General features: G+C 65.3%; 48 protein-coding genes (1 of these 48 running past the window's edge). 25 read left to right on the top strand and 23 right to left on the bottom strand.

What is annotated here, in order from left to right:
- From R5W23_RS19950 to R5W23_RS19930, 5 genes are all read left to right on the top strand, one after another.
- Positions 1-1202: the end of a hypothetical protein gene (locus R5W23_RS19950; RefSeq protein WP_320687799.1), read on the top strand. The gene continues 2125 nt to the left of window position 1, outside the view; the window shows 1202 of its 3327 coding nt (coding positions 2126-3327); its start codon lies off the left edge, out of view; its stop codon occupies positions 1200-1202.
- A gap of 340 nt (positions 1203-1542) precedes the next feature.
- Complete coding sequence (locus R5W23_RS19945; protein WP_320687798.1) at positions 1543-3096, top strand: metallophosphoesterase family protein; 1554 nt, start codon at positions 1543-1545, stop codon at positions 3094-3096.
- A gap of 758 nt (positions 3097-3854) precedes the next feature.
- Positions 3855-6326: a DEAD/DEAH box helicase gene (locus R5W23_RS19940; RefSeq protein WP_320687797.1), complete on the top strand. Its 2472-nt coding sequence runs from the start codon at positions 3855-3857 to the stop codon at positions 6324-6326.
- A 109-nt stretch (positions 6327-6435) separates the two neighbouring features.
- Positions 6436-7161 (top strand): MOSC domain-containing protein, encoded by a 726-nt coding sequence (locus R5W23_RS19935; protein ID WP_320687796.1) that lies wholly within the window; start codon positions 6436-6438, stop codon positions 7159-7161.
- Positions 7162-7285: 124 nt separating this feature from the next.
- Positions 7286-8188 carry a cysteine hydrolase family protein gene (locus R5W23_RS19930; protein WP_320687795.1) on the top strand — a complete coding sequence of 301 codons (903 nt, stop codon included), beginning with the start codon at positions 7286-7288 and terminating at the stop codon, positions 8186-8188.
- Between the two features lie 66 nt (positions 8189-8254).
- Here R5W23_RS19930 and trxA read toward each other — a convergent pair whose 3' ends face one another.
- Both trxA and R5W23_RS19920 read right to left on the bottom strand, forming a co-directional pair.
- Entirely contained in the window at positions 8255-8560 is a 306-nt protein-coding gene (trxA, locus tag R5W23_RS19925; RefSeq protein WP_010043016.1) for a thioredoxin, read from the bottom strand.
- A gap of 57 nt (positions 8561-8617) precedes the next feature.
- Positions 8618-10459 carry a CotH kinase family protein gene (locus R5W23_RS19920; RefSeq protein ID WP_320687794.1) on the bottom strand — a complete coding sequence of 614 codons (1842 nt, stop codon included), beginning with the start codon at positions 10457-10459 and terminating at the stop codon, positions 8618-8620.
- 398 nt (positions 10460-10857) lie between these two features.
- On the opposite strand from R5W23_RS19920, the gene polA reads away from it, so the two are divergent.
- The 3 genes from polA to coaE all read left to right on the top strand — a co-directional run bounded on the left by polA (position 10858) and on the right by coaE (position 15559).
- Positions 10858-13821, top strand: a complete 2964-nt coding sequence (polA, locus tag R5W23_RS19915) for a DNA polymerase I (protein WP_320687793.1) — start codon at positions 10858-10860, stop codon at positions 13819-13821.
- A gap of 371 nt (positions 13822-14192) precedes the next feature.
- Positions 14193-14930: a Uma2 family endonuclease gene (locus R5W23_RS19910; protein WP_320687792.1), complete on the top strand. Its 738-nt coding sequence runs from the start codon at positions 14193-14195 to the stop codon at positions 14928-14930.
- Between the two features lie 23 nt (positions 14931-14953).
- Positions 14954-15559, top strand: coding sequence for a dephospho-CoA kinase (gene coaE, locus R5W23_RS19905; RefSeq protein ID WP_320687801.1), 606 nt, complete (start codon positions 14954-14956; stop codon positions 15557-15559).
- 359 nt (positions 15560-15918) lie between these two features.
- Here the strand turns inward: coaE and R5W23_RS19900 are convergent, their stop codons facing one another.
- A complete protein-coding gene (locus tag R5W23_RS19900) occupies positions 15919-16230 on the bottom strand; it encodes a hypothetical protein (protein WP_320687791.1) in 312 nt (103 codons plus the stop codon).
- 84 nt (positions 16231-16314) lie between these two features.
- Here R5W23_RS19900 and rho point away from each other — a divergent pair, with 84 nt between their 5' ends.
- A complete protein-coding gene (gene rho / locus R5W23_RS19895) occupies positions 16315-17667 on the top strand; it encodes a transcription termination factor Rho (RefSeq protein WP_320687789.1) in 1353 nt (450 codons plus the stop codon).
- A gap of 182 nt (positions 17668-17849) precedes the next feature.
- Here the strand turns inward: rho and R5W23_RS19890 are convergent, their stop codons facing one another.
- The 5 genes from R5W23_RS19890 to R5W23_RS19870 form a co-directional block, all read right to left on the bottom strand.
- Positions 17850-18257, bottom strand: a complete 408-nt coding sequence (locus R5W23_RS19890; RefSeq protein WP_261185971.1) for a carboxypeptidase-like regulatory domain-containing protein — start codon at positions 18255-18257, stop codon at positions 17850-17852.
- 95 nt (positions 18258-18352) lie between these two features.
- The gene (locus tag R5W23_RS19885) at positions 18353-19300 is read right to left on the bottom strand and encodes a DUF1559 domain-containing protein (RefSeq protein ID WP_261185970.1); all 948 of its coding nucleotides are present in this window, start codon (positions 19298-19300) and stop codon (positions 18353-18355) included.
- Between the two features lie 506 nt (positions 19301-19806).
- The gene (locus R5W23_RS19880; RefSeq protein WP_320687788.1) at positions 19807-21144 is read right to left on the bottom strand and encodes an SCP2 sterol-binding domain-containing protein; all 1338 of its coding nucleotides are present in this window, start codon (positions 21142-21144) and stop codon (positions 19807-19809) included.
- Between the two features lie 69 nt (positions 21145-21213).
- Positions 21214-22053 carry an SDR family NAD(P)-dependent oxidoreductase gene (locus R5W23_RS19875; protein WP_320687787.1) on the bottom strand — a complete coding sequence of 280 codons (840 nt, stop codon included), beginning with the start codon at positions 22051-22053 and terminating at the stop codon, positions 21214-21216.
- A gap of 139 nt (positions 22054-22192) precedes the next feature.
- Positions 22193-22636, bottom strand: coding sequence for a MarR family winged helix-turn-helix transcriptional regulator (locus tag R5W23_RS19870; RefSeq protein ID WP_320687786.1), 444 nt, complete (start codon positions 22634-22636; stop codon positions 22193-22195).
- 101 nt (positions 22637-22737) lie between these two features.
- Between R5W23_RS19870 and ribH the strand changes: the two genes are divergently transcribed.
- Positions 22738-23202, top strand: a complete 465-nt coding sequence (gene ribH, locus R5W23_RS19865; protein ID WP_261185966.1) for a 6,7-dimethyl-8-ribityllumazine synthase — start codon at positions 22738-22740, stop codon at positions 23200-23202.
- 74 nt (positions 23203-23276) lie between these two features.
- Here the strand turns inward: ribH and R5W23_RS19860 are convergent, their stop codons facing one another.
- Positions 23277-24272 (bottom strand): formylglycine-generating enzyme family protein, encoded by a 996-nt coding sequence (locus tag R5W23_RS19860; RefSeq protein WP_320687785.1) that lies wholly within the window; start codon positions 24270-24272, stop codon positions 23277-23279.
- Between the two features lie 142 nt (positions 24273-24414).
- On the opposite strand from R5W23_RS19860, the gene cysT reads away from it, so the two are divergent.
- The 5 genes from cysT (at position 24415) to R5W23_RS19835 (ending at position 28611) form a co-directional block, all read left to right on the top strand.
- Positions 24415-25248, top strand: coding sequence for a sulfate ABC transporter permease subunit CysT (cysT, locus tag R5W23_RS19855; RefSeq protein WP_261185964.1), 834 nt, complete (start codon positions 24415-24417; stop codon positions 25246-25248).
- Positions 25249-25251: 3 nt separating this feature from the next.
- On the top strand, positions 25252-26136 hold the full coding sequence (cysW, locus tag R5W23_RS19850; protein ID WP_320687784.1) for a sulfate ABC transporter permease subunit CysW: 885 nt from the start codon (positions 25252-25254) through the stop codon (positions 26134-26136).
- A 58-nt stretch (positions 26137-26194) separates the two neighbouring features.
- Entirely contained in the window at positions 26195-27262 is a 1068-nt protein-coding gene (locus R5W23_RS19845; RefSeq protein WP_320687783.1) for a sulfate/molybdate ABC transporter ATP-binding protein, read from the top strand.
- A 175-nt stretch (positions 27263-27437) separates the two neighbouring features.
- On the top strand, positions 27438-27575 hold the full coding sequence (locus tag R5W23_RS19840; protein ID WP_261185961.1) for a hypothetical protein: 138 nt from the start codon (positions 27438-27440) through the stop codon (positions 27573-27575).
- 73 nt (positions 27576-27648) lie between these two features.
- Entirely contained in the window at positions 27649-28611 is a 963-nt protein-coding gene (locus R5W23_RS19835; protein WP_320687782.1) for a DUF1559 domain-containing protein, read from the top strand.
- A 17-nt stretch (positions 28612-28628) separates the two neighbouring features.
- Here the strand turns inward: R5W23_RS19835 and R5W23_RS19830 are convergent, their stop codons facing one another.
- On the bottom strand, positions 28629-30038 hold the full coding sequence (locus R5W23_RS19830; RefSeq protein ID WP_320687781.1) for a glycosyltransferase family 4 protein: 1410 nt from the start codon (positions 30036-30038) through the stop codon (positions 28629-28631).
- Between the two features lie 51 nt (positions 30039-30089).
- Between R5W23_RS19830 and R5W23_RS19825 the strand changes: the two genes are divergently transcribed.
- Both R5W23_RS19825 and R5W23_RS19820 read left to right on the top strand, forming a co-directional pair.
- Positions 30090-31286, top strand: a complete 1197-nt coding sequence (locus tag R5W23_RS19825) for a pyridoxal phosphate-dependent aminotransferase (RefSeq protein ID WP_261185958.1) — start codon at positions 30090-30092, stop codon at positions 31284-31286.
- A 152-nt stretch (positions 31287-31438) separates the two neighbouring features.
- A complete protein-coding gene (locus R5W23_RS19820) occupies positions 31439-32395 on the top strand; it encodes an ornithine cyclodeaminase family protein (RefSeq protein WP_261185957.1) in 957 nt (318 codons plus the stop codon).
- 115 nt (positions 32396-32510) lie between these two features.
- Here the strand turns inward: R5W23_RS19820 and ggt are convergent, their stop codons facing one another.
- From ggt to lepA, 10 genes are all read right to left on the bottom strand, one after another.
- Positions 32511-34184 (bottom strand): gamma-glutamyltransferase, encoded by a 1674-nt coding sequence (gene ggt / locus R5W23_RS19815; RefSeq protein WP_320687780.1) that lies wholly within the window; start codon positions 34182-34184, stop codon positions 32511-32513.
- An 84-nt stretch (positions 34185-34268) separates the two neighbouring features.
- Positions 34269-35171: a methylenetetrahydrofolate reductase [NAD(P)H] gene (metF, locus tag R5W23_RS19810; RefSeq protein ID WP_320687779.1), complete on the bottom strand. Its 903-nt coding sequence runs from the start codon at positions 35169-35171 to the stop codon at positions 34269-34271.
- Positions 35172-35253: 82 nt separating this feature from the next.
- Complete coding sequence (locus R5W23_RS19805; protein ID WP_320687778.1) at positions 35254-37713, bottom strand: GTPase domain-containing protein; 2460 nt, start codon at positions 37711-37713, stop codon at positions 35254-35256.
- A gap of 82 nt (positions 37714-37795) precedes the next feature.
- The gene (locus R5W23_RS19800) at positions 37796-38446 is read right to left on the bottom strand and encodes a hypothetical protein (protein ID WP_320687777.1); all 651 of its coding nucleotides are present in this window, start codon (positions 38444-38446) and stop codon (positions 37796-37798) included.
- A 19-nt stretch (positions 38447-38465) separates the two neighbouring features.
- Positions 38466-38978: a hypothetical protein gene (locus tag R5W23_RS19795; protein ID WP_320687776.1), complete on the bottom strand. Its 513-nt coding sequence runs from the start codon at positions 38976-38978 to the stop codon at positions 38466-38468.
- On the bottom strand, positions 38975-39505 hold the full coding sequence (locus R5W23_RS19790; RefSeq protein ID WP_320687775.1) for a MotA/TolQ/ExbB proton channel family protein: 531 nt from the start codon (positions 39503-39505) through the stop codon (positions 38975-38977). Before R5W23_RS19790 ends, R5W23_RS19795 begins: the two co-directional genes overlap by 4 nt.
- A gap of 154 nt (positions 39506-39659) precedes the next feature.
- A complete protein-coding gene (locus tag R5W23_RS19785) occupies positions 39660-40046 on the bottom strand; it encodes an acyl-CoA thioesterase (protein ID WP_261185950.1) in 387 nt (128 codons plus the stop codon).
- Positions 40047-40088: 42 nt separating this feature from the next.
- Entirely contained in the window at positions 40089-41918 is a 1830-nt protein-coding gene (locus tag R5W23_RS19780) for a S26 family signal peptidase (RefSeq protein ID WP_261185949.1), read from the bottom strand.
- 94 nt (positions 41919-42012) lie between these two features.
- Complete coding sequence (locus R5W23_RS19775) at positions 42013-43557, bottom strand: S26 family signal peptidase (RefSeq protein WP_320687774.1); 1545 nt, start codon at positions 43555-43557, stop codon at positions 42013-42015.
- A gap of 70 nt (positions 43558-43627) precedes the next feature.
- On the bottom strand, positions 43628-45430 hold the full coding sequence (lepA, locus tag R5W23_RS19770; protein WP_261185947.1) for a translation elongation factor 4: 1803 nt from the start codon (positions 45428-45430) through the stop codon (positions 43628-43630).
- Positions 45431-45612: 182 nt separating this feature from the next.
- Between lepA and R5W23_RS19765 the strand changes: the two genes are divergently transcribed.
- Together R5W23_RS19765 and R5W23_RS19760 are read left to right on the top strand one after the other, a co-directional pair.
- The gene (locus R5W23_RS19765) at positions 45613-46131 is read left to right on the top strand and encodes a TlpA family protein disulfide reductase (protein ID WP_320687773.1); all 519 of its coding nucleotides are present in this window, start codon (positions 45613-45615) and stop codon (positions 46129-46131) included.
- Positions 46132-46160: 29 nt separating this feature from the next.
- A complete protein-coding gene (locus R5W23_RS19760; protein ID WP_261185945.1) occupies positions 46161-46691 on the top strand; it encodes a TlpA family protein disulfide reductase in 531 nt (176 codons plus the stop codon).
- 62 nt (positions 46692-46753) lie between these two features.
- Here R5W23_RS19760 and R5W23_RS19755 read toward each other — a convergent pair whose 3' ends face one another.
- From R5W23_RS19755 to R5W23_RS19745, 3 genes are all read right to left on the bottom strand, one after another.
- Positions 46754-46942 (bottom strand): Flp family type IVb pilin, encoded by a 189-nt coding sequence (locus tag R5W23_RS19755; protein WP_261185944.1) that lies wholly within the window; start codon positions 46940-46942, stop codon positions 46754-46756.
- Positions 46943-47273: 331 nt separating this feature from the next.
- Positions 47274-47474 (bottom strand): Flp family type IVb pilin, encoded by a 201-nt coding sequence (locus R5W23_RS19750; RefSeq protein WP_261185943.1) that lies wholly within the window; start codon positions 47472-47474, stop codon positions 47274-47276.
- Between the two features lie 183 nt (positions 47475-47657).
- Complete coding sequence (locus R5W23_RS19745) at positions 47658-47858, bottom strand: Flp family type IVb pilin (protein ID WP_261185943.1); 201 nt, start codon at positions 47856-47858, stop codon at positions 47658-47660.
- Between the two features lie 257 nt (positions 47859-48115).
- Here R5W23_RS19745 and ilvD point away from each other — a divergent pair, with 257 nt between their 5' ends.
- The 6 genes from ilvD (at position 48116) to R5W23_RS19715 (ending at position 57451) form a co-directional block, all read left to right on the top strand.
- Complete coding sequence (gene ilvD / locus R5W23_RS19740; RefSeq protein WP_320687772.1) at positions 48116-49798, top strand: dihydroxy-acid dehydratase; 1683 nt, start codon at positions 48116-48118, stop codon at positions 49796-49798.
- 1 nt (position 49799) lies between these two features.
- A complete protein-coding gene (locus R5W23_RS19735; RefSeq protein WP_320687771.1) occupies positions 49800-50201 on the top strand; it encodes a hypothetical protein in 402 nt (133 codons plus the stop codon).
- Between the two features lie 78 nt (positions 50202-50279).
- The gene (locus R5W23_RS19730; RefSeq protein WP_326522217.1) at positions 50280-50819 is read left to right on the top strand and encodes a nucleotidyltransferase family protein; all 540 of its coding nucleotides are present in this window, start codon (positions 50280-50282) and stop codon (positions 50817-50819) included.
- Between the two features lie 61 nt (positions 50820-50880).
- Entirely contained in the window at positions 50881-53724 is a 2844-nt protein-coding gene (locus R5W23_RS19725) for a M16 family metallopeptidase (RefSeq protein WP_320687768.1), read from the top strand.
- A 152-nt stretch (positions 53725-53876) separates the two neighbouring features.
- A complete protein-coding gene (locus tag R5W23_RS19720) occupies positions 53877-55442 on the top strand; it encodes a hypothetical protein (protein ID WP_261185938.1) in 1566 nt (521 codons plus the stop codon).
- 173 nt (positions 55443-55615) lie between these two features.
- Complete coding sequence (locus tag R5W23_RS19715) at positions 55616-57451, top strand: multiheme c-type cytochrome (RefSeq protein WP_320687767.1); 1836 nt, start codon at positions 55616-55618, stop codon at positions 57449-57451.
- Positions 57452-57671: the final 220 nt, after the last annotated feature.

Raw genomic sequence — 57671 nt, 5'->3', positions numbered from 1 at the left:
GCGGCCGGTTCGTGCTGCTCCGGATCCCGAAAGAGAAGAAGGTCGCCGTGCTGGATGTGTGCGAGGGCAAGATCGTCAAATACGTCCCGATCCCGGAGGACGGCGCCCTGATCGCGGCCGGAAACGAACACCTGCTCGTGCTCGCCCCGACGGCCAACGTGATCCAGCGGTGGAGCCTGACGACGTTCGAGAAGGAGGCGACCGTTGCTAACCCGCTGAGCGGCACGCCGCGGCAACTCCTGATGGGGCACGCAACTGACGGCCCGCTGTTCGTGGTTGGGCCGAACCGGATGCTGGACCCGAAAACGTTCAAGGCGCTGAACCTCCCAGCCGAGGCGAACGGCCGCGGGATGGGCGCGATGAGCGGGCACCCGCAGCACCCGCCGGCGGTCCGCGTCTCGGCCGACGGGCGCGTGTTTGCGTGGTGGACCCAGGGGCTGAGCCCGTCGGGGCTGTCGAGCATGGTGCTCGGCGAGTCGAGCGCGAAGGCGCACTACGAACACACCACCGTCGGCGCCATTCTGCCGGGGCCGGACGGCACGCTGTTCACCGCCGGGGGCCTGTACACCCCGGAGCTGAAGCCCATCGGCGACACGGGCCGGTACCAGTACTGGCACCACGCACCGGTGCCGGCGGCGCACGGCCGAATGTACCTGTCGGTCGCCGCGGAGGACCTCCCCGGGGCTCGTCGGGCCGCTCCGAAAGTGTCGCTGAAGATGGTGGGCGAAGACAAGGCGCTCGCGGATCTGAGCAGGCTGGACGGGTTGGATGTACCCCGGGACAACAACCAGACGATGGCGCGGGGCCTGCAAATGGCCGACCGCGTGTTCCTGGTGCCCGACGCCAAGGCGCTGGCGGTCCTGCACGCGACCGGCGACAAGATCACGATTCACGCGTTCGATGTCGAAGGCCTGCTCGCCAAAGCGGGTATCGACTACCTGTTCGTGACGAGCCGGCCGCCGGGCGCGACGCGCGGTGCGAAGTTCAGTTACAAGCCCGAGGTGAAATCGCGTAAGGGCGGGGTGAAGATCAAACTGGACGCGGGTCCGGAAGGGATGAAAGTTGCGGCCGACGGCACCGTCACCTGGGACGTTCCGAAGAACTTCAACGAGGCATCCGTGTCGGTGATCCTGACGGTTTCCGACAAATCCGGGCAGGAAACGTTCCACTCGTTCACGCTGTCGGTCGCTTCGCGCCCGTAGTTCGGTCGGGGGCACCGGGTTGCAGTTGCCCCTCGCCCGAATCCGCGAGCCCGCTCCATCCGGGGGTGCCAGCAATTCGCACCGTTGTTCGCGCCGCCCCCGGCACGGTTCTCGGTAATCCCAGGCAGAAGTTGCGCGCACCGACTCGGGCGGGCCGGAATTCCGGTCCGCCCGAGTCGGTGTCTTTTTTTGTCACTCCCATAAGGGGCGGCTGCACGATACCGGTCGGGTGAGCGGCGGGCACACCGTTGCTGTCGCGAGTTTCGCCGAAACTTCATGCCGCTCGCCGCGTCCGGTACGGCATCCTGTTGCTGGCCGCTCCTGACACTGAGGACCCTTCATGTACGTTCGCTGCCGCGTCGCTTCGTTGTGTTTCATGGTCGGAGTGGTCGCGTGCAGCGCGCCGCTCGCGGCGCAGGACGAGACGCCCAAGAAGGCGCCGCTCACGCCGGAAGAAAAGGCCCGGGCCGAGAAGGACCGGAAGGCCGCCGCGGCGGCGGCGGAGGCGCAGAAACAGACGTGGCTGACCGTCTACAAGCCGACGCACGTCCCCGACCGCGTCATTCTGACCTGGAACGGCGACCCGGCGACCTCCCAGGCGGTCACCTGGCGCACCGCCACCACCGTGACCAAGGCCGTCGGGCAGATCGCGCTGTCGGAGGGCGGTCCGGGGCACGACCCGCTCACCGCCAAGACCCGTCCGGTCGCCGAGAAGGTGACCACCGTTGCGGCGAAAACCGAGTTCCTCCGCTCGGACCTCTTCGAGGCCAACTACCACAGCGTCACCTTCACGCAACTGAAGCCGAAGACCCGGTACGTGTACCGCGTCGGCGACGGCAGCACCTGGAGCGAGTGGTTCGAGTTCCAGACTGCCAGCGACCGGCCCGAGCCGCTCCGGTTCATCTACTTCGGCGACGCGCAGAACGAGGTGAAATCGCACTGGTCGCGGGTGGTCCGCGGGGCCTACTCCGACATGCCCAAGGCACACTTCATCCTGCACGCCGGCGACCTCATCAACCGGGCGAACGCGGACGGCGAGTGGGGCGAGTGGCACCAGGCCGCCGGGTGGATCAACGGGATGGTGCCGGTCGTCGCGACGCCGGGCAACCACGAGTACGGCGCGCCCCCCGGAACGCCCGCGAAGGTGGACGCCAAAGCGGACGGAAACGAGCCGAAGAAGGAGGCCCGCAAGGGCCGGCTGAGCGTGAACTGGCGACCGCAATTCACGCTCCCGGAGAACGGGCTTCCCGGACTGGAAGAGAGCGTCTACTTCTTCGACATTCAGGGTGTTCGGGTCATCAGCCTGAACTCGAACGAGCGGCAAGAGGACCAGGTGCCGTGGCTCGAACAGGTGCTGGCGAACAACCCGAACAAGTGGACCGTGGTCACCTTCCACCACCCGATCTACTCGACCGCGAAGGGGCGCGACAACAAGAAGCTGCGCGAGCTGTGGCGCCCGCTGCTCGACAAGTACACCCCCGACCTGATCCTCCAGGGGCACGACCACACCTACGGGCGCAGCGGGGTGATGCGGGAGGACAACCTGCTCACCGGGGCGCGGCTGCGGGACGAGAAGGGGAGCGTGTACGTGGTGTCGGTGAGCGGGCCGAAGATGTACCACCTCGAAAAGGAAGACTGGATGCAGTCGAGCGCCGCGGACACGCAGCTCTACCAGCTCATCACGATCGACGGCGACACGCTCCACTACGAGGCCCGCACCGCCAACGGCACGCTGTACGACACGTTCGACCTGACCAAGGCGCCCCCAGCGCCCGAGGCGCAAGCGGACGCGCCGGGCGGGTTCGGGGTCGGCGCGTGGGTGGCGGTCGGTGTGGTCGCGGCGGTGGTCGGGCTGCTTGCCATCCGCCGGGTGATCCGCCGCGCTGCGGCGTAGTGGCTCCCGGTGTTCCGAGTGCAGTCGTTTCAGGTTCCAAGTTCTACGTGATGCTAAACGCACACGAATGGCCCGGAGCTTGTGCTGCGCGGGTTCCCGACTTGGAACTTGGAACTTGGAACTACGGAACGGGTGCGCGAAAGCCGACCGGGTGAGCACCCGATCGGGCGGATCAAGGGTAACGGTTGTGCCTACTTGGGTTGTAATGCGGTTCGACGGCCTGTGCTCGAACCGCCGGCGCCAACCCTTGGGAGCGAGCTGGACCCACTCGTGGTGTAACGGGGGGTACAGTTCGGTCCACTTGAGTGTCCGATGGTGTGCGTGCTGGACGTTCGCGGGCGTTGAGCTGCCGATCCGCTACCCGCTCGCTGCCGTGTCGCTACCACCGAATTCCGGCCGCAAAATCGGGGCAATGCTCACAATTGAACCGAACTGGCTTCCGAATACTGTGCCGGTTGATCGTCGTAACATTCGAGCGGGATAGGGTTTGCGACGGAAGCTGTTGGCGGTGCAATTTGACTCCTTCGCACGGGGTTCGATGCGGGCGGCCCAACCGGGAACAGTGGGAGCTTCCAGAAGTCCCAAATGAGGGAGAATGGAGACGGAAGTGCTGGATGTGCGATGGTGCTGGCAGGGCCGCTCAACCGGTGGAACGGGCCGTTTCCGCTTGGCAGTCGAGAACGGCGCTTCGCCGGCCGGAGGGTTCGACTCTGCGGCCGGGTCTGTTAAAGTGATCCCTGCACCTTTGAGGGTTCTACATGCCCCCCGGCGTTGACCGCTCCGATCTGGCCACCAAGTACCTCGACCAGCTCCCGTACCCGCCGTACCCGGTGCAGGAAGAGGCGCTGCTCGCGTGGTTCACCTCCGAACAGGGGGTGCTGGTGTGTGCGCCCACGGGGACCGGCAAAACCCTCATCGCCCACGCGGCCCTCTACGAGGCGTTGCACACGAACACCGTCGCGTACTACACCACCCCGCTGATCGCGCTGACCGAGCAGAAGTTCACCGAGATGCAGGCCGCCGCGGTGCGGTGGGGGTTCAAGGCCGAGGACGTGGGGCTCGTCACCGGCAACCGGCGGGTGAACCCCAACGCCAAGGTGCTGATCGTCGTCGCCGAGATCCTGCTGAACCGGCTGCTGCACCCGGAAGGGTTCGACTTCCAGAACACCTCCGCGGTGGTGATGGACGAGTTCCACAGCTTCGCCGACCCCGAGCGCGGGATCGTGTGGGAGCTGACGCTGAACATGCTCCCGAAGCACATCCGGCTGCTGCTGCTTTCGGCGACGGTCGGGAACGCGGTGGAGTTCGTGAACTGGCTCGACCGCTCGCATGGGCGGCAGATCGAACTCGTCGAGGGGAAAGAGCGCAAGATCCCGCTCACGTACCGCTGGGTACCGGACCAGTTCCTGAACGAGCTGCTGGTGGACATCGCCAAGGGCGACGACGCGACCCGCAAGACGCCCGCGCTGGTGTTCGCGTTCAACCGGGACGAGTGCTGGAACGTGGCGGAGCAGCTCAAGGGCCTGGACCTGATGAGCGCCGCCCAGAAGGCGGCGCTCAACAAGGAGTGCGACACGCTCGACTGGCCGAACGGGGTCGGGCCGAAGCTGAAGCAGATGTTGCGGCGCGGGGTCGGCGTTCACCACGCGGGGCTGCTCCCGAAGTACCGCCGGGTGGTCGAGGAGCTGTTCGAGAAGAAGCTCCTGAGCGTCGCGCTGTGTACCGAAACGCTGGCCGCGGGGATCAACCTGCCGGCGCGCTCGGTGGTGCTCACGTCGCTGGTGAAGGGGCCTTTCGGGAAAGAAAAGGTGATCGACCCGAGCACCGCGCACCAGATCTTCGGCCGCGCCGGGCGCCCGCAGTTCGACACGGAAGGGTTCGTGTACGCGTACCCCGACGAGGACGACGTGCGCATCCTGCGGTGGAAACAACAGTACGATCAGATCCCGGAGACCACCAAAGACCCGGGACTGTTGAAGGCGAAGAAGGCGCTGCTGAAGAAAAAGCCGACCCGCAACTCGCAGAAGAAGTACTGGACCGAGAGCGATTTCGAGCGCCTGAAGACCGCCCCCGCCGGCCGGCTCTACAGCAAGGGACCGCTTCCGTGGCGGCTGCTCGCGTACCTGCTCAAGGTCTCGCCCGATGTGGAGAAGATCCGCAGCGTGATTCGTAAACGGTTGCTCGATCAGCCGCGCATCGACGCCGGGATGAAGCAGCTCACGCGGATGCTCACGACGCTTCACGCGAACGGATTCGTGGTGCTCGACCCGCCCCCGCCCGCGGGCGGAACCGCCGCCCTCCCTCCGCCTGAGAAGGGAGAGGGTGAGAAGGAGGCGCCGGCCCGCAAGCCCACGCTGCTGGAGCAGGCGCTCGCGGTGCAACTCGGCAGCAACTCGCCGCTCGCGCCGGGTAAGGGCGCGGCCGGTGCGTCGGCCGAGCCGCTCTACCAGCCGCTCACCGCCACGCCGACGCCGGAACTCGACAAGTTGCTCGTGTTCCGGGCGTGCCACCCGCTGTACGGGGCGTTTCTCATCGACCTGCTCGGGACGGCGAACCGCGAGGAGCGGCTCCAACTGCTCGAAAGCGTGCTTGAACTCCCGCGGCCGTTGCTGAAGCACGTTCGCGTGCCGTGGGACCTGTCGCCCGGTCCGCTGCAAACCGAGAAGATCGACCCCGAACTGATCGCGAAGGGGCTGATGGTCGCCAAGCCGCCCAAGCCGGAGGGCGAAGAAGAGCAGGAAGACGAGTGGGTGCCGTGGGACGAGCGACCGCCGGTGTTGGCGGACAAGGCGCGGATGCTGTTCGATTCCAAATACCCCGAGGTGGGCGATTTCACCACGACGCCGGTGTGGGCCGCCGCCGACGTGTTGAACTACGGCAACTTCAACACCTACGTTACCACGAAGGATCTCACGAAGCAGGAGGGGCTCATTTTCCGCCACCTGCTGCGGCTCATCCTGCTGACGCAAGAGTTCGAGCAGCTCACGCCACCCGGGCTGACGCCCGAGGAGTGGAAGAAGGAACTGGCGGAGATCGCCGACAAGATCACTGACATCTGCCGAGTGGTCGATCCGACCTCGACCGAGGAGGCGATCAAGCGGGTTCACGGGGCGGACGTGGTCGCGGGCGAGGAGCACGCCAAGACGGTTACCGTGACGGCCCCCGAGCTGGTCGCGACCGCAATGACCGCCGAAGAAGAGGCCGATTTCGGCGCGGGGCTTTCGGAGTAGTGATGAAGGGCTCCGCGATGAAGCTGAGTGCTTTCGCGAACCGAGCACGCGGCGCGGATCGGGGCCACCGGACACACCGACTCAGCGACGCGGGAGAGGTCTTCTACAGATGGGCACGACTTTGCGTCCAGCGGTTCTTACTTCGGTGCAGGTCGGCCGCCCGCGCCAGCACGGCGATGCGGACGCGACGGACCCGCTGGACCGCTTGTGGACGAGCGGCTTTTACAAGGACCCAGTCGCCGGGCCGGTGCGGATCGGGGTCACTAACATCGACGGCGACGGACAGGCCGACCTCGTCCACCACGGCGGACCCGATAAGGCCGTGTGTGTTTACCCGGCCGACCACTACCCCTACTGGCGCGAGGCGCTGAATCGGCCGGATCTGCCGCCGGGAGCGTTCGGGGAGAACTTCACCGTCGAGGGGCTGACCGAAGCAGGCGTGTGCGTCGGCGACGTCTGGACCGTTGGCGGTGTCGCGTTACAGGTGTCCCAGCCCCGCCAGCCGTGCTGGAAGCTGGCCCGCCGTTGGCGCGTGAAAACGCTGACGTTACAGGTCCAGCAGACGGGACGAACGGGGTGGTACTTTCGCGTGCTGAGGGAGGGCGTTGTGACGCCCGGGGAGCAACTCGCTCTTGTCGAGCGTCCGCACCCTGAATGGACGGTCGAGCGGGCCAACACCGTCATGCACCACAACAAGGCGGACCTGCAAGCGGCGGCCGAACTCGGCTCTCTCCCTCAACTTTCCGCGAGCTGGCGCGAAACGTTGACCCGACGTGTCACGCAGGGCACTTCGCCGGACCAATCGAAGCGGCTCAACGGACCGCTCGGCGATTGACACCCATTAGCCTGTTCTTCGAGGGGGATTCGACGCGAGGCGCTCCGCCTTTTGTTAGGCGCAGAAACGATCCGGAGCGGGTAGGATGTCCGCACCCGCCTGTTCCTCCTGCCGAGGTCATTTCATGCTCAGGTTCTGCCTCGCGGCGTACCCTGTCGCGGTGATTACACTCGCCGTCGCCACCTTCTGTTTCGCAACAGACCAGACCGCCGATGGCCTCACGCTGAACCTGCGCGAGCGGCCCGCCGCCCCCGGAAAAGGCGCGACCGCGGCGACGGAGAAGAAGGTCAACTGGAACCCGAAGAAGACCGCGATCGTTGTCTGTGACATGTGGGACCACCACTGGTGCAAATCGGCCGAACTGCGAGTCGGCGAACTGGGCGGCCCGATGAACGAGATGCTGAAGGCCGCTCGCGCGAAGGGCGTGTTCGTGATCCACGCGCCCAGCACCTGCACCGACTTCTACAAGGACACCCCGCAGCGCAAACGGGCGCGAACTGCTCCCTTCGCGAAGACGCCGGTCCCGCTGGCGACGGCCGAGCGATGGGGTACCGCGTGGAACTGGCCCGACGGAACGCGCGAAGCGGTGCTCCCCGTGGACGACTCGGATATGGGGTGCGACTGCAAGGTGAAGTGCGAGATCCGTGCCCCGTGGACCCGGCAAACCGCCGCGATCGACTTTGCGGACGGTGACGCGATCACCGACAACGGACAGGAGACATGGAACCTGCTGACCGAGCGCGGGATCGAGAACGTGATCCTGTGCGGGGTTCACCTGAACATGTGCGTCCTGGGCCGGCCGTTTGCGATCCGCGCGCTGGTGAGACAGGGCAAAACTGTCGCGCTCATGCGCGACATGACGGACACGATGTACAACCCGAGTCACCCGCCTGGCGTCAGCCACTTCGAGGGCACAGACAAGGTCGTCGAGCACGTCGAGCGGTACTGGTGCCCGAGCTTCGTGAGCACCGACCTTACCGGCAAGCCGGCGTTCACCTTTCAGGCTGATCCGCGTGCCAAGAAGTAACCGCAGGGACTGGAGGGTATGTCACCCGCAGGTGTGTGCGAGTGGCATACTCTGAATTTGCTGGGCCTACGAGGCCGCAAGGGCAGTCAGGTCGGCGCGGAGGGTGGCTTCCGGCGTGATCCCTTCGTACCGGCGGACCACCTGCCCGTTGCGGAAGATGAGCAAGAGCGGGATCGCGGACACATCGAACTTTGCAGCAAGGGACGGGTTCGTTTCGGTGTTAACCTTGCACACCGTGAAGTCGCGTGCGAGGTCGTGCAGCACCGGGTTCATGGCCCGGCACGGCCCGCACCATGCGGCCCAGAAGTCCACCAGCACCGGACCCGGGGCTTCCAGGACTTCGCGCTTGAAGTTGTACTGCTCGAGTAACATAAGGTTCTCCGCTCGCAGGGTCCGCTTGTCGTTTGCAGTCAGGCTGACCGTGTTTGTCTACTTCTTATCTTTCGGCGGTGCTGGCGGGCCGAACTTCGGGGCCGGGAACACTGCAGTGAGCATGTCCGCAAACCCCTCTTCGTCCAGCTTTCCGGCCTTCTTCTTGTCGAACTCGTCGAACGCGGCTTTAGTGGCCGTGAGGACCTCATCGACCGTAAGCTTCTTGTCCTTGTTCGCGTCCGCCCGGTCCATGATCGCACCGGCCATAAAATTGCCCATACTAAAACCGCCGGGCGGCGCGCCCTCAGGCGGAGGGGGGAGCGACTTGTTCAACCCCGCGGTGAGCGCCTTCAGGTCCACCGTATCGTCTTTGCCCTTTTCGCACGCGTCCCACACCCGTTTCATGGACGCCAGCAACTCGTCCCGCGACACGTACTCGTCCCCGTTCTTGTCCATGGCTTCCATCATCGGCGGCGCCAGCATCGCCCCGAACTTCGGAGGGCCACCCATCCCGAATCCGGCGGGGATGTGCCCTTTCGACGTTCCCGCCACCTGCGCGGCGACCGACGCGGCCCGTTTCTCAATGAAACTCTTGAGCCCCGGGGGCTTCCCGAACATCGTCACCGCGCCGGCTACTTCCTTGCGGGCCGCCGCAGCCTGCTGGTCCCGCTCGAGCGGCTCCTGAACCGCCGCTTCGGCTTCCGCCAACTGCTTGAGGAGGCGCTCTTTTGAGAAGGCCGTCGCAGCAAGCTCCTTGAGCAACTTCTGATAATGGTCGCTGATTTCGGGAACCGCCAGCAGTCGGTCAGTGAGCCGGTGCGTGCCGGGGTACGGGTGCGTCAGGCTCAGGTTCATCTGCTGACTGTTCGAGCCCAAGATCGGGAAGTTAGCGAACGCCCGGTCCAGGTCCCACGGGATCAGATACAGCTTGTTCGTTTTTGGGTTCAGGTAGAGGCAGAAGTTGTGCCCAAAGAAGAGGCTATCCCCGTTGGCCACGAACGCGGTCGCCGCCAGGAACCGCAGGTAGTTGTCCACGTCGAGGTACGTGCCGATCTCCTTCTTGAACGTCGCGTCGTCCCCTTTATGCACCAACCGCGCGAAAGCGATCACCCGCTTGGCTTCGTCTTTTGTAGGCTCCCGCTTCGGGGCGTACTGGCTCTTGTACCGGTTCCAGTCGTCGCCCCGGTCGTCGAACTCTCGCAGCCCTTCGGGCTTCATGAGCAGCCCTTTGTCGTCTCCGAACCGGTCCTTCAGGAACGGCTTGTCCACTTCCTCGACCAGCGTGTACACCCCCAGCAGTTCCTTGTCGCGTTTCCCCGGCACGGTGAGCCGCACCTCGGCCAAGGCGGTGCGCGGGGCCGGCACCCCGGCGGTACGGTAGATCGCGTAGCCGAGAACTTCCCGGCACTTGGTCGTGTCGGTCACCTCGCAGTGGAGGTTGATTGACTTGGAGCCGCCGAACCGACCGCTGCCGCCGACGCGGTCGAGGTCAATCTTGAACGATTTCTTGATGGTCCGGGACGCGTCCATGACCGTGCCGTTGCCCTTGTACCGGATTCCCACTTTGTCGAACGTCTGGTCCCCAATCGTGACCGATCCGGTGCCCCACGGCAGATCGGTGCCGAACGTGTTGCGATGGACCTCCCGGCTCGGTTCGGTCGGTTTATCGGGTATCTTTGGCGCCGGGCCGAACCCCGGGAAGCCGCGGTTACCGCGGGGTTCGATGGCGGCGTATTCCTCCGGCGACAGGGTGACATGCACCTGCCACAGCTTTTCGGGGGCGTACACGTTTTGATCGGCGGCTTTTGCCAGAGGTGGTCTTAACGGCGACAGCAACACCGCGGCGAGCACAACGGGTGAGAGCCAGCCGGCCCGGCCGAGTGCAAAGTGACTTGGCATCAATGAGTCCAAGCGGGGTATTTCGGTGGAGAGGTAGGCTCCATCGTTATACCCGAAAACTTCACGCAAGCTTCATACGCGCGTGACGAGGCTCGGACCAGGCCAGTGCCCGCCTCGTAACGCACGGGTTGCGAGGCGGGCGCTGGCCTCGTTTCACTGGCTTGGCTTGAAAGGTGACAAGCGGCGCGCCGCTCGGCTGGGAATTGCCGACTGCGCAAACGCGATCTGACACATGAAGGCGGACGGATGGCGAAGCGACCTTGACCGGTCGCCCGGGAAGGTACTAAACTACATATACACTCTCGTTCACTACGGCTCAGCTCTTTTGGCATCGCAAGTGCGGCTTCCCTCTCTCTGTTAGACGGCCGCGCAAATTCGATACCCAAGGCTCCAATCCGATGTCGGACCCGGTTTCCGCGGGCAGCATGTATCTGTTGGACGCCCACGGGCTCATTTTCCAGATGTTTTACGGCGTGGGGCCGATGAGCGCGCCGGACGGGCGCCCTACCAACGCCGTGTTCGGTGTGACTCGGGCGCTGATGAACCTGTACGACCGCGGAGCCGATTACCTCATCGCAACCCTCGATCACGAGAAGCCTACGTTCCGCGTCGAGATCGACGCCGCTTACAAAGCGCACCGTGACCCACCTCCCCCCGACCTGCTCCTCCAAGAGCCGATGATCCAGCAGGTGATGGAAGCGATGCGGGTCCCGTTCCTCATCGCGCCGGGCTATGAAGCCGACGACGTGATGGCGACCGTCTCGACCCAAGCCGCCGCGCGCGGGCTCGACGTGTTCCTCTGCACGTCGGACAAGGATTGCCGGCAGCTCATTACTGACAAGGTGAAGATGCTGAACCTGCGCAAGGACTATGAGGCCCTTGACGCGGCCGGCGTTCTTGCCGATTGGGGTGTGCGCCCAGACCAGGTGGTGGACTTTCAGGCGCTCGTCGGCGATTCCGTGGACGGCGTGAAGGGCGTGGTCGGGGTCGGGCCGAAGACCGCCGCCAAGTGGCTTCAGCAGTTCGGGACGCTCGACGCTCTGATCGCGAACGCCGACCAAGCGGCCGGTGGGCCGAAAACTCGACAGGCGCTCAAAGACGCCGTGGCGAGCGGTGCCCTGGCGAAAAGCAAACGTCTCGTGCGTCTCGACCGGGACGTACCGGTTGCGTTCGACTGGGATGGGTGGCGGCGCCGCGACTGGGACGGGCAGCGGCTCCTCGAACTGTTTCACGAATTCGGGTTCCGCGGGTTCGCGGAGCGCGTCCGCAAGACGCTGACCCGGAGCGGCGCCCAGAAGAACGCCGACGCCCTCGCGACGGCCGGTCTGACCGCTCCTACACCGGTCGCAGACACTGCCGGACGTGGCGTACCGGGCGCGAAGCCCGCGCCAGCGAAAAAGGCGAAGGGCAAAAGCCAGAAGCCGGCCGGGCCTAGTCTGTTCGACCTTCTGATGGAAGAATCGCCCGGGAGCGTGCCGGCTGAAGCCGGAGCGAGCGAGCCGACTGCTGCCCCCGCGCCGATCAGTGACGGCTGGAGCTACTCCGGGTACGAGTCCGTGACCACTCCGGAACGGTTCGAGCAGTTTCTGGCCGAGTTAGCTCAGCAACCCGCGTTCGTCTTCGATCTGGAAACCACCGGCCTCGATCCCGTCTACGACCCGATTGTGGGCTATTCGTTCGCTTGGCAGAAGGGCACCGCGTATTACCTGCCCGTTCGCGCGCCCGTTGGCGAGCCGGTCCTGAATCCCGACGCCGTGCTCGCCGCGCTCAAGCCCGTGTTCGAAAACCCCGCGATTGAGAAGCGGAACCACAACATCAAGTTCGACCTGATCGCGCTCGCCGCGAGCGGTGTCGAACTGGTCGGGGTCGCGGGCGACTCGATGGTCGCGCACTACCTGCTGGACCCGGGGGCTCGCGCGCACGGGCTCGACGACCTCACGCTGGACGAGTTGAAGCACACGAACATCTCGATCAAGGAACTGATCGGGACCGGCAAGAAGCAGATCACGATGGCCGATGTGCCGGTCACGCGGGTGAGAGATTACGCTTGCGAAGATGCTGACGCCGCGCTCCAACTGGCCGCCGCGTTCGAGCCGCGGTTGGAGGCGGCCGGGCTCCGCGAGTTGTACGACACGCTCGAAGTGCCGCTCATCCGCGTGCTGGCCGAGATGGAACACGTCGGCATCCGGGTGGACGTGCCGTTCCTGGTGCAACTCGGCGTCCAGATGGGCGAGGAACTGGCAGGGTATGAGGGCGAGGTTCACGCGCTCGCGGGTCGCGTGTTCAACATCGGCTCGCTGAAGGAGCTTCAGAAGATACTGTTCGACGAACTCAAGCTCCCGGTCCAAAAGCGGACCGGCATCAAGAACGAGCCTTCGACGGACCAGGAGTCGCTGGAGCGGTTGGCCGCGCTCGGGCACGAACTGCCGAAAAAGCTGCTGGCGTACCGCAAGGTGTCGAAGTTAAAGAGTACATACGTGGATGTTTTGCCCGCACTCGCGGACAAAAACGGTCGCGTTCATACATCTTTCAACCAGGCGTCGGCCGAAACGGGTAGACTGAGTTCGAGCGAGCCGAACCTGCAAAACGTTCCCACGCGGACCGAGCAGGGCGCACAGCTCCGGAAGGCGTTCATCCCCCGCGACGGTTGGACCCTGGTGACCGCAGACTACTCGCAGATCGAGCTGCGACTGCTGACGCACTTCTGCGGTGACGATACCTTGCGGGCGGCGTTCGCGGAAGACCGCGACGTTCACACCGCGGTCGCGGCCCAAATATTCAAGGTGTCGGAGGGCGAGGTCACTAAGGTCCAGCGCGGGGTCGCGAAGACGGTCAACTTCGGTGTCCTGTACGGCATGAGTGCCACCGGCCTCGCGATCCGACTCAGTATCCCGCGCAAGGAGGCGGAGGAGTTCATTGAGGCCTACTTTACCCGCTACACGAAGGTGCTGGAGTACCAGCAGGGGTTGCTCGCAACCGGGCGCGAGCGGGGCCGGTTGCAGACCATCCTGGGTCGGTGGCGGGCGTTCAACCTCGACGCGCGCGACGTGAACTCCACCTACCAGGGTCGCACGATGGCGGCCCGTGAGGCGATTAACTACGAGATTCAGGGTTCGGCGGCGGACCTGATCAAGAAGGCGATGCTGGGCGTCCGCGCCCGGATGGTGGCTCAAAAGTTGCAGGCTAGAATGCTCCTGACCGTCCACGACGAACTCGTGTTTGAAGCCCCACCAGCGGAAGTGAAGCCGCTGGCGTTGCTCGTCCGTGAAGAAATGACCTCCGCGATCAAGCTCGACGTACCGCTGAAGGTGGACGTGGCGGCCGGCCCGAACTGGCTGGAAGTCGAAGACATTTTTGGGTAAGCGACGCTGGTGAGACCTCCGCTCGGGACCGACTGGGGGGAAGGCGGAAGGTTGACGGGGGCAATAGTGAAGTGTCGCGATGCGAGCGGTTCACGCGGTTAAGGGGCATTACTGGCTGTGGGGCTTTTGGCGGTGAGTATGGCCTCGGGTTGTTGCGCGTGTTCGCATAGCTTGTGGAAAGGAGATAAATCGCCGAGTGCAACACAGGCCGCCGGACAAACGAATGCGATCGCTGGTAGCAAAGACCCCCAAAAGGTATTGAATGACCGGAATCGCGGCGCGAACGGCTTTGATGACCAACCACACCACCTGAGACCCGAGCGGATTCAGGGCGGAATTTACTGAATATTGCGACGAATGTAAGGGGAGGTGTGTCGATTGCCGAGCTGACAGCAGTGCCGGTCGTGTACTTCAGCGGGGACGGTCAACCCATAGCCGAAACTGGTCTACACGTGCAGGCGATTATTCTGCTGCACCAGGCACTGGAAGACTTTTTCCGCTCGCGGTCGGAGCCGGTGTACCTCGCCTCTGACCAGTTTTGGTACTGGCGGGAAGGTGACCCGACGTGTCGGGTCGCTCCGGACGTGATGGTGGTGCTTGGTGTCGCGCCGCACCCGCGGCGGTCGTTTTTCTCGTGGGAAGAAGGGGGCGCGGTCCCGGCGGTTGTTTTTGAAATGGCATCCCAGGGTACGTGGCGAAACGATCTCGACGACAAACACGATCAGTACGAGTCGCTTGGCGTTCGTGAGTACTTCGTGTTTGATCCGGAAGGGTTGTATCTCGTCCCTCCGGTCCAGGGATACCGGTTAAGCGGTACCGCTTACCGTCGGATTCGGCAGGACCAGCTTACAAGTGAACTCGGGTTCGGGGTGCGCGCCGAGGGGACGATGCTCCGGCTCGTTGACCTGGCGACCGGGCAACCGGTTCCGACGCGAGCAGAAGCCGTGGACGCGGCCCAACAACAAGTTGAAGCAGAGAAGGAACGGGCTGAAGCGGAAAAGCAACGAGCTGAAGCGGAAAAGCAGCGCGGGGACACGTTGCAAGCCGAAGTGGAGCGGCTCCGGGCGCGATTACAACAACTCGGACATCTGAACGGGAGCGACGGTTGAGTTTCAAGTACGGGTCCAAGCCGGTGGTCGGGCTGATCGGCGCGATCGGCGCGGGTAAGAGTACCGCGGCGCGGTGCTTCGCGGGCCGTGGTGGTCAAGTGATCGACGCCGATGCCCTCGGGCACGACGCGCTCCGGCAACCGGAAATTGTTGCGGCACTCATGAAGAGGTGGGGCGAGCGGATCGTCCGAGAAGATGGCTCCCTTGATCGTCGGGAGATCGGGCGGATCGTGTTCGCAGACCGGAACGAGCGGTCCGCCTTGGAAACGACGGTGTTTCCTTACATTACCCGGCGGGCACAAACTGAGATTTCCGCCGCCCAAGCGAACCCTGATGTGGGGTTCGTCGTCTTGGACGCGGCGGTGCTGCTCGAAGCCGGGTGGGGTGACTTGGTTGACGCCCTTGCGTACGTGGACGCCCCCCGCGAGATGAGGTTGGGCCGGCTTGCGGCCCGCTCCGGTTGGGACGAAACGGAACTGACGGCACGCGAATCGGCGCAATGGTCCGCAGAGGCCAAAAAGGCTCGCGCCGACACGGTTCTTGTCAACGACGGGAGCCGAGAGGATTTGCAAGCACAGGTCGACCGTTTCGTGGCACAGTTCTGTAACGTGGATGGCGTAAGGTTGTGAAACTGGGTCGGTAATTCGTGACTGAAGCGCGGTGATGTCAGTTGTGAACGCGGGTCCGATTCTCGCCTGAGTTGTCGTCGGCGTTCTAGGAGCGCGACCGCGTCTCCCGCCCGCGACGGCCCCGTGTTCGTTTGCTTGCCTCTGAATGCCTGCCGGTGAGGGGTTTACCCATGTCTGAATCGAAGCCCGATGTTGTCAAACCGCGCGCGACCCGCGGAAGGCCCCGCAAGAGTGAGGCCCCGCCGCCCGAGGCACCTCCGCCCGTCCCGGCGCCCCCCCCGCCGGTTCCGGTCGCGGACGATGACGGCTTCGCCACGGGCATAGTGGACGTTGTGCCCGCGCCGGTCGAACCGGTGGTTTCAGCGCCCGCCGCGCCGGTGGTCGTTGAGCCGGAACCGGTCAAGCCAATTTCCGCAGCCGTGTCTGAGCCGCTTCCCGTCGAACCACCGTCCGCGGCGCCCCCGGTAGCCGCACCAGAGGTGCGCGAGCCGCGGCGTACAGAGCGGAGCCGCACAGAACGTCCTGAGCGACCGGAGCGCGCGGAGCGGCCCGAGAAAGCCGAACAACGCGCAGAGCGGCCGGAACGAGTTGAACGGGCGGAACGGGTCGAACCGCGCCCCGAGCGGGTTGAGCGGCCGGTACGCCCGGAGCGAACCGAGCGTGTTGAACAACGTCCCGAGCGGGTGGAACGGCCAGAACGGGTCCCTGAGCGACCTCCGGAACCGCGCGAGGCCCCACGCCCGCCGCGTCCCGAAGTGCCAGTCGGGGCGCGAGTCGACCCGAACGAGCAGGGGTTCGATGCCGAGACCAACTCGCGGTACGAGGAGATCAAGCGCGGCAACACGTATATCACCGAACTCCAGCACATGACCATTGCGCAGCTCCAGCAAGCTGCGAAGGACGAGCGGATCCCGCGTGAGGAGTACGTCGGTCTCAAGAAACAGGACTTGGTCTACCGCATCCTGCGGGAGCTGACCAAGGCCAACGGACTGATGTTCGGTGAGGGCACACTGGAGGTGCTGCCCGACGGGTTCGGGTTCCTCCGCAGCCCGGACTACAACTACCTTCCGTGCCCGGACGACATCTACATCTCGCCGTCGCAGATCCGGCGCTTCGGGTTGCGCACCGGGGCCGTGGTCGCCGGTCAGACCCGCCCGCCGAAGGAGAACGAACGGTACTTCGCGCTGCTCCGGGTAGAGGCGATCAACTACGCCGAGCCCGACCTGCTCACGCAGAAGGTGGTGTTCGACGACCTCACCCCGCTGCACCCCGAGCGGCGGCTCAAGCTCGAGACCACGCCCGACGAACTCAACACCCGGGTCATCGATCTGGTCACACCGATCGGGAAGGGGCAGCGCGGGCTGATCGTCGCGCCGCCCCGCACCGGCAAGACGGTGCTGCTCCAGAAGATGGCCAACTCGGTGATCCAGAACCACCCCGAGTGTTACATCATCGTGCTGCTGATCGACGAGCGGCCCGAGGAAGTGACTGACATGGCCCGCACCGTGAAGGGGCCGCGGGTGGAGGTGGTGTCGAGCACCTTCGACGAGGCGCCCGAGCGCCACGTCCAGGTGAGCGAGATGGTCATCGAGAAGGCCAAGCGCTTGGTCGAGTACGGCACCGACGTGGTGATCTTCCTCGACTCGATCACGCGCCTAGCCCGCGCGTACAACACCGTCTCGCCGGGCTCGGGCAAGTTGCTCTCCGGCGGTCTCGATGCGACGGCGCTGTACAAGCCGAAGCGGTTTTTCGGGGCGGCCCGCAACATCGAGGAGGGCGGTTCGCTGACCATCCTCGCGACGGCCCTCGTCGACACCGGCTCGAAGATGGACGAGGTGATCTTCGAGGAGTTCAAGGGCACGGGCAACATGGAAGTTCACCTGGAGCGCCGGATGGTGGACCGCCGTGTGTACCCGGCGATCAACGTGAACGCCAGCGGCACCCGGAAGGAAGAATTGCTGCGCGGCGAGGACGAGTTGCGACTAGTTCACATTATGCACCGCATCCTTGCGGACATGAACCCCGTTGAAGCGATGGAACTGCTGCTCAAGCAACTCGGCAAGCACAAAACGAACGCCGACTTCCTCAACAGCGTCACTCTGACGTAAGGGCCGACCGGGAACGAACGTCCCGTTTTTGGCAGCGAGCGGCGGACTCATGTCGCGCCGCTCGCTGCCAAAAACGGGAAGCCATGCCGCGGAAGGGGATGCAGTTCCCGGCCGACCCTATGCGAGTGCGTTCTTTCCCGAGCCGGCACGTACCCGCCCACATGTGGGCGGGGACGCTCGCTTCAATCGGTCAAGTTGACCGGGTATTCGATCGGTTCCGGCCCCTGGGGCACGTTAATGGTCAGCCCGGACGACTCCGCCTTGGCGTACTTCTCCGGAATCGCCACATAAGCGAGCTTGATGCCCGCCGGCGCCTTGGTCTGGTTCTTGAACTGAGCGGTGGTGACGGACACGTGCTGCTCGCCGGGCGTCAGACCGGTGACCAGGAACGACCCGTCCGGCCCGATCATCCCCGACAGCTCCGTGCCCGCGCTGCCCGGGGCGAACGTGATCCGCCCGCCCGAGACCGGCTTGCCGTGGTACGTGACCACGCCCTTCACGGCCCCCGGCATCACCACCTTCGGGCCGCACCCCGACGACAACAGCAGGAAGCCGGCGCCGGCGAGAGCCGCCGCCGCCCTGCGAGACACGCATAACAAACCCATCAGACCCGTCCTCGCAACGAAGTTCGCGTGAAGTGTGAGGGCGCGCGGGTCCGCGCGGGCGCGGACCCGCACCCGGCCGTTTACCAGTCGTTGCCGAGAACGTTACCGTCGCTCGGGTTGCAGGCGCTGAGCCACGTCTTCGCGGTGACCTGGGGGCCGACCCCGCGCACGCTGCCGTCGCCGAGGCCGACGTTGCACACCCCGGGGGACAGGGCGTGCGGGGCGTCCACGTTGCAGTTGTCGGGGGTGGATCCGAACTGGGGGGGGCCGGCGGTGGCGAGGAACGCCGCGTTGCACGGCTGCTCGTAGCTGCACGACACCCACGACACCACCGTCCGGCCGCCCGGCGCCCACCACGACAGGGGGCAACTCGACCGCCGCTCGGCCCAGAACACCGTGTTCGACGTGCCGTCGGCCAGGTTGACCAGGCTGCCGGTGGTCATGGAGGTCCGCGTGTCCCAGTGCCGGGCCCACTCGTCGTCGGTGTTCTTCAGGTCCGGCCCGCCGAACACCCACATGTTGCACGAGTAGTTGGTGACCGCGAACGTGTTGCCCGTGATCCAGTTGAACCCTTGGGCGGCGCCGTAGGACGACGGGTAGGTGCGGGTGGTGGGTTCGCCCGCGTTCGGGGCGATGTACGTTTTGATGACCTGTTCTTGCACCCGCTGGCCGTTCAGCTTGGGCTCCGTCCGCCAGATGTCGCCGGCCACGATGATGTCGTAGAGGGCGCTCTGCTCGAGTTGGGGGAGCAGGTACACGTGGATGGTCGCGTCGGTCTTCAGGACGTACGTGCCGGGGGCGGCGTATCCGGGCACCCACCGGGGGGGCAGCTTCCCGTAGATTTCGTTCAGCCCGTGGGTGGCCAGCCCGAGCTGCTTCAAGTTGTTGGCGCTCTGCATGCGGGCGGCGGCGTCACGGACCTTCTGGACGGCGGGCAGCAGGAGCCCGATGAGCACCGCGATGATCGCGATCACCACCAGTAACTCGATCAGCGTGAACCCGTGGGTTCGGCGCGGGAGAGAGGACATTAACGGTCTCCGAAAGCAATTGATTGAGGACCGCGAGCGCCGGCACGAGCGCAATCGATTCGCGCCCGGGGCCGGAGGCCGCGTCCTGAGTGATGCCCGTGTCGGACCGCGGCCCTGGGGTGCGTGCCTCGTCCCGCCGGCCGGCCCGGCGCGCGGAGGCGCACGCCAGCGCCCGCTCACAGTGAACGTGGTCCGTGGTTCCCGAGGGGCGACGACAGGTCCGTGGATGAAGGGTCCCGGTGAAAACGGGGTGCTCACGGCCGAAAAGATGCCGGCTCAGCGAACGCTCGTGAGCGACCCACTAACTCCTGTCTCGGAATTTCATGGACTTAATCAGCATAATTTCTTCACCGTGGTCGAGTCTTGGCGGGGGCCCGACCGGTGGCTGGGTTTCGCGCACAACGCCGAACCCCGGCCGCTGGTCCGTGCCCACATTCGCAGGAAGCCCGATCGCTGAATGTGTGGTAATTACCAGTCACGTGTTGGTTTTTTGGTCGCTTGTCTGTTTAACTTGGGAAGCACTTTCCGAACGCCGTCAGCAGCCGCAGCGGCCCCTTCACCCGCACCTTGCGCCGGACCAGCGCCCACACGATGCTCCGCTCCTTGCGCAGGAATCCGAGCCAGCGGTCGGAATCCGCGGTGATCGCACAGGCGGGCGTCCCGTGTAGCCCGGTTTGAACGGCCAACGTCTTGTCCCGGATCGTGACAGTCGCCTCCGCCGGTTCGTGCCCCGTGAAGGTGAAATGGTACACCGCGTTCAGCCCGGCCGACTGCTCGCGCTGGAACACGATCGGCATCCCGCGCAGGAAGCCCGCGATGCTCGTCGGGCGGATGCCGCTCACCTTTCGCTGCGGCTTGTGCGGGAACTTCCGCGCCGCGTACTGCTCGGCGTCCGACCCGGGCACCACGTACAACGGTTCCTCTTTCTGCTGGAGCGGTTTCACCACTTCCGCCACGAACCCGGCGCGGTTCTGGAGGAACGGGGCGATCACATCCTCCCCCGCCGGGCACACCGCCAGGCAGTACGCCGCCTTGTAGTTTGGCCCGAAGGCCAGGCTCTGCCACAGGGACGCCGTTTCGGCGTCGGCCACGCGCTTCCGGTACGCCGTCTTCGAGTCACTCTCGACGACCGTTTCCACCCAGTCGATGAACCCGCCCATGAACTCGCGATAGTTGTGGGTCAGGCACGCGGACGGGTCGAAGTGGCCGTCCGCGCCGATCGCCCCGACCGGGCACGCGGCCACGCACAGCTTGCACGACAGGCACGGGTTGTAGTCGATCGGCGCGCCCTGCGCGCTCGCATCGGCGCCGATCAGAACGGTTCCGAGGAGGACGAAGTTGCCGAAACGGGGGTGGATCACGTTGCGGTGGATGCCCATGCGCCCCAGGCCGGCGGCGACCGCGACCGGCTTGTGTGACACGACCCAGATCTTGCCGGGGAACTGCTGCATCTCCATCGGGAACCCGGACGGCGGGTTGAGCGCCGGGACGCCGGCCGCGTCGAGCCGCCGGACGATGGCACGCGCGACCTCGTCGGTGTGGTCAATGGTGTGGTGAAACTCCAGGTTCGATACCGATCGGGCGGGGGCCTTGACGGCGTCGCGGTTCATCCGGCAGACGAAGCTCAGCAGCGCCCGTACGGGCGGGTACGCGGCCCGGATGTCGGCCCGCTGGTCGTCGAGCTCCGGGCGGTCGATCGCGACCAACCCGGCGTCGTCGGCGCCGCACTCCAAGGCGAGCGCCTTGAGCCAGGTCGCGTCGATCGGACGCGGCGGTTCGGTTGTGGGGAGCGCCGTCCGGGCCCGGACGGCACGCACGGTCGGGTGATCTTCGAGCGGGGCCATGACATTGCCTTTGATGAGTGTAGATACAACAAAATGCGGAAATAAAAGTAGCTGCGCTCTCCCCACGGCTCATGGTGGGGCGACGCTGCGCGCAGGGGACGGGTGGGCTGCCATTTTGCGCATCACGCGCCCCATGATTCGCACGCGAGCCCACCGCGGCAGGCCGAACGTTGAGTAGGCAAGGAGCTTCGAAAGCAGGCCTGGGAGCACGGTGGGGCGGCGGCCGAGGGCGGCGAGAATCGATCCGGCAACGGTATCCGGGTCCAGAGCCGTACCCATCGTCATCCCGGCGCGGGCTGCGAAGCCGGACCGAGTTGGTCCTGGGGCCGCGGTCAAAACGTCCACGCCGAAGGGTGCGAGTTCGACGGCCAGGGCTTCTCCCAGCGATTGGACGTACGCTTTCGTTGCCGCGTAGTGCGCCGCGTATGGGGTGCCCTGGAACCCCACGACCGAGCCGAACAGAATCATCCCGCCGCGCCGGCGTGCCGCGAACCGTTTGCCGAAATGCCAACTCTGCGAGACCGTTGCCCGGCAATTGAGGTCGAGCATCGCGAGTTCGTCCGCGAGCGTGCTGTCGAGGAACGCGCCCGACGTGCCGAAACCGGCCGAGGCGACCAGGAGACCCACGTCCAGGGCGGCGGTCGCCTCGGCCAGAGGTTCGATCCCGCTTCCGACCGCGAGGTCCAGCGGCAGGGGGCGTGCTTCAACGGCGTATCGGTGGCGCAAGTCGGCGGCTAGGTGATCGAGTACCTCCGCCGACCGGGACACGAGCACAGTGTTGAGTCCTGCGGCGGCCAACTGTTCCGCCAGCGAACGGCCGATGCCGGATGAGGCGCCGGTCACAACAGCCCACGGACCGTACCGCTCGCGCAATCGATGACCCATTCGCATTCGGGTGCCCATCGTCATAACCCTCTCCGGATCTGGTGAATGCGGTCTCGAAGGATCAAGTCAACAAGTAACAAATCGCCACTCGTTTCTGGGAAGGTCGGTGATCCGACTCGCGGAGTGGGGTGCAGCCACATGAGGCGCTGTTGGGGACGAAGATTCAGTCGGACCCCGCCGCCCAGACGCGCGCGACTGCGTCAAAGAGCGGAGGGACGTTTTCTGCCCCGAGCTGGGCTTGAAGGTCCTTCTGAGCTTGCCGCCACACCGGCAGGATCGCCGCGAGCTTGTCGCGCCCGGCCGTGGTCAACTCGAGCGTGTGGCTCCGCCGGTCCGGCCCCTCGGACTTCCGGAGCCAGCCGTTCGCAAGTAGGGCGGTGACGTCGCGGCTCAGTGTGGACTTGTCCATCACCAGCGCCGTCGACAGGGCGGTGGGCGTGAGCGGCCCTGCGTGGCCCGCGACAACCATGATGTTGACTTGCGCGACAGAAATGCCGTGGCCGCGCAACCCGGTCTCACACAGCGCGGTGACGAACCGGTTCAGAACACGAACCCGCACCGCGATGCAATTTGCGGCCATCTCGCGGGCAGGATCGTCTGCGGCCATCGTCCACCTCGTTTTATAATTGTATCTGCAACTAGTCGCCGCGTCAAGTCACGTATGCGACGCGCCGTACAAAAGCGGAAATACACCTGTCGAGGGGCGTGATGCTGTACGAAGGCGATTTCTCTTCACCGGCCGGTCGGTTTGCACTGGTCGCGGCCCGGTTCAACGGCTTCATCGTCGATCAACTCGTTTCCGGGGCGAGTGACGCGCTGCACCGTCACGGCGTCGGCCCCGAGCGCATCGACCTCGTGCGCGTTCCGGGCTCCTATGAGATCCCGCTCGTCGCGCAGAAGCTCGGCCGGAGCGGTGAGTACGCGGCCGTCATTTGCCTGGGCTGCGTGATCCGCGGTGACACCGACCACTACGACCACGTCGCCGGAGCCACCACGAGCGGCATCGCGCAAGCCGGGCTCAACAGCGGCGTACCGGTCATTTTCGGGGTCCTCACGTGCGACACGCTGGAGCAGGCGATCCACCGCGCCGGGGCCAAGGCCGGGAACAAGGGCTTCGAAGCGGCCGTATGCGCGATCGAAATGGTCAACCTGCTCCACAAGCTACCTGGCTGACCCGAGTCCGGCACAGGTGCCCGCCGCCGAAAAGACTCCGGACCGGGAGGCTCTCTGATGGCGGCGAGCACCTGTTACTTTACATCTCGCACGCAGCGGAAGCCGGTGTGGTTGGCGCTGCTGTCGGTCGGGTTCTTGTCGCGCGCACCGGGCACGTACCGCGAGCAGTAAGAATCGTCGCACAGGAACGAGCCGCCACGCCGCACTTTTTGGGGCTGCCGCTCGCCGCTCACGAGCGGCCCAGTGTCCGGCCCCCGCGGGTTCTCTTTCGGCGAACGCGCGTAGTATCCCGGGTCGTACCAGTCGGCGCACCACTCCCACGCGTTGCCGCTCATGTCGTAGAGCCCGTACCCGTTGGGCGGGAAGCTCTTCACCGGCGACAGCCCCGGGAAGCCGTCGGAACCGGCGTCGTGCGCCGGGAACCGGCCCTGGAAGGCGTTCGCGTACCACTTTCCCTCGGCGCCGTTCTTCTGATCGCCCCACACGTAGGTCTTGCGATCCAACCCGCCGCGCGCCGCGAACTCCCACTCGGCTTCTGTCGGGAGGCGTTTGCCGGCCCAACTGGCGTAAGCCGCGGCGTCGTCCCAGGTGATCTGCACGACCGGGTAGTTCTTTCGGCCCTTCACGGAACTGTCCGATCCCTCGGGGTGGCGCCAGTTCGCACCGCCGACGTACCGCCACCACATCGGCTGATCGAGTGGCACGTCCATTGGGACGAACACCGCTGACCCTGCTTTGAGGTACGCCGGGTCGGCGTTGGGGTACTTCCGCGGGTCGGGCGCCCGCTCGGACGTGGTGACGTAGCCAGTTGCCTTGACGAACGCGGCGAACTGACCGACGGTCACCTCGGTCGCGTCCATCTCGAAGGGCGCGACAACGACTTCGTGGACCGGTTGCTCGTCGTCGGCGCCGTTCGCACGCCCCATCCAGAACGTGCCCCCGGGAATGCGGACCATCTCGGCCGGCGCGGGATCAGGGTCGGACGTTGGGTCAAATTCGCCCCTCCAACCGATCGCCAGCACGGCGACAATCAGCACTGCAACCAACAGAACCGGCAGGAGCCAGAGCACGCTACCGCGGCGCGGTGGGAGTGCTGAGGTAGTCGATCGCGGATCGGGCTTTCCCATAAAACGGCTCGCGCAGTAGCATTAAGGTGACAAAGTTCATCGCTGAACTTGCCAACAGATGCTGATCCGGCGAAAACGAGAAGGAATGTCACAGGCCAACCCGCGAGTCCTGCCCGGCTACCGGCTGAGTATCAGCTTCACGCTCCTCTATTTGAGCGTGCTGGTGATTATACCGCTGGGCGTGTGTGTGGTGACCGCGACGCAACTCAGTTGGGACCAGTTCCGGGCCGCGGTGTGGACCGAACGGGCCAGGGCCGCTTACGCGCTCACGTTCGGTGCGTCGCTCGCGGCGGCCTGTATCAGTGCCGTGCTGGGGTTGCTCATCGCGTGGGTGCTGGTGCGGTACGAGTTCCCCGGGCGGCGGGTCGTGGACGCACTGGTGGACCTCCCCTTTGCACTGCCGACCGCCGTCGCGGGCCTAGTGTTCTCGAACCTGTACGTGGCGAACGGCTGGCTCGGGCGGTTCCTGGTGCCGCTGGGTGTTGAGGGCGCGTACTCCCGGCTTGCGGTGGTGCTGGTGCTGGTGTTCATCGGGTTCCCGTTCGTTGTCCGCACCCTTCAGCCGGTGCTCGCGGCGCTGGACGGTGAGGCGGAAGAAGCGGCCGCTCTGCTCGGTGCATCGCGCTGGCAGACGTTCCGCCGGGTCACGTTCCCGACGCTGCTTCCCGGACTGCTTACGGGCTTCGCGCTGGCGTTCGCCCGCGGTCTGGGTGAGTACGGAAGCGTAGTGTTCGTCTCCGGGAACATGCCGTTCAAAACGGAGATCGCGGCGTTCCTCATCGTGAGCCGGCTCGAAGAGGGTGGCCCGAACTCGTACCGCGAGGCGACCGCGATCGCGACCGTTTTGTTGTGCGCGTCGTTCCTCATGCTGGTGTTCATCAACCGGCTCGAAGCCCGATCACGGAAATGGAGCGGGTGACCTATGGCACTCCCACCCCCCACGCGAACTCACCGTCGCACCGAGCCGGTTTGGCTGCGCGCCCTACTCACCGTCCTGGCCCTGCTCGCGATGGCCATTCTGGTCGTGATCCCCGTGATCAGCGTGTTCGCCGAAGCACTGGCCGACGGCGCCGGTGCGTACTGGCGGAACCTGACGGCCGACGCCGACACGCGGCATTCGGTGCTGCTTACTCTGACGGTTGCCCCGATCGCGGTACTGCTGAACCTCGTGTTCGGGGTGGCCGCGGCGTGGGCGATCACGCGGTTCCGGTTCCGTGGGCGCACGCTCTTGGTTACGCTCATTGATGTGCCGTTCAGCGTCTCGCCGGTGGTCGCGGGCTTGATGTTTGTGCTGCTCTTCGGTCTCCAAGGGTTGCTCGGCCCTTGGCTCCGCGCGAACGGGCTTCAGGTGCTGTTTACGGTTCCGGGGCTCGTGATCGCAACCACCTTTGTGACGCTCCCCTTTGTAGCACGTGAGCTGATTCCGGTGATGGAGGCTATCGGCCCGGACGAGGAACTGGCGGCCCTGAGCCTCGGCGCGAGCGGGCGGCAAATTTTCTGGCGCATCACGCTTCCCAACATCAAGTGGGGCCTGCTGTACGGCGTGATCCTGTGCAACGCCCGCGCGATGGGCGAGTTCGGCGCTGTGTACGTGGTGTCAGGGCGCATCGCCGGCGAGACCTGCACGATGCCGCTTCAGGTGGAGGTTCTGTTCCAGGACTTCAACAGCCCCGCGGCGTTCGCGCTGGCGTCGGTCCTGACGCTCCTCGCGGTGGTCACGCTGTTGCTGAAGGTGTGGGTTGAGGGGCGGGTGCGAGAACGAAAGACGGACGAGGGCGGGCCGAACGAGGACAAACCTCCGTCGTGAGACTCCGCTTGTAACAGGTCTCGATCGCCCGAACCCAGTCCTCTGACCTCCGGCTGCCATGTCCATTTCCGCTCAGAACGTGACCAAGCGGTTCGGGGACTTCGTCGCGCTCGACAACGTCAGCGTCGAGTGCCCGGCCGGTGAACTGGTGGCGCTGCTCGGGCCGTCCGGGTCCGGTAAGACGACCCTGTTGCGCGTCATCGCGGGCCTAGAGGTGCCCGACTCGGGGACGGTTCTGTTCCGCGACGACGACATTACCCGGCGCTCGGCCGGCGACCGCAACGTCGGGTTCGTGTTCCAGCACTACGCGCTGTTCCGGCACATGACCGTGTTCGAGAACGTGGCGTTCGGGCTGCGGGTGCGGAAGTGGCCGGAGCAGAAGGTGCGCGACCGGGTGCGTGAGTTGCTCCAGTTGGTGCGCCTCGAAGAGAAGGCCCAGCAGTACCCCGCCAACCTGTCCGGCGGACAGAAGCAGCGCATCGCCCTGATCCGGGCACTGGCCCCTGAGCCCAAGGTCCTTCTGCTTGATGAGCCGTTCGGGGCGCTCGACGCGAAGGTGCGCGCGGAACTACGCGACTGGCTCCGGCGGTTTCATGACGAGGTCGGCGTGACCAGCATATTCGTGACGCACGACCAGGAAGAGGCGTTCGATGTGTCCGACCGCGTGGTGGTGCTCAACCAGGGGCGCATCGAGCAGGAGGGGACGCCGATCGATGTGTTCGAGCACCCAAAGAACGAATTCGTAATGGATTTTCTTGGCAACGTGAACAAGTTGCCCGTTCGCGTGGAGGGCGGGCGGGCGCTGCTCGGGGAGACCGGTTCCGTCGAACTACCGGCCAAACTGTTCGGGTCCAGCGAAAACGGCCGGACCGATGCTTACATTCGCCCGCACGAACTCGACATTTCGCGGACCGCAGACGGCGGTAACTGCATGCTCGGCAAGGTTGTTCACGTCAACCCCGCGGGGTCGGTTGTTAAGGTGCGGCTGCTCGCTGAGGATTTCGGGCTGATGATTAACGTTGACATTACCCCAGAGCGGCACAAGACACTGGCTCTGAAACAGAACGAACTCGTTTACGTGACGCCGAAGTCAGCTCGCATCTTTGAAGGCGATTACTCGATCTAGTCAGTGATCATTCGCAGGTTTACGTGCAGCTTGCAGAATTAACTGCAAGCTGTTTCTGTTCTTACGCGCCAATCTCGTTAAATGTTATATTTCGCACTTGTTAAGTGATGAATTGGGGGATACAGTATTCCACACGACAACAGTGATATTTGATGTCGTGATTCGGAGACGAACCATGAACGAGGGCTTATTTGACCGCTATTTTCGTCTGCTCGCCGGTCAGTTGCCGGCCGCGGAATATGGCGTGATCGCCGACCAGACCGACGAGGCCGTTGAAGTCTCCGTCTCCGAAATGTCGGAGTGTCTTTGTTGACCTTCCGCATGTGATCTCCTCCCGAGCTTCAGCCCAGCCGACCGCCTTCAACTTGCCGTCAAGGAGTTTGCCTGTGTACCGGACCGAGACCGAGAGCCTCTCCCGCCGCGGTTTCACGCTGATCGAGTTGCTGGTGGTGATCGCGATCATCGCGATCCTGATCGGGCTCCTGCTGCCCGCCGTCCAGAAGGTGCGCGAGGCCGCCGCACGCATGAGCTGCTCGAACAACCTCAAGCAGGTCGGGCTGGCGCTTCACAACCACGAAAGCGCGACGGGCACGTTCCCGTCCAGCGTCCGTCCCGCCGGTAGCACCACTCTGCCGCGGGTGAGCTGGACCATTCCGGCGCTGGCGTACATCGAACAGGACAACTTGCGGAAGAACTACGACACCAACCAGACCTGGAGCACGACCACGAACCTGCCGGTCACGTCACAGAAGATCAAGGTGTTTCAGTGCCCGTCGGCGGCGAACGCCGAGCGCCTGGACGGGGACCCCCAGACGAGCGTGTGGAACATCGTGGCGGTGACGGATTACGCCGCGGTGACCGGTGTGGCGGCGTACGCGAACGCCCCGGGCGCGGGGCAGCCGGGCATCCTCCAGAAGAACTTCACAGTGAAAATCAACGGGGTGACGGACGGGCTTTCGAACACCATCACGGTGGTGGAGTCGGCCGGCCGGCCGCAGATCTTCCGCCTGGGTAAAGCGGTGGGGACAGTACCGACTCAGAAGGTGAACGGCGGCGGCTGGTGCCGGCCGGCGTCGGACATCGAGTTCGCTCCGGCGACCGCCGACGGCACCACGTACACCTCCGGCACGGTCGCGGTGGGTGTGACGAACGGGTTCGATTACCCGACGTACAACGGCGCGCCCTACGGAACCGAGGGCACGGGCCAGCCGTACTCGTTCCACACCGGTGGTGTGCAGGCGCTGTTCGGCGACGGCTCGGTGCGGTTCGTCCGCTCGTCGATCTCCGTCGCGACCTTCGCCGCGCTCTCGACCCGGTCTAACGGCGAAGTCCTCGCTAACGACTTCTGATTCCGCGAGACGCGTGGCTACTCGGTACCCGTTCGCTCCGCAATTGCGGAGCGAATTGTGTTTCGTACCAGTTCGAGTTTGTCCTCCCAGCGGAACTCGCGTGAGACCCGTGAGCGTCCGCTGTCACCGAGTCGGCGGCGCAACTCGACATCGGCTACGAGCCGGCTGAGTTGCGCCGCAAGCTCGTTTACGTCGCCGCACGCTGCGTGAAGCCCGTCGGTTCCGTCGCGGATAAGTTCCGCCGGGCCGCCGGCGCGGTACGCAAGGTTGGGCTTCGCGTTGGCCCAGGCTTCGAGCAGCACGAGCCCGAACGAATCCGAGCGGGACGGCAGCGCGAAGCAATCGATGCCAGCGAAGAAGTCGAGCTTTTGAGTTTCGCTTAGCCGCCCGAGCCGAGTTACGTGTGCCTTCGGCCCGAACGTGTCCCAGAACGCACGAAAGTTCGGCATCTCGGGTCCGGCGAGCACCACACGGAACTGGCTCCCACGCGCCCAGAGGCGTGCGGCGGCGCGGAGAAGGTCAACAGTTCCCTTCTCAGTGCTGTTGTTCGCCAGGTGTCCGACGATCACCTCCGTCGTCTCAACACCCCACCCCGCACGGGCGGTGGTGCGGTCGCCGCCGGTGCATTCGACCGGATCAACACCCAGCCCTTGAAGGATGACTCGACCTTCGGGAACGCCAAGGGCCACTGCTGCGTCACGCTCAGCGGCGGTCTGTACGAACACGCGGTCGGCCTGTTTGAGTAGCCAGCGAAGGTGCGGCTTCGTGTACTGGCGACGGGTCCGGTCGTGTGGGTCGTGCGGGTCGCCGAGGTGGAGGAAGGGCGTGAGCAGGAACGGCACCCCGCGCCGTCGCGCGAGACGTAACCCGCACGCGATCGGAAACGTATATGGGAACGCGGTGGCGTGAACCGCATCCAACGGGCCGTTGTAGTCGCCGGTGTCGCGCCACATTTGCGGGCACACCGGGTTGCAAGGGGCGGTCAGGCATTGCCAGCGACGGTGCGGAACCAACGAGAGGCCTTTTAGTAAGTACCGGCGCCCGGGGAAGTGAAGGGGAGGATAGCGGCGGAGACCGCGCCCCCCCGGCCCCCGCTCCCTGAAGCGAAGGGGGGAGAAAGACGCTTCAGAACCGGACGGCACATTGAGCACGCTGAGCGTGAACGGCGGAGCCTCCCCCCCTCGCTTCAGGGAGGGGGGGCCGGGGGGGCGCGGTCTTCCCCACATCTCGCTCAACTCGATCGCGGTGCTGGTCCACACGTCCACGCGGTCGCCCTGTGCAGCGAGGTACGCGCACAGCCGGGCCGTGTACGTCTCCGATCCGCCCAAAGCCGGCGGGAACCGTTGCACGAACTGCGCGAGGTGCAACTGCTGCTCGGCCGGGCGATTGGGGATTCCAGTGAATGGCGAATCCGGTACGATGGACATGTACGGCCCGTCACCGGCCGTTCCTCCCCGTTTCATGATGGCGCGCGACCAATGATTCGCATTTCGCAACTGGCCAACTCCGTCAAGCCGTCCGCCACGATAGCCGCGGGCACGAAGGCCCGTCAACTGAAGGCCGCCGGCATCAAAGTGTTCGACTTCAGCCTCGGGGAGCCGGACTTCAACACCCCGGAGCACATCTGCGCTGCCGCAGAGAAGGCCGCCGCCAGTGGCAACACGCACTACACCCCCACCGCCGGCACCGCCGAGGTGAAGGCCGCCATCTGCAAGTGGTACAAGTCGTTCCACGGTCTGGAGTGCGCGCCCGAAAACGTCATCGTCTCGAACGGCGCCAAGCACTCGATCCACAACGCCCTCGCCGCGACCGTCGGCCCGGGCGACGAGGTCATCATCCCGACGCCGTACTGGGTGAGCTACTCGGACCTCGTGAGCATGACCGGCGCGACCCCGGTGCTGGTCAATAGCACCCCCGAGAGCGGGTTCAAGATGTCGCCGGAGCAGTTGCGGGCGCACACCAGCCCGCGCACCCGGATGCTCATGTTGAATTCGCCGTGCAACCCGACGGGTACCGTCTACTCCCGCGCGGAACTCGAAGCGCTGGTGGACGCGCTGAGCAACACCGACGCCGCCATTCTCAGCGACGAGATCTACGAGCAACTCACCTACGGTGACGCCAAACCGACTTGCGTGGCGACCCTGCGGCCGTGGCTGAAGGACCGCACCATCACCATCAGCGGCGCGAGCAAGAGCTACGCCATGACGGGGTGGCGCATGGGCTGGGCCATCGCCCCGGCGGCGGTGGTGAAGGCGATGGACACGATCCAGAGCCAGGAGACGAGCTGCCCGTCCAGCGTCTCGCAGGCCGCCCTGGTTGCCGCGCTCACCGGGCCGCAGGAGTGCGTGGCGGAGATGCGGAAGGAGTTCGCCGCCCGACGGGAACTGACGCTCGGGCTCCTGAAGCAGATCCCCGACGTGAAACTCCCCGCCCCCGAGGGCGCGTTCTACGCGTTCTTCGACGTGTCAGCGTACTTCAAGAAGACGATCGGCGGCACGGCCGTTGCTGACTCGCTGTCGTTCTGCGCCGCGCTGCTGGAGCAAGCGCACGTGAACCTGGTGCCCGGCAGTGCGTTCGGCGCCGAAGGGTTCGTGCGGATGTCGTTCGCGACCAACCGCGAGACGATCGAGGCCGGCCTGACCAAGCTGAAGGAGTGGCTCGCGACCGCGAAGTAACGCCGCTCACCGCAACGGCACGACGGCAGGCGCGAGGGGCACGAAGAAGACGCGATCAGAGAGCGGGGGCGTTGGCTTCTCTCTCATGTTCTTTGTGCCCCTCGCGCCCGCCGTCGTGCCGTTATGGTGGGGTTCTCCCACGAAGTGCCGTCATGCCCATCCTCTACTTGACCGAAGCGGACGTTGGCCGGGTGCTCACGATGGAGCTAGCGCTCGACGCCGTGAGCGCGGCGTTCCGCAAGCTGGCGCTCGAAGAGGCGGTGAACAACCCGCGGCAGCGGTGCCAGACCGACCACGTGATGCTGCACGTGCTGCCGGCCGCCGCGAAGACGCTCGGCGCGCTCGGGTACAAGGCCTACACGGTGCCGAAGAGCGGCGAGGCGAAGTTCCACGTCACCCTGTTCGACCCGAAGCACGGCGGTATGGCTGCCGTCGTCGAAGCCGATCTGTTGGGCCAGTTCCGCACCGGCGCCGCCAGCGGGGTGGCGACCAAGAAGCTCGCGCGCGCGGACGCCAGCACCGTCGGACTGTTCGGCACCGGGAAACAAGCTCGCACGCAGTTGCTCGCGGTGTCCAAGGTGCGGGCGATCAGGAAGGCTCACGTGTACGGCCGCGACCCCGAACGCCGCAAGGCGTTCGCGGCCCAATTGGCACACGAAACCGGTGTGGAGGTGGTTCCGGTTGAGCGGCCCGAAGACGCCGCGAAGGGGCTGGACATTGTCATCACCGCGACGACATCACGCGAACCCGTTTTGCTAGGCGAGTGGGTGAGTGAAGGGCAGCACCTGAACGTGGTCGGCTCGAACTTCTTGGCCAAGACGGAGACCGACGTGGAAGTGTTCCGTCGCACACAAGTCGTGAGCGCGGACAGCAAGGAGCAGGCCAAGCTCGAGGCTGGTGACTTCGTGGAGCCGGTGAAAGCCGGGGTGCTTCAGTGGGCGGATGTGCTCGAGTTCGCGCCTCTCCTGGTTGGCCGTTATCCCGGCCGCGAGTCCCCGCAAGACGTCACACTGTTCAAGTCGCTGGGGCTGGGCATTCAGGACATTGCGCTAGCCGCGAAGGTGGTCGAGCTGGCGAAACAGCAGGGGCTCGGGCGAGAACTGCTGTAAAGACTGGAAACACAGAACAGTTTTGACAGGATTAACAGGGCCAAAAGGAATTCAAGACTGAACACAGTGGACTGTCGGTGCTGTTAATTCTGTCAAAAACTGCCTGGTGCTCGTGTCACTCTCCGGCGGCCTTCCCGTCCAGGCGCTTGTCGGCGGCGCCGGTTCGCACGCCCGTCTTGGGGTCGATCAGGATCGAGTGCGCGTCGCCCTGCCGGTGCTCGATCACCGAATGGCCCAGCGCCTTCAGCTTCGCGACCAGTTCCGGTTGCGTTTTCGCCCCCTCGAAGCGGGTGACGTCCGGCAGCCATTGGTGGTGGAACCGTGGCGCGCTCACAGCCTCGTCAACCGGCATGTCAAACGCCAGAACGTTCAGAACCACGCACAACACGGTGTTGATGATCGTTCGCCCGCCCGGACTGCCGGTAATAAGATAGGGCTTGCCGTCCTTCAGCACGATCACCGGCGTCATGGAAGACAGCATCCGCTTGCCCGGAGCGATCTGGTTGGGCTTGGTGCCGATCTCGCCTGCCGTGCCGGTGAACCCGGGCCGCGGGTTGAAGTCGGTCATCTCGTTGTTGAGGATGTACCCCGCGCCGCGCACCACCACCCGGTTCCCGTAGCTGTTCTCCAGGGTGTACGTGTTGCTAACCGCCAACCCGTCCTTGTCGATGACCGAGAAATGCGTGGTGCTGCCGCTCTCGGTGTTCAGCTTGATTTCAGGCGCAAGGGCCTCGCTCGGCGTGGCCTTCTTCGGGTCGATCTGTCGCGCCAGCGTCTTCGCGTAGTCTTTCGTCGTGAGTTCCGGCGGGATCTTGGTGAAGCCCGGGTCGCCGAGGTGCCGCGCGCGGTCAACGAAGGCCCGCTTCATCGTTTCGATCACAAGGTGCGACGTTTCCGGGGACCACCGGTCTTTGGTCTTCAGTTCAAGGGTTTCGAGGGTGTTGAGCATCTCCGCGAGCGCGACGCCGCCGGAGCTCGGCGGGGGAGGGCCGTAGACGTCGAACCCGCGATAATTGATGCGGACCGGCTCGCGCTCGTTGGCCGTGTACTTCGCCAGGTCGTCTTTCGTGATAAGCCCGCCCTCCGCCTTCATTTCCTTTTCGAGCAACTCGGCCAGCTCGCCGGTGTAGAACCCGTCCGCGCCCTTCTCGGCGATGATGCGCAGCGTGCGGCCCAGGTCCTTCAAAACGAGCCTGTCGCCTCCCTTCCACGTCTCGCCGCTCGGCTTGCCGTATGTGAACTTGAAGGCCGCGTTGGTCGTTTTCGGGTCTGCAAGAACGCGGTTCAGTCCGCCCGCGAGGGCCGTGTTAACGATGAAGCCCTTCTCGGCCAGTTCCGCCGCAGGCGCAACAACGGTTTTCCATTCGAGCTTGCCGTATTTCTTGTGTGCGAGAGCGAGTCCGCGAACGGTACCGGGCACGCCGGCGGCCTTGTGGTTGAGCCACGTCACCTTGCCATCCGCGAACAGATCGACCTTCGCCGCCGCTGGTGCCGTTTCACGATACTCGAAGCACGTCGGCGGTTTTCCGGGGGCCGCGACCATCATGAACCCGCCGCCGCCGATGTTGCCGGCCTCGGGCCACGTCACCGCCATCGCGAACGCGGTCGCAACGGCCGCATCGACCGCGTTACCGCCGGCCTTGAGTGCGGCGAGGCCGACCTCGGCGGCCGGCGGCGACACGCACACCACCACGCCGCCCTTCGAGGTGATTGTTTCGGCCTTGGGCTGGGCGTGGAGTGAGCCAGCCAGACAAAAGAGCAGTGCCAACAGCAGCATGGTGCGGAGCATAGTGTGGCGTCAGTGCGGAGGGTTTTACCGGATCGTCGGGCTTAACTTGTGGCGTAGACGGAAGCGCTTCCGTCACAAACGGGCTCACCCCGCACGCAACGCGACGGAGCTTTCGACCCCGAGGTTCTGGTAGATCTGGCGGGTCGCGTCGGACTTGTTCAGGGTGTAGAAGTGAATCCCGCGGACGCTGTTGTGCAGCAGGTCCGCGCACTGCTCGGTGGCCCAGCTAATTCCGACCCGGGCGACCGCCGCGTCGTCGGTGCAGCGGCTCACCGCTTTGAGCAACTTCGCCGGGATGCGGGCGCCGGCCGCGAGTTCCGCCATTCGGACCATGCCGGCCTTGGTGGTGACCGGCATGATACCCGCGATGATCGGCACCTTGATCCCGGCCAAATCGCACCGCTCACGGAAGTCGTACAGGTCGCGGTTGTCGAAGAACAACTGGGTGCAGATGTAGTCCGCGCCGGCGTCGATCTTACGCTTTAGGTGGTCCATCTCCTGGAGCCGGTTCGGGCACCCGGGGTGCCCTTCGGGGAACCCAGCTACACCCACACCGAACCCGCGGCCGTTCGGACCCGGGCGCGAGCGGATGAATTCCACCAGTTCGTTTGCGTACCGGAACGCGTCCTTCTCGCGGTCGTGGGCGCTGTTCTTGGGCGGATCACCGCCGAGCGCCAGGACGTTCTCGATGCCGCTCGCGGCGTACCGGTCGAGGATCGCGGTCATCTCGTCGCGGGAGTGGCACACGCATGTGAGGTGTGACACGGCGGTGAGGTTGGTTTCTCGCTCGATACGCACGACGAGGTCGTGGGTGCGGTCGCGTGTCGAGCCGCCGGCCCCATACGTGACGGACACGAACGACGGTTGCAGCGCCTGGAGCGCCGCGATGGTGGTAAACAGTTCCTCACCGGCCGCGTCAGTCTTCGGTGGGAAGAACTCGAAGCTGAAGGTGGTGCGGTGCTGGGCGAAGATGTCCTGAATGTGCATAGCGGCTACAAGCGTGGGGTCCGACCCGGAACGGTTTGTACATCGAAAGTGTATTCAAATTGCCGCGCCGCGATAGGCGAAGTTATGGCGCGCGCTTCGGGAACAGGACCGGGAGTGCCGGGACGGTCCCGGCGGTTAGGACGAGTTTGACCCCGGAAGCCGGCTCAGTCCCGCCCCCGGGCTTTGTGAGGCGCGGCTCGTAAGTCAGGCGGTCGAACTGTAAGACGCTTGTTGGGCCGGTGTCCCAAAGCAGCTTCAATTCTCGCACACCTGCGCGGACCGGCAGTTCCGCACGGAGCGAGTCCCCCGCTCGGTACGCCAGTTTCGTCGGCCCGTCCGGCACGAGCGGGTACACCGTCGTGGTGCCCCGCACCGTTCCCTTGCCGACCGCGAACTTCGCCGCCGACCCCTGCGCCCCGTGGGTCACAGTGATCGTGAATGGCCCGACGGCCTCGACGCGCTCGAAGGTGAGGTCGAGCGGAACCGCCAGCTCGAAGCCGTGCGGGTCCAGCTCGAACGTCTTTTTGTCGAGATCACGCAGGAACACGGCCAACTCGGCGACCGGGTCAGGGGCGTTCGGGTTTTGCAACTTCGCCAGGAGGTGCAGGAGCCGGCCCCAATCGCGGAACCGTGGCTCCGCGAGCGTAGCGCCCAATGCGCTCCAGCCGGTAAGGGTGTCCTCGACTCGCATCAGTCTTTGAGTGTGACGAATACCGTTTACGAACGACTTTTGCAGCAGAGCGGTGATTTCGCCGCGTACCGGGTCTGGAAACCGCCATGCTTCCCACTCGGTGTATTCGGCTGACTGTCGCGGGTAGGTTCGCGCGAGAGCGGCAAGTCGCTCTGCCGGGTCGGCGCCGCCCGACTCGGGCAGGATCAGCACCGCCGGCGGGCGGTCCGGAGCGCGTACCAACCCAAGTGCGTCGAGTAGGTCGCGCAGGTGAACGAGTAAGTCGCGGGTCTGCTCCCAGTATCGACGCGCCCGGTATACCTCGTCGAACTCGAGCGGCACCTGATAAGTAATCGCCTCGCCGCGCGGCTGCTTGAGTTCGGGTGAACCCGGAATCGGTTCGTGGGGAGGAAAAGGCGGTTGTGTGTCCCGTGCCAACAGCGCGTCCAGGTCACGGAGCCAGCCCGCGTCGAACGTGCGCTTCAGCGTCAGTTCCGTGCCCGCGCGGTCGCGATCACGAAACCGGTCCACGCACGCTTGCTGCGCCGCTTCGAGGGCGGCGCAGTCGCCGAGCCACTTGTCACGAAGCTGTGCCGCCGCAGTCTCTCCCCAGGAGTATTCGCCCGGTAGGGCGAGGGCGGTTTTGAGTGTTTCGCGGACCTGTCCCAAATCGGGTAGGCTCCGCGCCGACGCCGGCGCGGTCGCGCCGGCCAGCCGCGCGCGGTACGCGAGGTAGTCGTCGATCTCTTTTAGCCGGCTCTCGACGAACCCTCGCCGATCGTTCGAGAGCGAGCGGAACGCCCCATCGTTGGCGAACCGCCGTAACGTCTGGCGGTTGCGGTCGCGTTCTGTGTCGGACAGGCGCACCGCCGCCGGGGGTTCGTGTAGCTCGTAGTCGTCGATCCGCGCCGCGAGATCGGGCGCGCTACCCTGCGGAGGGAACAACGCGATCGACCCGAACGCCAGAACGAGTAAGCACAGCGCGGTTAGCGCGGCGCGCACGGTCCACCACAACCGGGCCTCGGACCGGCGGTGCCGCTCGTGGTGGGCCTTGGCGGCCGCAAAACAGTCGCGGAACAGTTCCGCCACCAGATAGGGCTCGTCCGCCGGCGTCGGCGCTTCGAGCAGCGGCGGGCGGCGTAGCGCGACCGCGGCCACCGTCAGGTCGATGCTCCCGAACGAGAGGAACGGGGCCGCCGGGGCGTCGCCGTGGTCGGCCTCTTTGAGGAACTCGTCGAACTCGGCCCAGGCGTAATCGACACGGTCCGCAACGCGGGCCTCCCACTCCCGGCGTGTGTCGCTCTTCTGAGCCAGCCGGTCGCACTGCGTGAGGACCAGGAACACCGGGAACCCGCCGACCGTCCGCGCGTCTGTTTTCGCCCGTTCGACGGTTGTGAGGAACGCGTCGAACGCCTTGAACGCTTCCGCCAGTTGTGGCCGGGTGCTGGCCGCATCGACGAGCAGCACGATGGCGTCGGTCTCGACCACCGCGCGGGCCAGTTCGCTGTCGGGGTGGCGCTGGGTGATCGGCTCGGAGTGTCGGATCAGGTCTTCGGCGGCTTTGCCGTCGCAGTCGTCGAGGATCACCGTGAGCGGGTCCGAAACGGCCCGCGTGCCGACCCGACAGGGGCGCAGCCGGACGGTAAAACTCGTCAGCTCGGCAGAGGTGGATTCGAGCGTGCCGCTGTAAGCGGCGTCGCGGATGAGCGGCAGTTCGGGTGAAGTGGGCACGACCTCCCCGCGGAGAGTTTCGCCCTGCACTTCGCCGGCGCGCATTAGCGCGCCGATCAGAGCGGATTTGCCCGCGCCGCGATGCCCAAACAGCAGCACACGGGGAGCATCGAGCGGTCGGGTGTCGGGGTGCGAGGCCACGCGCGTAACCTCCGTCCGTGGTGGCCGCGTTTCGGGTCGTAGGTTCGCGGCGTCGGTCGGGGCGTGGCCCCGACATCTCATGTTACTCAAACCTGTTCTGAATGCCCGCGTCTTGCACCCACGCGGTGAGCCGCTTCATTTCGGGATGGGTGGTAGACAACCTGTCCTTGGCGAACCGAAACACCAGTACCGGCGCGGGCTTGTCCTTCGGGCGCTCGGCGACAGCTTTCTTCAGTTCGTCGAGCGTCCGAGGTGTCGGGTCACCGTCGAATACGTAGAACTTGGTGTCGCTCACGTCGGCGCCGCTGAGGATCGAAACGCGCACGTCGCCCGGGGTGGGTTTCGGTTCGACCTTCGGCTCGATTTTCGGCGGCTCAGTTTTCTTATCGTCCTTCGGAGGTGGCGCGGGTTGTTGCTGCCGGTTCTGATCGTCCCCGGTGCTTTTCAGCTCGCCCCCGCCCCCACCGCCGAACAGTCCGCTGCCGCCGGACCCGAACACGATCAACGCCACGACGATCGCCGCCAGCACGCCGCACAGCAGTCCGCACAGGCTCTTGAGTTGCACCGGGGCCTTGTGCGCGAACACCCACCGGTCGAGCGCCCAAGCGATCAGCCGGCCGCCGACGTAACCGGCCAAGAAGCCGCCGCCGACGGCCAGCGCTTTGATGACGAACTCGGCCAGTTTGTTCGACGCCGCGGACGCGATGCCGTCGGCCAGGAGTGTGTCGAGCATGGGGACCTCGGGCGCGGCGCTACTGGAACTCGTGCGGCACGTCGCGGAACCAGTGGTGGATCTGATCTTCCTGCTTCTTCGTCGGGAACCCGCTCGGGTTCTGGGGGTACAGAATCAGGAAGAACACGTCCTTCACCCCACCGGACTTGCTCGCCAGCGTTTTCTGGTGGGCGATGAGTCGCTGAGCGTCTGCTTCGGTGCGAATCTCCTGCCGGTCGGGGTCGAAATAGTAAAGCGTGCCGTCCTTGCGGTCGGTATGCAGCACCCGGACCACCAGCCGGTCTGTGACACTCGCTTGCGAGGCCTTTTCCATGCGCAGCAGCCGATCGCGGGCCTCCGTCAGTTGCCGCTGGAGCTCGCGCACGTCCGCGGGAAGCGACTCTTTCGGTGGTGCGGCCTTCTCCTCCGGTACATCGGCCGCCGGGGTGCCGCTCACGAACGGCATCAGCAAGAAGATACCGAACAGCAGGATCAGCACGTCGATGAACGGCACAAAGAACCGCGTCACGGCGCGGCGGGGCGGCGCGATCACGACTTTCCCTCGCGCGGCTCAACAGGGACCGGCGTGCCCGCCAGCGAGCGGATCAGGTCCCGACCGATGGTGACCACCCACACCGGCAGTATGTTGATGAACGCCATGTACAGCCCGCCGCCGGTAGCGGTGATCGCGGGCGCGTATTTGCGGATGATCTCCTGCGGGGTCGGGTTGGCGCCGGGGGTGATCGAGTTAAAGGTTTGCAGGATCGCCGCGACGGTGCCGATTAGCCCCAGCAGCGGGAACCACTCCGCCGCCTGGCACAGGTTCCCGAGCCAGCGGTCGGCCCGCAGGTCGAAGTCCGTTTCCTGCCACCGCAGCGCGCGCCACGCGAACGCCGTTTGCACGGTGAAAAGGGTGAACCCGATGGCGATGATGATCCAGTCGATGGGGGACTCGGCGACTCGCGCGAGGTAGTCGCGGCGCGCGTCGGAGGGCACCGCCACAAACACCAGCGCCGCCGTCAGCACCGGGACCGCGGCGAACACCAACGGCAGCACCTGATGGATCCAGAGCCGGCGCACGGAACCTCCCTCGCAAACGGCCGATTCCGCCGGCCGTGAACACACTAACGGTGGTCACTAGGCCCGCCAGGATAAACGGGGGTGTGAAGACAAGGAACGTCTGTTTTTGCCCCCGTTTATCCTGGCAGGCCGGTCAAAAGCTTCCGGTTGCGCGCTACTTGGCTTCCGCAAGCCACGCGGGCATCTCGCGGAGTTTGCCGTCCCGCCCGACGCACGCGAGTGTCGTGAGCCCTTCTGCGATCAGGACCGCGTCCCGGAACACCTCGTACTTGTGCTCGAGCCGCACCGGCGAGGTACGGGTCACCGTGGTGCGGATCGTGAGCACGTCGTCGTAGTGCGCCGGGCTCTTGTACTTTACCTCGGCCTTCGCCACCACCAGAAAGAACCCTTGGTCTTCTAGTTCCTTATACGACTCCTGCCGCGCACGAAGCAGTTCCGTACGCGCCTGCTCGAAGTACACCAGGTAGTTCGCGTGGTGCAGCAGCCCCATGCGGTCGGTCTCCGCATAGCGCACGCGGATCTGAATTTCACCGGTCAGCATCTCGAACCTCACAAACGGCCCCGGCTGAGCGGGGGCGGGCGCTTACTTGATGAACCCGACGCGGTTCTTTCCCGGGGTCGGTCGGACGGGCGGCCAGCCGAGCTTCCAGTCGAGGTATAGTGGGAAGAACACGAACACCGCCTTGCCCAACATGAGTCGGTCGGGGACGGTCCCCCAGGAGCGGCTGTCGGAACTGGCCGCGCTGTTGTCGCCCATACAGAAGTAATGCCCGGGCTGCACGTAATAGATGTCGGCCTCGGTGTAATCGGGTGCCGGGTTGAACCGGCCCGCTTGCCCCTTCAGGCTGTTCGGCAGGGGGCTCAGGTCCGGCTCGGCGTCCTTGGAGTGCTGGCCACGGCTCCAGGTGTAGTAGATGTCGCGGTGCAGGGTGATGTGTCGCACCGTGGCCGCGCCTTTTGCACCGATCCCGGCGGGGGCCTCGACATCGTTGGCCCGCGTCCAGCCTTCCTTGTAGGTGTCGGCTTGGTCGTACTCGGTCTCCCGGAGCTGCGTGCGCTCGTAGTCGGCGGCGGCCCCGAAGTCGACCCGCTTCCCGTCCACCCACACCCACAGCCGTGCGTCCACGTTGGCGAACCGGAGCTTGTACGTCCCGTTGGCCACCGGGCACGGTCGGCTGCCCAACTCGGCGCTCTGCCCGCCCGAGCGCGAGAGCGCGACCTTGCCGTTGCCGAAGGTCGCGCGGAAACGGTCCGCACCGCGCGACAGTTCCAGCGCGACCTCGGCGCCGCTACCCAGTTCGGCCTCACACTCCAGAATCAGGTCTCCGACCCAGAGTTGCTCGTCGGACTCGGTGGGGCGGCTGACGTTGTAGCCGAGGAAGTTGTCGATGAGCCGGTCGGTGACTTTGGCCTTGTCGTCCCCGACCTCGCCCCGGAGGTGCCTCGCGTCGTCTTCGTCCACCCCGCGCCCGCGCTCCCCGACCTTCCACTCGGTGCGGGAGTGCCGGTACCGGAGCCAGTCCAGGTTGTCGCCCTTGTGGGCGAACGCGCGGGGGGTGCTTGGCGCGTCGGTGTTCCACGCCTCGGGCCGCTCCGGCGCGTGCCACCGCGGCCGGGCCAGTTGGGCGATGTCCTCCGGCTGCCGGTCGTTGTCCCACACGATACGGCGGTCGGCGAGTAACTGACCCTCCTCCTTACGCACCATCCGGAACCCGCCGTCAATACGGGCGGTGAACCCGGCGTTCCGTGACGCCTCGAAGAGCGTTACTGCCTGGGGGCTGTTGCGGTGCCGGAAGCGGGGCTGCCACCAGTCGGCTTCGGGCGCGTCCGGGATCGGGTACGACAGCGACGACGTGACGTACAGGTCGCCGCGGTGGATGGCCAAGGTCTCCCCTCCGGAGCCCATCATCCGCTTGATGTAGTTCTGGGCCGTCTGCTGCGTCTGCGGCGCCTCCGGGTACTTGAACACCACTACGTCGCCGCGTTCGGGTTCGCGGAGGTGGTAGAGCGGTTTCAGCACCAGCACCCGGTCACCGCTGTTGTTACGGGGCCACTCCGGGAGGTCATCGATCTGACCCCGGTGCCGGCAGTTTGGGCACACGTAATGCGTCAGCCGCACGAGCTTTCGGTTCTGGAGCGGGTTGTCCGGCGCGTCGCCCTCGACCTCGCTGTGCGAGTTGAGCGGGAACGTGTGGCCGCACTTCGGACAGGGTATGATCTTCTGATAGCCGTAAAGCGTTTCGGCCATCGACCCGGTGGGGATGACGAACGCCTCGGTGATGAACAGCTTCAGCAACAGGACCAGAACGACTACGAAGACGATCGTCTCGACGACCTCGCGGGCCGGATCGCGGTGCGCCTTCTTCTTCTCGTCTTCGGCGGTCTTGGCGGGATCGGCGGTCGCGGTTGCCATGCGGGCCTCGGTACGAGCAGAGCGGGCGTCGTTCGGTATTCGCCGGCGCGGGCGGTCGATTTCTGCGCGCCGTCCCGTGCGGCCGGGGAGTCCGTCAGTGCAGCCACCGGAGGCGGGACCAGTCGAGCGACTGGAACACGTGCTCACGCCCGCCGACCGACACCCGACTCAGCCGGAGCGGCTGGTGAATCAGAAATGGTTTACCGATGAACGCGTCCTCCGGCACGCCCGGGTTGGGCCATTTCCGGCTGTCCTCGGAACTCTGGGTGTTGTCCCCGAGTACGAAGTACTCGTGCCGGCCCAGCCGCGCCGGCCGGTTCCCGTGGTCGCGCTCGTCGGTGATCGTGTAGTGGATGTCACGACTCAGTTTCAGGTCGCGAACGATCACCTTACACCCCCGCGCGGCGATCCGGCGGACGGGGCGCGATTCGGGCGGTCGGGGCTTTCCGACGGGGGCCAGGTCTGCCGGGGGAACGACCACCCGCCCGTCGAGTGCGAGGGTCACGCGGCGGTCAACGAAGGCGAACTCGAGCCGGTGCTTGCTGCCGGGGGTGAGTGCGACCCCGCCTGCACTGCCCAATCCGCCGCTGCCCTCCTGAATGAGCCGCGCTTGGCCCGCCCCGCGGGCGCCAACGCCGAGTTCCGCCGTTACGACATCGGCCCCGTCGGAGAGCCGGCACTCGAACGCCGCTTCCCCGGGCGCGCCGACCGCGGCGACGACCTCGACCTCGCACGTGAGGTAAAAGTCGTGCGCCGCCGGTTCGCGGTCGCGGCGGATCGGGTAGCCGTTGTACGCGTTCCAGACGCGCACCGGTTCGGGGTCGCGGGTGTCCAGGTTCCAGTGCCGGTACCGCACCGCGGCGACCGCTTGCGGGCCGTCGGAAGCGTCGAGGACCAGCGCCCCGCCTTCGATGACGGGGCCGCTCGCCGCGTTGGCGCCGTGCGGGAGCCGCGGGTCGCCCGGTTCGACCAACCACCGCGCGCTCCACCCGTCGGGCTTGGGCGCGAAATTCATGTCGAACACCGGGACGAGGGTTTCCCGGAGCTCGGCCAAGTCTTTGCGCACCAGCACGTCGTTGGCGTATACGTCGCCGTCGCGGACGGTGATCACCTCACCGGGCAGCCCGACGAGCCGCTTGACGTAGGGCTTGCCGAACTCCGACGGCTTCGGGTTCGGGCACCGGAACACGACCATCTCCCAGCGGCGCGGCGCCCGCAGGTCGTAGACGTTCTTGTCCACCAGGAGCCGGTCGCCGCTCAGCTCGCGCGCCGCGGTCAGCGAGAGCGTCTGCTCGCAGTTCCAGCAGAGCACCTTGAGGAAGTGTTCAGTTTCGCTGCCCGAACTGGGACGCCCGACGCGCACCGTGGCGCCACACCGCGGGCAGAAGCCGTCGCGGTGGTGCCCGCTGAGCGCCGGCGACATGCTGCCGGTCGGCACGCCGAACGGCTCAAGCGCCGCGGTGCGGACGACGAGGAACAGTCCGACGAACCCGGCCATCACCACCAGCCCCGCGCGGAACGGGGACACGTTCTTGATGAGGGGCGGGAGGTGTTCGGTGTTCGGCTCGTTGTGCTCGGGTGCGGTTGCCGTTTCGTCGAGTTCGCCCGGTTTCGTGGCGGGGGTCGGCGTGTCGATCATTGGGAGCGCCGTTAGAGACTGCCGAACAGGTGAGCCACTCCCCGTCCGCCGAAGCACCAGACGCCAGACATCAGTCGTCCGATTCGAGCACCGCGAGGAACGCCTCTTGCGGCACCTCGACCTGCCCGATCTGCTTCATCCGCTTTTTCCCCTCCGCCTGCTTCGCCCACAGCTTGCGCTTGCGGGTGATGTCGCCGCCGTAGCACTTCGCGGTCACGTTCTTGCGCATCGCCGCGATGTTCTCGCGGGCCACCACGCGCGCCCCGATGGCCGCCTGCAGCGCGACCTCGAACAGGTGCCGGTCGATCTCCTCGCGGAGCTTCTTCAGCACCTGTCGGCCCCGGCGCTCGGCGGCCGTGCGGTGGACGATCACCGACAGCGCGTCCACCTTCTGCCCGTGGACGAGGATGTCGAGCTTCACGAGGTCCGCCGGGCGGAACCCGAGCACCTCGTAGTCCATCGTGCCGTACCCGTGCGTCACCGACTTCAGCTTGTCGTAGAGGTCGTAAATGACTTCCGCGAGCGGCATCTCGTACACGAGGATGACGCGCTGCTGGCTCAGGTACTCGGTGCGGACGAAGGTGCCGCGGCGCTCCGTACACATGCCCATCAGGTCGCCGATGTTCCCGGCCGGGATCAGGAAGCTGATGCGCACGATGGGCTCGCGGAACTCCTCGATCAGCCCCGCGTCGGGCACCTCCTGCGGCCCGTGGACAGTGATCACCTCGCCGTCCCGCTTCTTGATCTCGAACGTCACGTTCGGGGCGGTCTGCACCAGGTTCAGCTCGCTGTCGCGCTCCAGCCGCTGCTGGATGATCTCGCGGTGGAGCATCCCGAGGAACCCGCACCGGAAGCCGAACCCGAGCCCGTCCGACACCTCCGGCTGGAACGTGAAGGAGCTGTCGTTGAGCTTCAGCTTGCCGAGCGCCTCGCGCAGGTCCTCGAACTCGTTGTTGTTGACCGGGAACAGGCCCGAGTACACCATCGGCTTCGGCTCTTTGTACCCCGCCATCGGCTCGGCCGTGGGGGTGACCGCGTCCGTCACGGTGTCGCCGATGTTGACGTACTCGATGTTCTTGATGTTGGCGGTGAAGAACCCGACCTGCCCGGCGGACAGCTCGTCGACCTTGGTCGGCTCCGGGCGGAACTGCCCCATCTCCGTAATGACGTACTCGCGCCCGGTGCGCATGAGCCTGATGCGCTGTCCCGGCTTCAGCACGCCGTCCATCATGCGGATGTAAACGACCACCCCTTTGTACGTGTCGAAGTGGCTGTTGTAGATCAGCGCTTTCAGCGGCGCGGTCGGGGAACCCGCGGGCGGCGGGACGCGGTCGATCACAGCCGCGAGCAGGTCCTCGACGCCGACGCCGGTTTTCCCGCTGACGCGCATGACCTCGTCGGGGTCGACCATCAGCGCCTGTTCCATCTCGCCGATGACGAAGTCCGGGCGCGCGTGCGGAAGGTCGATCTTGTTCAGCGTCGGGATGATCTTCAGGTTCGCGTCGATCGCGAGGAACGCGTTCGCCACGGTCTGCGCCTGCACCCCTTGGAACGCATCGGCGAGCAGGATCGCCCCCTCGCACGCGGCGAGCGAGCGCGACACCTCGTAGTTGAAATCGACGTGCCCGGGAGTGTCGATCAGGTTCAGCTCGTACTTCGTGCCGTTCAGTTCGTAGTAGACCGTGACCGGGTGCATGCGGATGGTGATCCCGCGCTCCCGCTCTAGGTCCATACTGTCGAGGGTCTGGGCCTTAATGTCGCGCTCGGACACCGCCCCGGTTTTAAGCAGGAACTGGTCGGCCAGCGTGCTCTTGCCGTGGTCGATGTGTGCGATGATGCAGAAGTTGCGGATGATCGCGGTCGGCGTCGGCATTATTCTGCAGCGCTCGGGGCAAGGTGCGCGGTCCCGGCTCGGGCGGGGCCGCTCGGTGCGTACTCCCAATATCCTAGCAGCACCCGCCGGCACTGAATAGACAACTCGGGCCGCCCGTCTGCGCGCGTGGCGGGTAACATTCCAGAACGCCGTACCGCCCGCGGCCCACCGGGGACACTCTCATGCGCACGCTCGGTATCGTGGTTCTGCTGGCGCTCGCGGCTGTCACGGGGTGTCAGTCCGAGGACGCCGCTCCGGTCGATCTGACTGAGGCCACCACCGCGGAGATCGCCGCGGCGGTGAAACAACGCACGGGTAAGGTGGTGCTGGTGGACTTCTGGGCCACGTGGTGCGGGCCGTGCCGCGCCCGGTTCCCGCATCTCGTGGACACAAACGCCAAGTACGCCGACCGGGGGCTCGTGTGCGTGAGCGTGTGCCTCGATAAGGTCGGCGGGTGGGACAAGCTCGACTACAAACCGGCCCACGTGCAGAGCTTTCTTCGCTCCAAAAGAGCCACCTTTCCGAACTTCGTGGCCACTGACAAGACCGACGAGCGGCTCAAAGAGTGGTCCGGGCTGAACGGCGGGGTTCCGCACATGGCGCTGTTCGATAAGGCCGGGAAGCGCGTGTGGGACAGCGAACAGCGTGACCTGAGCGACGGCGAACTCGACACGCTCATCGAGCGCGAGCTGGCGAAGTAACCCGAACTCCGTTTTACAAGGAGCAGAGCATGTATCGAACCTGGATCTGCGCCGGCGTCCTGGCGGCAGCCGTACTCGGGGCGGGCGCGAACCGGGCCGCGGACGAACCCGACAAGAACGTGACCGTCACCGAGGCGAAGGTCGACGCGCTCGCGAAGGCCGTGGCCGATCAGAAGAAAGTGGTGCTGGTGGACTTCTGGGCCACGTGGTGCGGGCCGTGTGTGAAAAAGTTCCCGCACTTTGTCGACACGCACAAGAAGTACAAGGATAAGGGGCTGGTGTGCGTGAGCGTGAGCATGGACCCGAAGGGCAAGGACGACAAGTACGACAAAGACGCCGTGCTCAAGTTCCTGAAGGAGAAGGGCGCGGCGTTCCCCAACTTCGTGCTGCTGGGCTACCAAGCCGACGAGGAGCAGGTGAACAAGCGGTTCGGATTGGACGGCGGTATCCCGTTCCAGGTGCTGTTCGGCAAAGATGGTAAGCGGGTGTGGACGAGCGAAGAGAAAGAACTCACCGACGCAGAACTCGACAAGCTCATTGAAGCGGAACTGGCAAAGTGATTTTACGTTTCTGGTTCCGGGTCACGAGTTGCGACAGTCGTGACCCGGAGCCGGAGCGTGACTCACGACCCCGCCGGTGGCTGGATGGCGGAGCCGACGAAGGAGAAGGTGCTGTTGGCGTTGGAGCCGAGGGTGGTGATGGCGGCGATGCACACCACGACGATGAGTGCCAGCATCACGGCGTACTCGACGGCGGTGGGGCCGTCTTCGGCCTTCAGGAAGTTCACTAGGCTCTTGGTCAGGCTGCGCATCTTGTGCCCTTTCAACGTTGCCCAGTTTGGAGAGGGGTGAAACCGGTGCTCGGGGCACAATCGCTCCGACGCAAACGCCGGTTCCCGCGGTTCGAGACGAGCTGGGCCGACTCACCTTTCGCCTTGCGGGTTGACAACCGAAATTTAGAATGCTCGCCGTCGGACGCCGATCAGTTTTGCCGAATTGTGCGATAGTGTCGGGACATTCTGCCGAAAAAGCCGGCGCCGCGTTCGGCGAACGGGTGTGTTGTCGGCCCGAACGCTTAAAACGAGCCGACCCCCGTCACTTTCGTAACGGGGGTCGGCTCGTTTGAGCTCCGGCTCGGGCCACTTAGCTGGCGGCGGTGCCACCGGTCGTCGGCTTGATGGAGGAGCCGACGAAGGAGAAGGTGCTGTTGGCGTTGGAGCCGAGGGTGGTGATGGCGGCGATGCACACCACGACGATGAGTGCCAGCATCACGGCGTACTCGACGGCGGTGGGGCCGTCTTCGGCCTTCAGGAAGTTCACCAGGCTCTTGGTCAGGCTGCGCATCAGGCTCTCCTGTGGTTGGGGCGTCTCGCGCCCCGGGGTCGGAACTGAGAGGTCGCGTGTCGTGCGGGCACGGTGCCCGGACAGATGGTTCTTAGAATCGCGTTCGGGTCGTGCTGTGCAGTTCTTCGGTTTTTCGGCTTGTGCGGTCCAACGCCAGTCGGGTTTTCGGTCACCGCGGCGGGCTTAGCTGGCGGCGGTGCCACCGGTCGTCGGCTTGATGGAGGAGCCGACGAAGGAGAAGGTGCTGTTGGCGTTGGAGCCGAGGGTGGTGATGGCGGCGATGCACACCACGACGATGAGTGCCAGCATCACGGCGTACTCGACGGCGGTGGGGCCGTCTTCGGCCTTCAGGAAGTTCACCAGGCTCTTGGTCAGGCTGCGCATCAGGCTCTCCTGTGGTTGGGGCGTTTACTCGGCCGGGCCTCGCCGCTCCGCGGGCGAGAGACAGCCAACACCTAGTTCATGCGCACAAGCGGTGCAAACGATCGGCACGAGTTTTCCGGCACAATCCGAGATATTCGCGCGGGGCGGAAAACCCTTCGCCCCGCGTGGCCGGTGCGTGAGGGTTCCGGATAACAATTTGAAACGGTTGTGTCGGTCCGTCTCTCCTCTCCATTTGTGACGACTGTGAGGTTTCTGCGATGTCTGATGGTCCCACCCGTACCAGTCTCATCACCACCGGCGGCCAGGGCCGCGCGCCGAACCGCGCGATGCTCCGGGCGGTCGGGTTCAACGACGAGGACTTCGACAAGCCGGTGATCGGGGTCGCGTCGCTGTTCAGCGACATCACCCCGTGCAACGCGCACCTGGACCGGCTTGCGGAGAAGGGGCGCGAGGGGGTGCGCGCCGCCGGCGGCGTGCCCCAGACGTTCGGCGCGCCGACGGTGTCCGACGGGATCAGTATGGGGCACCGCGGGATGCGGTACTCGCTGGTGAGCCGCGAGGTGATCGCGGACGCTATCGAGACCGTGTGCGGGGCGATGAACCACGACGGGCTTGTCGCGTTCGGGGGGTGCGACAAGAACATGCCCGGGTGCGTCATGGCGATGGCCCGGCTCAACATCCCGAGCGTGTTCGTGTACGGCGGCAGCATTATGCCGGGCGTCGGGGCGCACGGCGAGGACCTCGATATCGTCTCGATTTTCGAGGCGGTTGGGCAGTTCCAGGCGGGCAAGATCGACCAGAAGGCGCTTCACAAGGTGGAGTGTGAGAGTTGTCCGGGGCACGGCTCGTGCGGCGGCATGTACACCGCCAACACGATGTCCAGCGCGATCGAAGCGATGGGTCTGTCGCTGCCCTACGGGGCGAGCAACCCGGCGGTGACCGCCGCGAAGGACCGCGAGTCGTTCCTGGCCGGCAAGGCGGTGCTGCGGTGCATCGAGAAGAACATCCGCCCGCGCGACATCATCACGCGAAAGAGTCTGGAGAACGCGTACACGTTCGTGCTGGCACTGGGCGGCAGCACGAACGCGGTGCTGCACCTGATGGCGATCGCCCGCGAGGCGGGCGTGGAGTGGACGCTCGAGGACTTCGACCGCATCAGCGCGAAGACGCCGCACCTCGCGGACCTGAAGCCGGGCGGCAAGTACGTGATGTTCGACCTGTACCGCGTGGGCGGCACGCCCGCGGTGCTGAAGGCGTTGCTGGACAACGGCTTCCTGCACGGCGATTGCATCACCGTGACCGGCCAGACGCTCGCGGAGAACCTTAAAGACGTGCCCAGCGTGTTCGAGAAGCCGCAGAAGGTGGTGAAGCGGTTCGAGGAGCCGCTCTTCAGTCACGGGATTCATGTGGTGCTGAAGGGCAACTTGGCTCCCGAAGGGGCGGTGGCGAAGGTGGCGGGCCTGAAGCAACGCAGCATCACCGGCCCGGCCAAGGTGTTCGACGGCGAGGAGGCGTGCTTCACCGCCATCCAGGCGCGGAAGATCGTCGCGGGCGATGTGGTCGTGATCCGCGGTGAGGGGCCGGTCGGCGGTCCCGGGATGCGCGAGATGCTGAGCATCACCGGCGCGCTGATGGGACAGGGACTGGGCGAGACGGTGGGGCTCATCACCGACGGCCGGTTTAGTGGTGGTACGCACGGGCTGGTGGTCGGACACGTCGCGCCCGAGGCCTGGGTGGGCGGCCCGATCGCACTCATCCAGGACGGCGACTCGATCACCATCGACGGTGACGCAAAGACCCTCACGCTCAACGTTTCCGACGCGGAACTGCAAGCGCGGAAGGGCCAGTGGAAGGCGCCCGCACTGCGCGTAACGGGCGGGGTGCTAGCTAAGTACGCGAAACTGGCGCGCTCCGCCAGCGAAGGCGCCGGAACCGGGTGATATGCCCCACTCGCTCGCGATCAACGAGTACGATGAAGGGAACCGGTTGCGCGGCACAGTTGTCCCGAACCCGACGTGGGAGCTTTTCCTCGACGTGTTCAGGGCAGCTCAAAGCCGCGCTCGACGGTTCGCCGGAATTTCCGTTGCAGCGGTGAACGGTGCTTCTCTCATGATCGACGGCTCCGACGGTCTCTTTTTTGTGTTTTACGAGCGGTTCGACGGTTTTCAGTTTCAGCCGCTTCCGGATCCATACCAATCGAACGCAGATGTGACGGTCGTGTGCGGCGGAGTGTTCACCACATTGCCACGCTCCTACCTACTCGACGAACAACGTTTGCTGCGGGTCGTCGACGACTTTTGGTACGATCGGCTGGACACTACTGAGGGTTGGGAGGCACTGTAACCCCACTTTACGGAACATTGAAAGGGGGCCGCGATGTCAGCCCCGATACAGTCCGGTTGGGAAAGGACGGTTCTCGCTGTGGAACAGGTCCGTGACCGGCTCCGCCGAGCTGTGGCCGCACTCGATGCTGCGGGCGTGCCCTATGCCGTTGTCGGGGGTAACGCCGTCGCCGAGTGGGTCGGGCGTGTGGATCAATCGGCCGTTCGCAACACCCGCGACGTGGACGTGCTTCTGCGTCGCACCGATTTTGATGTCGCGAAGGCGGCACTGGAAGCCGTCGGGTTCGTGTACCGACACGCGGCCAGTATCGACATGTTTCTCGACGGGCCGACCGCAATGGCTCGGGACGCGATCCATATTGTCTTCGCGGCCGAGAAGGTCCGCGCCGATCATATCACCCCGGCGCCAGACGTGGATGAGAGCGAACCGGGCGGCTCGTTCCGCGTTGCCGCGCTGACCGCGCTCGTGCGGATGAAGCTGAATGCCAACCGGCGAAAAGATCAGGTCCACCTTCTCGACTTCATCGAAGTCGGGCTGATCGACGCAACCTGGGTCAGTCGGTTTCCGCCCGAACTCGGGGCCAGGCTTCAGCACCTCCTCGACACGCCCGACGGCTGACTCGGGCGCGCCCGCGCGATACACTGGCCGGGACGTATCACCGGCCAGGAAGGACTTCACCATGTCGCGGTTCGCGCTCGGTTTGCCACCCCTTCTTGCTTTATCGCTCCTGGTTCCCATCGCACCAACTCGCGGCGAACCCGCGGCGCCTGCGCCCGAACAGCCGGTGGCGGCGCGCGGGGCAGACGCCACGTCCGACGCCGAACTCGTGAAGACCGCGCAAGGGATGTTCGCCGACCTCAAACTGGTCACCCTTGAGAACGGGTTGCGCGTTTACCTGCTCCCGGTGAAGGGGGCGCCGGTCGTGACGACGATGGTGGCGTACCGGGTCGGCGCCGCGGACGAGGAGAAGGACCAGACCGGGTTGTCGCACTACCTCGAACACCTGCTGTTCAAGGGTACCGCGAAACTGGTCCCGGGCGACATCGACCGCGCCACCCAGCGCAGCGGCGGGCGCAACAACGCGTACACGTCCGAGGACATGACGGTCTACCACTTCGATTTCGCCGCCGACCGGTGGGAGATCGCGCTGGAGATCGAAGCCGACCGAATGCGCAACACGCTCATCGACGCCAAACACGAGTTCGAGCAGGAGAAGGGCGCGGTCGTCTCGGAACTGGAGGGCGGCGAGGACAACCCGTGGGACCTGGAGTACAAGGCGATCCTGCCGCTCCTGTGGCCCAAGGAGTCGCCGTACTCCCACCCCGTCATCGGGCAGCGCGAGCACGTGCGCGGGGCCACCGCGGAGGTCATCAAGCGGCACTACGACAAGTGGTACCACCCGAACAACGCGTCCCTGATCGTCGCCGGCGGGTTCGACCCCGACGCGGCCCTAGAGAAGATCAAAAAGCTGTTCGGGCCGATCGCCAAGAGCGAACTGCCGCCCCGCAAGAAGGCGACCTTCCACCCCGAGCGTAAGGAACCGGTTCGTAAGGAATTCGAGTCGAAGTTCGATGTGCCGCGCATGATGGTCGGGTTCAACACGGTTCAGGTCGGCACACCCGAAGACCCGGTTCTGGATGTGGTGCAGGAGATCCTTGCAGGCGGCAAGACCTCGCGCTTGTATCGGAAAATGGTTGAGGACGAGCGGATCGCGTCCGAGGTGAGTGCGGGCAACTACGCCGGCCGCTACCCGGGCTGGTTCGCGGTCAACGTCGAGTTGCTCCAGGGTAAAGACCGCAAGAAGGCCGAAGAACTCACGTTCGCGGAGCTTGACAAGCTTACGGCTGAGCCGGTGAGCGATGCGGAACTGAACCGCGCCCGGCGCAAGATTCTGGCTTCGTTCATCTTCGCACGCGAGAGCGTTCACAGCCTGTGTGACGCGGTCGCACGGACCAGCACCTACCCCGGCGGTGAGGACGTGGCGAAGTTCTTCAAGAACTACCTCGACCGCGTGGCGAAGGTCACGAAAGAGGACATCCAGAAGGTCGCAAAGCAGTACCTCGTGCGAAACACGTCGGCGATCGTCTGGAGCGTGCCGGCGGCCCCGCCTCAGAAAAGTGGAATGCGGAACCTGGAATTCGGAACAAAGACCGAACAGGCGCGCGCCCTTCCGCGGGCGGCTTCGCACGCCGCGTTTCGCGCGTCGCACGCCGCACCGAAGTCGGCAGAGGCCGGTACGAGCGGGTTCTCGCTGAACGCCGCCAAGAAGGTCGTTCTTCCGAACGGCCTCACCGTCGTTCTGCTCGAAGATCACCGGCTGCCGGTCGTTGTTGCGGCGGCGGAAGTTGCAGACGTGCGGCTGCGCGAACCGCTGGAGAAGCTCGGTGTCGCCACGCTGATGGGCAACCTGCTCGAAGAGGGCACCGCGAGGCACACCGGCAAGGAGATTTCGGCCCTCATTGAGGGCACCGGTGGGAGCCTCTCGCTTTCGTCGAGCGGCGGTACGTTGAAGGTACTCACTCCGGATACCGACCTGGGGTTGGGGTTACTGTTCGAGTGCCTCCAGGCGCCGATCTTCCCGGAGGGCGCGCTCGAGCGGATGCGTGAGCAGCAACTCTCCTCAATCGCCGACGCCGAAACCCAGCCGCGCACGCGGGCGGGTCGGCTTTTCAACGCTACGGTTTACGGAAACCACCCGAGCGGCCGGCCGGCTCTCGGGAAGAAGGAAATCGTCGAGAAGCTCACCGCCGCCGATGTGAAGGCGTTCCACAAACTCGCGTTCGCACCCAACTTCACGACCGTGGCCGTTGTCGGGGACTTCAAGACGGAGGAGATGGTCAAGAAGCTCGATGCGCTCACGAGTTCTTGGAAAAAGTCGGAACTGAGTCAGCCGGAGGTGGCGCCCCCGCCGGAGCCGAAGAGTGGCGAACAGATCGTGTCCGACAAGAACGCGTCACAGGTTCACGTCTACATCGGGCGGCTCGGGATCACGCGCGATCACCCTGACTATTACAAGCTGCTCGTGATGGACAACGTGCTCGGCACCGGGCCGGGGTTCACCGACCGGCTGTCGTCGAACCTCCGTGACCGGCTCGGCCTGGCCTACACCGTCAACGCGACCATCACGACCACGGCCGGGAAGCAGCCGGGCACGTTCACCGGGTTCGTGGGGACGTTCCCGAACAAGTTCCTGGACGTGAAGTTCGGGTTCTTCAAGGAGGTGAACAAGCTCCGCGACGAGGTCCCGACCAATCAAGAGGTCGAAGACGCGAAGAAGTACCTGCTCGGCAGCCTGCCCTTCAAGTTCACAACGCTGACGGGTGTCGCGGGCGAACTGCTCGCCGCAGAACGGTACGGACTGGGCTTCGACTACCTGGAGAAGTACCGCAAGGAGGTGGCGGCGGTCACCCCGGCGGACGTGCAAGCGATGGCGAAAAAGCACCTCGACCCGAAGACGCTGGTGCTGGTGGCCGTTGGCGCAATCGACAAGGACGGTAAGCCGCTGGAGAAAGAGAAGAAGTAACCGCGCGCCTGATCGGCGCTTCGCACCATTGCCACAAACGGTTCTCCTCCGGTGATGCGGGCGCCGGCCCCGTGCTCCCTCGGAGGAGAACCGTTTGTGTTCCGTTCGCGTACAATGTTTAACGACTCGAAGTTTCCGCGGAGCCGCGACACATGAGTTCGGGAGCCACCCCACCCCCCGCGTCCGGCGGGCTGAAGTCGGCGCTAAAGGTCGCCGTGCCGCTCGTCGCGCTCATGGCGGTGATCTTCGGCGCGACCCTGTTCTCGATGTACACCCCGAAACCGCAAGAAGAGACGAAGAGCGGCGGAGATGGCGCCGCGGCGAGCAACTCCGAGCCGCCTCTACGCTTCTTCAACAGCGAGCGCACGTGGGACCCGCCGTCGTCCGAACTAAAGTACCGGCACCTCCCGAACTTGGCCCCGTCGGCAATCAAAGGGGACGATTATTCCCTTCAAGACCGGGTGTTCGCGGGGTTCTATGAGCCGAGTTCGGAGACCCTGCGCCGGGCCGCGTTCTGGTTCGAGAACCGCAACCCCAACCCGGTTCTTTTACAGTTGAAGGGGATCAGTTGCACGGCGTGCAGCGGCGGCCGGTTGGCCGCGATCCCGCCCGAAGTGACGAAAACGTACCTCCAGCGCACCGCTCTGGCGTCACTGCCGATCGGCACGTTCAACGCGTTCGGGGTCGGGTTGCTCGAGCCGGCAGTGGAGTTCGACAAGCTGGAATGGACGACACACAAGTACCGCGACGATCCGAACGCGACTTACAAAGTGCCCGCGGCGCCGGCGAACCCGGACAAGTGGACCGCGCAGTGGGGGATTCTCGAACTCACGTTCACGGTATCGAAGGACCCGAAGGTGCCGCTGTCGGCTCAGTTCGCGACCAAAGTCGAGGGCACCAACCAGGTTGGCGCGCACCTGTTCGGGATCATGTTCGCCGCGTCCGAGGCTTGTGCGGTCTCCCGCTCGACGATCGATGTCGGGGAGATTAACCAACTCACCGGCGACCGCGAGTACACGTTCGTGCTGTACTCGGCGACACGCGGTCCCAAGTCCGAGTTCGACGACCTCCTGCCGCCGGTGTGTACCGTGCAGGCCACCCCGGGCACCGACGCCGGGCCGTTCGTCGCTGTGACGAAAGTGGTCCGCGTTCCGGACGCGGATCTGTTCGAAGTGGTGCAGGAGACCGCGAAGGCGGGACAGTTGACGAAAGTGAAGGCCGCCTACCGGGTGACCGTGGCGGTGCGCCCGCAGGTCAACGGGGCTCGCATCCCGCTCGGCGCGCTGGACCGCACGATCTACATCAGTTCGGGCAGCGCCACCGCGGCCGTGAAAGTGAACGCGATGGTGAAGGGGGCGGTGTGGCTCGCGAACGGGAAAACCGAGATCGAGGTGCCGACGTTCAAGGGCCGCATGGGCACGGTCCACGTGCCAGAACTGGTCACCGAGTCCACCGCGGTGGAACTGACCGTGGTCGAAGACGAGAGCCGGCCGCGGGGGTTCAAGTACCAACTGACGCCGAAGGCCGATCGCGGCGGGCAGGGGTACTACGACTTGAGGATCACTATCCCGCCGTCGGCACAGTTCGGCGCGTTCCGGGACGCGGTGGTGGTACTCGAAGCGAAGCCCAAAAAGCCCGCCGGTGCCTCCCCGGACGCAACCGCTCCACAGGGGCAGCGGATTCGTATTCCGGTTCGCGGCTTTGGGGAACAAGGCTGATTTTGACGATTGCGCCGCTTCCGCGTACTGTTTCCGCTTGCCCAGATCGTGCGACCCGACCGCCGGCGCGCCCTCGGAGGCGCGCCGGCTCCTCGGTCCCTCCTCTCGCCGCCCGCTCTTTGCCGACATTCGGATGGGAGTGACTCCCGCCCCGTTCAGGAGGACGACCCGCGATGTCCGATCCGATCCCGCGTCTGAACGCCCGCGCGACCGTGTCGCGCCTGTTCGCGCTCCTCGGCTTCGGTGCCGTGCTCGCCGCACTGGCCTCCGGAACGGCGGCCGATCCGCCGGGAGCGGTGCCGAAAGAAACGCTTGTTGACGGGAAGCCGCTGTTCGCGGACTGGCCCAAGGACCAGAAGCCGGACGCGGCGCTGGTGCTGACCGGCCAGACGTTCGGGTACCTCCAGCCGTGCGGGTGCAGCCGCCCGCAGACCGGGGGACTGGAGCGCCGCGCGTACTTCATCGACCAACTCAAGAAAAAGGGCTGGCCGGTCGCCGGGGTGGACCTCGGCGACCTGTACCCGGAAAAGGTGGCGGTCCGCGAGCAAGGCACGCTCAAGTACGTCGCCGCGATGAACGCGCTACGCGAGATGGGGTACATTGCGGTCGGGGTTGGCGAAACGGAACTCAAAGGCGGGCTGGATGAGTTGCTCGGCAACTATATTGTGCAAAAGGAACAGCCCCCGTTCACGCTTGCTGGTAACATCGTTGGGCCGGGGGTGGACGCTACCGGAAAGCCAGTTCTGTTCCCGCGTGAACAGCGTTTCCGGCCGGGAGCAGGTAAGCGTCCGATTGTCGAGCTGACCGAGGTGGCCGATGTCGGCGGCGTCCCGGTCGGGGTAGCGGGGGTCGTCGGTAACCCGCTGGCGGTTCTGGCCCGAGAAAAGAAGTTCGACACATCGATCGACTTTGCTAAACCGCAAGACGCGCTGGTTGCTGCCCGCGACGCGCTCGCGAAGCATCCCAAAAAGCCGCGGCTGAATGTCCTGATTTACCAGGGAAGTATGGCCGATGCCCAGAACGTCGCCAAAAATTTCCCTGAGTTCAACGTGATCCTCTGCCAGGCGAGTGACGCGCTTCCGCCGCTGAAACCGAATTACGTGAACACGACTGCCGGCACGACCGCGATCGTCGAAGTCGGACACAAGGGGCAGCACGTCGGCGTCGTGGGAGCGTTCAAGAAACCGGGCGGCGGGTTCGAACTGAGGTACCAGCTCGTTCCCCTGGGCGAGGAGTTCAACCAGCCCGGCACGGACGCGGAGGCCCTCCAGAAGAACAAGGCCCTTCAGTCGCTCCAGTGGTACGCGGAGCGCGTCAAGAAGGACATCGTGCTCGGCAAGGATTACCCACGGACCCTCCACGCTGCACAGATCCACGCGGCGGAACTGAAGCCGAAGGGGGTGTCTCTACGGTACGTGGGGGCCGAGGCGTGCAAAGCCTGTCACCAAGCCGAGTACAAGAAGTGGGCGGATGTGGACCCGGATGAGAAGTCGCTGGCCCACAGCCATGCGATGAAGTCACTGGAGAAATACGCCCATCGCCCGAACCTGCGCCAGTTCGATGGCGAGTGCGTGAAGTGCCACACGGTCGGGTTCAATCACAGCACCGGGTACGAGGACGAAAAGAAGACGCCACAACTCAAGAACGTGGGGTGCGAGAACTGTCACGGCCCGGGCAGCGGGCACGTCGCCGATCCCAAGAACAAACAACTGACCGAGCTGCTTTCTCAGTGGAAACAGGGCCTTGCACCGGCACCAGGACAGAACGCCATTCGGCTGCCCGATAAGGCGTTCATGGAGAAAATGGCTAAGCTCGGGCCGGAGGAGCGTGGGAAGATGGCGCAGCCGCCGGCGACGCAACTGTTGATTAACCGCGTGAGTGCGATGTGCATGGAGTGCCACGACCACGACGCCGACCCGCACTTCGACATCTATAAGAATTGGGCGAAGATCGGCCACAGCGGGCTAGCCCCTCCGGGCGGTTGGCCGGCAGTAGCGCCAAAACCGTAATGTTTTGACTGGCGGGTGTTAATTGATCTGTGAGCCCGATGACGTTCGCCGCGTCTCCGGGCTCACTCGCTTGTCTGGGTTTGGACCATCGAGTGTTTCACGTCGCGGTGACCCCGCGACGTGACGTTACCGACTCCCGCGTCGTTGTGGTGTGTGGGTAGGTTTGACTTGTTCAACGGACCGTTCTAGTGCTGAGTCCAAGCTAAATTTTCGTCTTGCT

Origin of the sequence: Gemmata algarum (genome assembly GCF_034097035.1) — a bacterium.
Classification (GTDB): Bacteria; Planctomycetota; Planctomycetia; order Gemmatales; family Gemmataceae; genus Gemmata; species Gemmata algarum.
The sequence above is the reverse complement of the archived record's forward strand: the minus strand, read 5'-3'. Positions and strand labels throughout refer to the sequence as shown.

Bases quoted from the DNA above. Each gene is read 5' to 3' on its own strand.
- R5W23_RS19945 (WP_320687798.1), top strand. From the start codon at position 1,543: ATGTACGTTCGCTGCCGCGTCGCTTCGTTGTGTTTCATGGTCGGAGTG.
- R5W23_RS19940 (WP_320687797.1), top strand. From the start codon at position 3,855: ATGCCCCCCGGCGTTGACCGCTCCGATCTGGCCACCAAGTACCTCGAC.
- R5W23_RS19935 (WP_320687796.1), top strand. From the start codon at position 6,436: ATGGGCACGACTTTGCGTCCAGCGGTTCTTACTTCGGTGCAGGTCGGC.
- R5W23_RS19930 (WP_320687795.1), top strand. From the start codon at position 7,286: ATGCTCAGGTTCTGCCTCGCGGCGTACCCTGTCGCGGTGATTACACTC.
- trxA (WP_010043016.1), bottom strand. From the start codon at position 8,560: ATGTTACTCGAGCAGTACAACTTCAAGCGCGAAGTCCTGGAAGCCCCG.
- R5W23_RS19920 (WP_320687794.1), bottom strand. From the start codon at position 10,459: ATGCCAAGTCACTTTGCACTCGGCCGGGCCGGCTGGCTCTCACCCGTT.
- polA (WP_320687793.1), top strand. From the start codon at position 10,858: ATGTCGGACCCGGTTTCCGCGGGCAGCATGTATCTGTTGGACGCCCAC.
- R5W23_RS19885 (WP_261185970.1), bottom strand. From the start codon at position 19,300: ATGTCCTCTCTCCCGCGCCGAACCCACGGGTTCACGCTGATCGAGTTA.
- R5W23_RS19880 (WP_320687788.1), bottom strand. From the start codon at position 21,144: ATGGCCCCGCTCGAAGATCACCCGACCGTGCGTGCCGTCCGGGCCCGG.
- R5W23_RS19875 (WP_320687787.1), bottom strand. From the start codon at position 22,053: ATGACGATGGGCACCCGAATGCGAATGGGTCATCGATTGCGCGAGCGG.
- R5W23_RS19870 (WP_320687786.1), bottom strand. From the start codon at position 22,636: ATGGCCGCAGACGATCCTGCCCGCGAGATGGCCGCAAATTGCATCGCG.
- ribH (WP_261185966.1), top strand. From the start codon at position 22,738: ATGCTGTACGAAGGCGATTTCTCTTCACCGGCCGGTCGGTTTGCACTG.
- cysT (WP_261185964.1), top strand. From the start codon at position 24,415: ATGTCACAGGCCAACCCGCGAGTCCTGCCCGGCTACCGGCTGAGTATC.
- cysW (WP_320687784.1), top strand. From the start codon at position 25,252: ATGGCACTCCCACCCCCCACGCGAACTCACCGTCGCACCGAGCCGGTT.
- R5W23_RS19845 (WP_320687783.1), top strand. From the start codon at position 26,195: ATGTCCATTTCCGCTCAGAACGTGACCAAGCGGTTCGGGGACTTCGTC.
- R5W23_RS19840 (WP_261185961.1), top strand. From the start codon at position 27,438: ATGAACGAGGGCTTATTTGACCGCTATTTTCGTCTGCTCGCCGGTCAG.
- R5W23_RS19830 (WP_320687781.1), bottom strand. From the start codon at position 30,038: ATGTCCATCGTACCGGATTCGCCATTCACTGGAATCCCCAATCGCCCG.
- R5W23_RS19825 (WP_261185958.1), top strand. From the start codon at position 30,090: ATGATTCGCATTTCGCAACTGGCCAACTCCGTCAAGCCGTCCGCCACG.
- R5W23_RS19820 (WP_261185957.1), top strand. From the start codon at position 31,439: ATGCCCATCCTCTACTTGACCGAAGCGGACGTTGGCCGGGTGCTCACG.
- ggt (WP_320687780.1), bottom strand. From the start codon at position 34,184: ATGCTCCGCACCATGCTGCTGTTGGCACTGCTCTTTTGTCTGGCTGGC.
- metF (WP_320687779.1), bottom strand. From the start codon at position 35,171: ATGCACATTCAGGACATCTTCGCCCAGCACCGCACCACCTTCAGCTTC.
- R5W23_RS19800 (WP_320687777.1), bottom strand. From the start codon at position 38,446: ATGCTCGACACACTCCTGGCCGACGGCATCGCGTCCGCGGCGTCGAAC.
- R5W23_RS19785 (WP_261185950.1), bottom strand. From the start codon at position 40,046: ATGCTGACCGGTGAAATTCAGATCCGCGTGCGCTATGCGGAGACCGAC.
- R5W23_RS19780 (WP_261185949.1), bottom strand. From the start codon at position 41,918: ATGGCAACCGCGACCGCCGATCCCGCCAAGACCGCCGAAGACGAGAAG.
- R5W23_RS19775 (WP_320687774.1), bottom strand. From the start codon at position 43,557: ATGATCGACACGCCGACCCCCGCCACGAAACCGGGCGAACTCGACGAA.
- lepA (WP_261185947.1), bottom strand. From the start codon at position 45,430: ATGCCGACGCCGACCGCGATCATCCGCAACTTCTGCATCATCGCACAC.
- R5W23_RS19765 (WP_320687773.1), top strand. From the start codon at position 45,613: ATGCGCACGCTCGGTATCGTGGTTCTGCTGGCGCTCGCGGCTGTCACG.
- R5W23_RS19760 (WP_261185945.1), top strand. From the start codon at position 46,161: ATGTATCGAACCTGGATCTGCGCCGGCGTCCTGGCGGCAGCCGTACTC.
- R5W23_RS19755 (WP_261185944.1), bottom strand. From the start codon at position 46,942: ATGCGCAGCCTGACCAAGAGCCTAGTGAACTTCCTGAAGGCCGAAGAC.
- R5W23_RS19750 (WP_261185943.1), bottom strand. From the start codon at position 47,474: ATGCGCAGCCTGACCAAGAGCCTGGTGAACTTCCTGAAGGCCGAAGAC.
- R5W23_RS19745 (WP_261185943.1), bottom strand. From the start codon at position 47,858: ATGCGCAGCCTGACCAAGAGCCTGGTGAACTTCCTGAAGGCCGAAGAC.
- ilvD (WP_320687772.1), top strand. From the start codon at position 48,116: ATGTCTGATGGTCCCACCCGTACCAGTCTCATCACCACCGGCGGCCAG.
- R5W23_RS19735 (WP_320687771.1), top strand. From the start codon at position 49,800: ATGCCCCACTCGCTCGCGATCAACGAGTACGATGAAGGGAACCGGTTG.
- R5W23_RS19725 (WP_320687768.1), top strand. From the start codon at position 50,881: ATGTCGCGGTTCGCGCTCGGTTTGCCACCCCTTCTTGCTTTATCGCTC.
- R5W23_RS19720 (WP_261185938.1), top strand. From the start codon at position 53,877: ATGAGTTCGGGAGCCACCCCACCCCCCGCGTCCGGCGGGCTGAAGTCG.
- R5W23_RS19715 (WP_320687767.1), top strand. From the start codon at position 55,616: ATGTCCGATCCGATCCCGCGTCTGAACGCCCGCGCGACCGTGTCGCGC.